Source organism: Rhodococcus sp. HM1 (assembly GCF_023218075.1).
Taxonomy (GTDB): Bacteria; Actinomycetota; Actinomycetes; order Mycobacteriales; family Mycobacteriaceae; genus Rhodococcus.
On sequence record NZ_JALPTB010000009.1, the window covers coordinates 57440 to 110816 of the forward strand.

Below are 53377 nucleotides of genomic sequence, written 5' to 3' on the forward strand. Positions count from 1 at the left end.
ATAGCGGAACTTGTTGTTCACGAATCCGACCAGGCCGAAGCCTTCGATCATCGAGTAGTACGCGGCGCGCATCGCCTTGCCGACGACGGGCACCCGCCGGATGAGCCGGCGCTCGAATTCGGTCGTCACGCGGTCCATGCGAGGGATGATCCACGGCGCCGATCGCTGGAAGACCAGCAGCCGCTCGGCCTTGGGCTGCAGCTCGGGAACGAACTGGACCGCAGACGCTCCGGTCCCGATGACGGCGATGCGGTCGCCGGTGGGGTCGTAGTCGCGATTCCAGTGCAGGGAGTGGAACGCGCTCCCCGCGAACGTGTCTGCCCCCGGGATGTCAGGGTATCGCGCCTCGCCGTACACGCCGGCGGCAGTGATCAGTACGTGGGTGGTCGCCTCGCCCGCGCTGGTGTGGAGGATCCAGTGGCCGGTGTCTTCGTCCCAGTCGGCTCCGAGCAGCTCGACCTCGTACCGGATGTGCCGCTCGACGTCGTGGTGCGCGGCGACTGTCCGGAGGTAGTCTAGGATCTCCGGTTGTCTTCCGTACATCCGGGACCAGTCGGGGTTCGGGGCGAACGAGTAGCTGTACAGATGGGAAGGGCACGTCGCACGCACAACCCGGGTAGGTGTTGTCGCGCCAGGTGCCTCCCAGATCCACGGCCCGTTCGAAGATCACGAAATCGTGGACCCCGGCCTCGCGGAGTTTCGCGGCCAGCGCGATGCCGCCGAAACCGGCACCGATGACGACGATCGAGTGATCGGCATCGGTCGAAGAGGTGCCGTTCATTCGCCCGTCCTCGTGTCGGTGTGGCGTTGCGGTCCGCTCGTCGCGGCGCGAGCCGTGGCCGCCGTTCCGGGACGCACTGCGGCCCCCACACCGTGGACGATCATCATCGGATCGGATGCTTCCAGGCTTGTCGGCACGGCGTCAAGAGGGATCGGCGCGACGGACTGGCCGATGAAAATCCTTGCCGCGCACGGACGCACCTGGCTCACGGTCGGCGTGGTCGGCGGTGGAAACGACCCGGAACTCCGGGCGATCCACGACGAGGTGGACAACCGGGCCGCCGAACGGGTCCCCGAAGCCATCGGATTCACCGGTTCCGGGGACGCGCGCGACACCGCGCCGGCGACCGTTCGTGCCCACGGCGGGATGGTGAAGTCGGCGGTCCGGGAGTGGTCATCTCGATTCCTTCTTTACGTTCCGGGTGAGAGCGGCCGAGTGGGTCGCTCCGAAGGTTCGAGACGCGGAGAGGGCGAAATGTTCCCGGAGTCGCCGGATGAATTCGCGGCGCCGGCTCGGGGTGGTCTATTGGAATTCGAAATATCAACCCGCAGAGAAGTTTCGGCGTTCCGGAACATCGCGGGGGCGGCGGCACTCTCATCCGTGAAGAGCGCAGACCGGTCACCTCTTCGTCGACGAACACACACTGTGAGGAGAACTCGGATGAAGAAACTGATCGCATCGCTGGCCGTCTCGGTGGGCGCCACCGCTATCGTGGCCGGAGCCGCCGGCACCGCTTCGGCGGAAACGCGAATTCCGCTGAAGACCGGACTGAACAGCGAATGGGATTGCCTGGAGTGGATCTTCGACAACGCCAACCCCCACGCCATGTACGAGTGCCAGGACGGCTACGGAGGGTGGGCGGTCATCTGGCTGGTGGAGTAAGCGCCGGGACTGTGACCCGGTAGAGCAGTGGACCCGATAAGGGGTTGACAGTGGACTCCGGCATCCGACAGCTTGCGCCTTGCGCGGGGCGCGCGTTCCGGACCCGACCGGGTGTTGGAGTCCACACAGTCCCGGCCGATCGGCCCGGGCAATCGGTACAAACCCTTCCACCACACGTGCAACGTGTTCTAGATTCGTGGTCGGAGCCCGACGAAACGGACTCGGACGGTTGCAGGAGGGGATTCGGGATGCAGTTCAACCTTGCGGATGTATTCGAGACGGTCGCCGCCGCGGTGCCGGATCGCATCGCGCTCACCTACGAAGACCTGAACCTCACGTATGCGCAACTGGAAGCCGAATCCAACCGCACGGGACAGCTCTTCGCCCGCGCCGGAATTTCCCAGGGCGATCATGTGGCGCTGTTCCTCAAGAACAGCGTCGAACACGTCACGAGCATCCTCGGTCTCATCAAGATCCGAGCCGTGCCGATCAACGTCAACTACCGGTACACCCCCGCGGAACTCGAGTACATCTTCACCAATTCGGATTCGGTGGCGGTCGTCGTCGAGCTTCCGGAACATCAGCGGGTGCTCGCGTCCCTGCTCGACAGTTGTCCACTGATCCGGTCGGTCTTCGTGGTGGGCGAGACCGAGGACGAGCTGCGGGAGGCTGCCGAGCGCCGGTCCGTCGCCGTGACCTCCTTCGCCGACGCACACGATCTGCCCGCCGAGGCCGAGTTCCCGACGCGCTCGGGAGACGACCTGTACCTGCTCTACACGGGTGGCACGACGGGATACCCGAAGGGTGTCATGTGGCGGCACGACGACTTCTTCCGCAAGCCGCTCTCCGGCGGCAATCCATACGGCACCGAACCGCGCAAGGATCTCGCCGAGGTGGCGGCGGGAGCGAAGGAGTTCCCCGGCCTCGCGTTCCTCATTGCAGCACCCCTCATGCACGGTGCCGCCCTGTACTCGCTGTTCACGTTCTTCACGCTCGGTGCCCGGGTCGTGCTGAGGCGGGATTTCGACGCGAAGAAGGTCGTCGAGTCCATCGAGAAGGACAAGGTGCAGGTGATCCTCATCGTCGGGGACGGTATGGGATTGCCGTTGGTCGACGAGATGGAACGCAGGAAGGGCGAGGTCGACTACAGTTCGCTGTTCTCGATCACCTCGGGCGGCGCGATCTGGTCGACGAGTGTGCGCGACCGGATGCTCGCGGTGAAACCGGATCTGTTGCTGCGCGACAACTTCGGTGCCTCGGAATCCGGCAACGACGGCGCGTTCGACGTCGACGAGGCCGGAAATCTGCGGATGCCGCCGTCGCCCAACATGATTCTCGTCGACGAGCGCCTCGAGCAGATTCCGCCGGGTTCGGACGACGTCGGATACATCGCGCGGATCGGCAACGTACCCCTCGGCTACTACAAGGACGAGGAGAAGACCGCCAGGACGTTCCCGACCCGCGCCGACGGTACCCGCCTGTCGATCCTCGGCGACATGGGTCGCGTGGAGGCCGACGGCACCATCGTCTTCCTCGGGCGTGGCTCGCAGTGCATCAACACCGGTGGCGAGAAGGTCTTCGCCGAGGAGGTCGAGGCCGCACTGCATGCGCACCCGGCCGTCGCGGACGCCCTCGTCGTGCCCGTGCCGGACGAGCGCATGGGGCAGGCCGTCGCCGCGGTCATCGCCACCTACCCGGACACGGGCGAGTTGACGCTGGAAGAGGTGCAGGAGCACTGCCGCAAGTCGTTGGCGGGCTACAAGATCCCGCGTTCGATCGTCGTCGTCGACGAGGTGAAGAGGACGCCGGCCGGCAAGGCGGACTACCGGTGGGCGACCGCTCAGGCAGCCCGGTAGGGAAGCCGCCGGGCGTCGTCACCGGTCGTGCGGTTCGTGCTCCCAGTACGTCCAGTACTGCATGGAACCGGGAGCGGTGCCCAGGTCGATGTATGCGCGTCGTCTCCAGACGACGCGCATCCACACACGACCTCCGTCGGTGGTGTCCACCGGTCGCCAGGCGAACCAACGGTGCGCGGGGCCGTAGGTGCGAACGGTCATGCCAGGCCTCGCACGGTTCGTTCCGCGATCTCGTTCGCGTCGGTCACTAATCTGTCGGTCGTGTGCGTCGGGCCCGGCCTGGTATGCAATGTTTCTCCTGAATCGACACTGAGATCTCGGCGCGGACACCCGCAGTGCATGTTTCCGCTGCCACGTGATCGACCGGAATGTCCGGCTCGTTACGCATAAACTTGGAGAAACTGCAGGTCACAGACAACTCGGCTGTGGGCGGGCTTCAGTCGTCGCGTCCGACGCCGCGAGCGGGTGCGCTCATGTCTCCCGTCTCCGGCGTGCCGGGGGCGAGTCCGTAGCGCAGGTACACGGTGCCCTTCCCGCTCGCGACCGGCGGTTCGAGGAGGGTGAGGTTCGTGGGCACCGCGCCCCCGTCGAACACCTTCTTCCCGACGCCGAGCACGATCGGGTGCACCCACAGGTCGAGCCGGTCGAAGAGTTTCTCGCGCAGGAGTGTCTGCACCAGGTTGAGACTCCCGACGACCTTGGTGTGCCCGTGCCGGTCGCGGATCTCGCGCACCGCGGCCGCCAGATCCGGGCCGAGTTGCGTGGACCCGGCCCACGAGAGGTCGGGTTTGCCGCGGGAGGCCACGTACTTGGGGACGCTGTTGAAGAGAGTGGCGATGCCGCCGTCCTCGCCGCCCTCCTGATGTGGCCAGTAGGCGGCGAAGATGTCGTAGGTCCGCCGGCCGAGCAGGAGAGCGTCCGTGTCCTCGTACGCGGCACCGACCTGCGCACCGGTGACCTCGTCGATCAGGGGCGCCTGCCAGCCGCCGAACGGGAACCCCTCCGGGTCCTCGTCGGGGCCGCCGGGTGCCTGCCCGACGAGGTCGAGGGTTGCGAACAGTTCGATGTCGATGAGTCCCATTCCGTACTCCCGTAGGTTGGTTGTCTCGGCAAGAGGGGTAGACCTTCGGGCCTCGGCAGAATCATCGCTGCGCTCGCCGTAGGTCATCGGCTCACGCAGGCACCTCACTGCACGACGATCGTTACTTCCGCCGGCGTTGCTCGGCGACGTCGTCGAGGAACCCGAGGATCTTTTCGGCCGCCGAGTCCAGAGCGCTGTTGGTCTTCTTCTTGGCGGCGCTTTCGATGGCCTTGCCGCCGATGTCACCGACGATGTCGGGCAGGCCCTTCGGTTCGGTCTGGGAGATCTCGAGCCGGTTCACGGCCTCGGCGAAGCGCAGGTAGGTGTCGACGCTGGCGACCACGATGCGGGCGTCGATGGTCACGAGCTCGATGCCGACGAGCGAGACTCGTACGAACGCGTCGATGACGAGGCCCTTGTCCAGAATGGTGTCGATGACCTCCGCCAGGCCGGACGAGTTCGGGCGGGCCATCGTCCCGCCACCTCCATTACCGCCGGGTTGGATCGATGTCATGGCGGTCACTCCTCATGGTGCGGTGCGCGCAGGTGCGTAAAGACGTTGTGGAGCAACGCCTTACATCCCGGCCATTGGTTGGAGGCTTCCGGCGCCCCTGGCTCACCCTTCCATCATGCTCCTTCGAAGACCCGCCTCGATGACAATCCTCGACACGGCCGTCGGAATCATCGCAATGCTTGTCCCGAGGGCATCCCGAACGGCCGGAAGGCCACGGCGCCCCAGTCCCGCCACGGCGGGCACGGTGGGGGAGTGCGGCCGTTCAGGAAGCGGATCGTCGCGTCCTCGAATGCTGCCGATGCGGGCAGGTTCGGGTGGGCGACGCGCGCCGGGCACCCGTTTCGTTCGACATCCAGTCGGTGGTCCGTCATCAAGGGCAGATCGGCGGCCGAAGGCAGGCTCATGGCACGTACATTCTGCGGAAGTCGCTGAGCAAGAATCGATTCCGCTGTTCCCGCCGTACCGAGCAGGTCCCGCGCGGCGGGGGAGTCCGGGTCGAAGTGGAAGTCGATCAGGCCGGCGGACGATGCCGCGACCCGCAGCAGGTCGCCCAGGACGCGGCCGGGTTCGTCCACGTGCGGTGGAGGGTAACCGGTCGGGGTGCTCGAAAAGGCGCCGACCAGCAGCAACGCGTCGACGTCGACCCGGCCGGTGGCGGCGGCTTCCCACACCACCCAGACGGCGTGCGAGTGCGCGGCGACCACAAGTGGGCGAGGCAACGCGGATGCCTGCTCGACGAACAGATCGACCTGCTCCCGGAACGGCCTCTCGGTGTCGGTGGGTCCGTAGGGGGCGCCGGTGCGGATCGGGCAGGTCGCGTCCTCCTGTGGTTGCCCGTTACCCGGTCCGGCATACGAGAAGTAGTACACCTGCTCGCAGCGGTAGCCGAGGCGGTGCACGTCCGTCGCGTGGATCACGCTCCGTCCCGACGCCGAGTTGATTCCGGCCACAATCAACAGCGAACCCGGTTGCGGCGGACCGGGTTCCGGTTCGTCGTACCCGCGGGTCGCGACGAACACGATCGACACGGCGGTGAGCACCGCGACGAGCGCGGTCAGGGCTGCTCCCGGTCGCCGCAATGCCGGGCGGTCCATCATCGCGATCGTCAGCCCGGTCGCGACGGCCGAGACCGGCACGAGCGGCACGGTCAGGCCCGGGATCCGATCGGCCACGGCACCCAGCGCCAGGACCACCGCACAGTACGGCAGCATCACCTCGACCCGCAGCCCACGCCGCCAGGTCAGTGCGACGGCCTCGCGCAACCGGGGCCGGCCCTGCCACGGCACCGCGCCGAGAGTGAATACCAGCGCCCCGACCAGGGCGACTGCGGGCCAGAACAACCGCGAGTACAGGACCGCGTAGGCGGCGGCATCGGCGAACGCCGCCACCAGCACCGGCCCGAACGCAACCGCGTAGAACAGGGCGGCGAATCGCAGGTTCCGGGCGTAGAGGCCGCCCAGCAGCCACGCCATGAGCACCACCCGGACCGCGGTCACGACGGCGAGCAATGCCAGGAACACCGGCCACGACGACGCCCGCGACAGCAGGAGCCGCAGGTCGGTGAACTGATCTAGCGGCGGCAGCGCCACGAGGTGGATCAGGCCGGGCCAGGTCGGGATCGCGCCCGTCGCGGCGAGCAGCACGACGAACGCCGCCGTCGCTGCGAGCGGCCACCAGCGCGTCCACCGTCCCTTCCGGTGCGAGCCGGATCGCGGACCGGCTCCGGTCAGGGGGTCTTCGTCCGTCTGTCCACTTCCTTCTCGACGGCGACGGCGAGGTCGTGGACGACCCTGGAGTGCCATTGCTTGTGCGCCTCGAGATCTGCGGCGAGCGCGTGACAGTCCGGGCATTCCTGCGCCGGGCCGGTGTGCTGGGTGTGCTCCATGGCGATGCACCTCCTGGAAAGGATCCGCCTCCACCGTGGCACGAATACGGAAGGTAATCCACGGGGCACGCAGCGCAGCCAGCGGATACCGTGGCGTGGGTGCAGACGGTAGGGGTCGACCTCGCGGCGGAACCGGCGAAGACGGCGGTCGCCACCGTCGTCTGGGAAGGTGGCACCGCGACGGTCCGGGAATTGCGGCTCGGCGCGACCGACCGGGAGGTCGTGAACGCGGTGACGGCGGCGGACCGGAGCGGCATCGACGCGCCGTTCGGATGGCCGGACGCGTTCGTCGACTTCGTCGCCGCACACCACCGCCTCGAGTACTCGCGCGAACGCGCCCTGAGCAGCCGCTCCGGACGCCTCCCGTTGGTCCGGCGGTTGACCGACCGCATCGTGCATGCCGAGACGGGGATCGTCCCGCTGAGCGTGTCCGCAGACCTCATCGCGCATGTTGCGCTCCGGTGCGCGGGACTGCTCGCCGAACTCGAGGCGGTCGGGGTCGATGTCGACCGCGTCGACGGAGCCGTGGTCGAGGTGTATCCCGCCGCGGCGTTACGGGGCTGGGACCTGCCGTTCAAGGGTTACAAGAGTACGAAGAACCGCGAGGTGCGGGCCGCGTCCGTGGCTGCACTGGAACAGGCCCTTCCGGAACTGGATCTCGGTGGCTTCCGGGACCTCTGCATCACCTCGGACGACGCGTTCGATGCGGTCGTCGCGGGCCTTGCCGCCCGCGCCGCAGCGCTCGGGAGAACCACCCGACCCGATGCGACGCAGCGAGCTGTCGCCGTCCGGGAAGGCTGGATCCATGTGCCGCTGTGCGGAATCCGTGAGTTGCTCTGAGATCAGGTGTAGCGGGGATCAGGTGTAGCGGGCGAGGACGAAGTCGGTCAGCCCCCTACGGATCGCGTCGAGGGCATGTTTCTGGCCGCGCCGAAGAACGAAACCGGGGACGGGCACCTTCGGATCCAGTGACATGGTGACCTGCACGCGGGTGCCGTGTTCGCTCGGTTCCAGTGCGTACATCCCGTCCTGGCTGCGCTGCATCGTGCTGTCGACCAGGGTCCAGGACGTCGATCGTTCGGTCCAGTCGTGTTCGATCGTCTGGGTGTCGGAGAACCCGAACAGCGACAACGTCATCCGTATCCGGCGGGGGCGGCCCTCGGGGTCCCGCGTGAGGACCTCGACGTTCTTGTGGGCCGACGACCATTCGGGAATGTGTTCGACATCCTCGAGCGCACGCATCACCTGCTCGGGTGCGGCGTCGATGTCGAATCGGTCGGAGACGGTGACCGCCATGCTGTACTCCTCACCGGTGTCGGATTGTGGAGTCCGCGTACCCGGTCGAGGGCTGGGCCAATCGTCGGTCAGTAGGTACGGCGCAGCCGCATCCGGATCGGCCGTCCGTCCGGGTCGACGATCAACCGGTAGACCAGGGAGGCGGCAACCTGTTGCCACTGCGGCGGCACATCGATGTGGTGGCGGCGCAGCCGACCCGCCGGCCTCGTACCCGCCGACGGTGCCTTGTGCCAACGGTCCAGGGCATCGACGCTGGTTCGGACGACGTCGAAGAACTCGTCCAGATCGACCAGATCGGAGTCGTCACCGTCCTTCCTGCCGAGATGCTCCCGGGCCAGCTCGAGACGCAGATCGCGAGCGAATCGACGGGCGCCGTCACCGAGTCCCGCCGGGTCGACGGGCGCGCGCGTGTCCCGCGCGGTGTCCAGCACAGCGGCAGTCAGTTCCGAATCATGGGTCCAGGAACGCCGGTTGAAATTGTCGCTGCCGACCGCCGCCCACGTGTCGTCGACGATGCATACCTTCGAGTGCACGTACACGGGGATGCCCCGGTCGTTCTCGAGGTCGAGGACCAGCACGCGATCGCCACCCGCGTCACGGATGGTCTCGAGCGCCGACGAGTGCCCCAACAGCGCGGACGGGATGGTGATGGGGCTGTCCTCGTCGAGGAACTTGGGGACGACCGCCACCAGGCGCAGTCCCGGTTCGCGGCGCAGTGCCTCGGCGAACACACGCGCCACATCCACCGACCACAGGTACTGATCCTCCACGTACACCAGACTTCGGGCCCGGTGCAACACCTTCGCGTAGGCCTGGGCCGCGCTCCGCTCCCCGTCCCTTGCGAACGGATACGCAGGCCGGCGACGCGGATAGGTTCGCAACAACTGCACCGAACAGGTTCCGCACGGAGCGGGTGGTGCAGCGGGAGGAGGCAGTTCGGACGGGGAGCGGGTGACGCCTCGCAGAATGTCGGGCAGAGCGTGCCACGGCAATCGGGACAACGCGGCGGGGTCTTCCCAGCGCTCCCGGAAGACGTCCTCGACGTCGCGGACGGCGGGACCGTGGATCTGCAACTGCGCGTCGTGCCATGCCGGGGTCTCACCGTACTCGGGTGGAAACGGTCGGCTCATCGGATCGCCGAAGTGGTCGTCGTCGTCGCGTCGTGCCCGCGCGAGGTCGATACCGCCGACGAACGCGACGTCCGGCGTGTCCGGGTCGGCGTAGCGCACCACGACGAATTTCTGGTGATGACTGCCGAAGACGGGAACTCGCTGGTCGAGGATCACCTCCCCACCGGCCGCCTCGAGAATCTTCGCGAGCTTGCGGTTGCGGCGGCCGGGATAGCCCAGCGTCTCGATGTGCGAGCGCCACATCATGCCCTTGACGATCGCGCCGCGGCGCGCGGCGGCGGCGAATGCGTCGGCCACCGTCACGCCGTCGACGAGCTGTTGATCGGGGTCGCCGCGCCAATCCGTGAACAGCACCAGGTCGTTCGGTCCGGCGCGGTGCAGGGCGTCCGCCAGCGCCGCGAAGTACACCTTGCCGTGGATCAGCGGAGTGACGTCGTTGCCGTCGGTCCATTGTCGAATCCTGGTGTCGCTGTTGCCCCGTTCCTCGCCGCTGAGAAGCCAGGGATGGCCCGGATCGAAGTGCTCGCGGCGTCCCGTCAGTGCGAGGCTGGATCGGTCGAACGCCGACGAAACGCGGCGCGCGAGTACGCCGAGTCGATGCAACTCGGTCCCTACCATTGCTCGAATCAGGTTCCGGGGCATCCGAGTATCTTCCCACGACCCCGGCAGACGAGTGTGGTCCGCGCGTCTCGCAGTCGGGTCGACCTCGGCGTTTCCTCCCCCGCCACATCACACCGTGGCAAGGACGTACGAGAGGACGAATCCGGCGGCAGTGCTCAATGCGACCGTTGGGCCGCCTTTTTCGTAGGCCCCGGGCATGAGGGTGTCCGCCAGGGACGCGAGCACCGCACCGGCGGTGAAGGCGAGCGGCAACGAGATCGTCTCGGGTGCACTCGAGGCGAGGGGTCCGGCGCCCACGACGACGGCCAGAGTGAGCAGCACGGCGCAGATCACCCACGTGCCGAGGATGAAGGTCTGGGATCGGCCCTGCGCGCGCATGGACGCGCTCCCGACCAGTGCTTCGGGGCGGCTCCGCTGACGGAGGCGGTGGAGGGTGCCTTCTCCGTCGCGGCGTCGAGGTCGAGTTTCTCGCTGCCGTGCGGCTGGCGGTGTCTGCCCTCGGCCAGCCGGTCCAGTTGCTGGCTGAGGAGGGTGAAGACGATCGCGCCGACCGCGAGTCCGAGCGCGGCGCGCCAGATGCCGCCCTTCTGATACGACTCTTCGAACAGTTCGAAGGTCAACGCGGTGATCAGTGCGCCTGCGGCGAACGCCAGCATGGCGGCGAGTGCACGTTTGGGGATGGTGAACCGTCCGCCGACCAGTGCGCCGATGACCAGGGCGCTCGAGGCGATCACTCCGAAGATCAACGACTCGATGATGACGCCACCTCTTTCCCTCATACCTCGGTAGCCGAGGAGACCACTCCGACGAGTCCCGAGTACCCCGTTTCGGAGGCACCGCCCACCTGTAGTCGGGAAACGGATCCGCTCGGCCGCCAGTCATACGCTGTGACGATCGAGCAGGAGGATGACTGGTGGCCAAGCGGATACCCGCGAATTCGGACTCGCCTCGTAGGGCAGGATGGTGGCCATGCATACTGCACCCTTGACCTTCGAGTCCTCCGTCGTCGTTTCCGCAACACCGGACGAGGTGTACGCCCTCGTCTCCGATGTCACCCGCACGGGGGAGTGGTCTCCCGTCTGCGCGGAGTGCTGGTGGGACGAAGGTCAGGGTCCCGAGGTCGGTGCCTTCTTCACCGGGCGGAACGTGACTCCCGAACGTACCTGGGAGACACGGTCGGAGGTGGTCGTCGCATCCCCGGGTCGTGAGTTCGCGTGGTCGGTCGGTCCCGGTTTCGTGCGCTGGAGCTATCTGATGAAGCCCGCGGACGCCGGCACGGAGCTGACGGAGACCTGGGAGTTCACCGAGGCCGGGCTGAAGTTCTTCCACGAGCGGTTCGGCGCCGATGCGCCCCGCGAGATCGCCGCACGGGAACAGGCCGCCCGCAGCGGTATTCCCGCGACATTGGACGCGATCAAGCGCATCATCGAGGGCTGACGCCGGGCGCTTTCGTCCCCCCTCCCGTTTCCACGGTATCGCGCTGGTGGGGGCTTGCCGCAAGCCCCCACCAAGGGCTCATACTGCCCGTTCGATGCCGACGAGAGGGGCGGATATGCACGACGTGGCAGTCGTCGGCTGTGGGCCGACGGGAATGATGCTGGCGGGGGAGTTGCGCCTGGCCGGCGCGGACGTCGTCGTTCTCGAGCGTCGCGAGTCGCAGGAACTGGCGGGGTCGCGTGGTGGGGGTATCCATGCCCGCACGATCGAGTTGCTCGATCAACGGGGGATCGCCGAGCGATTCCTCGCCGAGGGGCGAACGGTGAATACGGCGACCTTCGGGGGCACGAGGCTCGACGTGGGTCGTCTGCCCACCCGCCACCCGTACACACTGGCGTTGTTCCAGAACCACATCGAACGGCTCCTGCTGCAGTGGATCGAGGAACTCGGGGTGCCGATCCGGCGGGGTGTGGAGGTCGTCGGTATCGAGCAGGACGATGAGGGCGCCCACCTTCGGTGCGCTTCGGGAGAATCGGTGCGCGTTCGTTTCGTGGTGGGAGCCGACGGTGGTCGCAGCGTTGTGCGCCGCGAGGCCGGGATCGGATTCGAGGGGCCGGACGCGACGCGCAGCAGCCTGATCGCCGAGGTTCGGGTCACGGAGGAACTGCCCGCCGACGCGAAGGTCGACGAGCGTGGAGTCCACGGTCTGTATCCGATGGGGGAGGGCCGAGCGCGGGTCGTGGTGACCGAAGGCGAGTTGGCGCCTCCCACGGCGCCGACGCTGGATGACCTGCGACGAGAGTTGATCCAGGTGTTCGGCACCGATTTCGGTGTGCACGACCCCACCTGGCTCTCGCGGTTCACCGACGCGACCCGGCAGGCGACGACCTATCGCGCCGGCCGGGTCCTGCTCGCCGGCGACTCCGCACACGTGCATTCCCCGACGGGGGGACTCGGAATCGGCCTGGGCATCCAGGACGCAGTCAATCTCGGCTGGAAGCTCGGGCACGTCGTGCGCGGGGTGACCGGGGAGGACCTGCTCGACACCTACCACACCGAACGACACCCCGCCGGGGCGCGAGCACTGAAATTCACGATGGCCCAATCACTGTTCCAGAAGGTCGATCCGCGGCAGGAGGCTCTACGTGAGCTGCTCGACGAAGTGCTCCGCGTCGACGATGCCGGATCGCCGATCGCGGCGTTGATCTCCGGCCTCGATGTCGCCTACGACCTCGGATCGGGACATCCACTGTTGGGGCGGCGGATGCCGGACCTCGACATCGTCGTCCACGACGGGCCGCGGCGCGTGTTCGATCTCATGCACCTGGCCCGACCGGTGCTTCTGCAGTTCTCCGGTCCACCAATCGAATTCGTCGACCACCTCACACACGTCGACTACGTCCGGGCGAGCTACGACGGCATCTGGCAGCTGCCGTTGCTGGGCGTGGTGGACGCGCCGACGGCTGTGCTCGTGCGTCCCGACGGGCATGTGGCATGGGTGGGGGAGGGTTCGACGGACGGCCTCGGCGAGGCGCTCGTGAGGTGGTGTGGCCGTGGTCGTCAGGGTGGGTGGGAAGGCGGATAGGCGAGAAGTGACGCGCAGAGTTCGGTCAGGCGGGACGGTTGTCGACGATCCGGCGGGCCTTCCCGAGCGACCTCTCGATCGAGGTGGGATCGACGACGTCGACTGCGACGGTGACACCGATCTTGTTCTTGACCAGCTTCTGCAGCTGAGTGGCGGCCGACGTGCGCGCTGCGGCCGACGCCTCGGGGCGCGCCTCGACGCGGACGGTGAGGTTGTCCATGCGATCGGGACGGTCGAGGACGCACTGGAACTGCGGTGCCAGTACCGGCACCGTCAGGATCAGCTCCTCGATCTGGGTGGGGAAGAGGTTGACGCCGCGCAGGATGATCATGTCGTCGGTGCGGCCGGTGACCTTCTGCATCCTGCGCATCGACCGTGCAGTGCCGGGGAGCAGCCGGGTGAGGTCGCGAGTGCGGTACCGGATGATCGGCAGCGCTTCCTTCGTCAGCGAGGTGAACACGAGCTCACCCTCCTCGCCGTCCGGGAGCACCTCGCCGGTGAGCGGGTCGATGATCTCGGGGTAGAAATGGTCTTCCCAGATGTGTAGGCCGTCCTTGGTTTCCACGCACTCCTGTGCGACGCCCGGACCCATGACCTCGGACAGGCCGTAGATGTCCACCGCGTCGATTCCCAGCTGCTGTTCGATCTCGTTGCGCATCTGCTCCGTCCACGGCTCGGCACCGAACACCCCGGTTCGCAGGGACGTGGCGGCGGGATCGATGCCCTTCTTGATCATGGCGTCGACGATGGTGAGCATGTACGAGGGGGTGACCATGATGGCATCCGGCCGGAAGTCCTCGATCAACTGGATCTGTCGATCGGTCATACCACCCGACATGGGAATAACCGTGGCGCCCAGTCGTTCGGCGCCGTAGTGGGCGCCGAGTCCGCCGGTGAAGAGTCCGTAGCCGTAGGCGACGTGGACCTTGTCACCACGCCTGACACCGCTCGCGCGGAGGCTGCGAGCCACCAGATCAGCCCAGTTGTCGAGGTCGTTGCTCGTGTAGCCGACGACGGTAGGCCGACCGGTGGTGCCCGATGATGCATGGAGGCGCGAGATACGTTCCTGCGGAACTGCGAACATTCCGAAGGGGTAGTTCTGCCGTAGATCGGCCTTGGTGGTGAAGGGAAACTTGGCGAGGTCCCCGAGCTCCGTAAGGTCGGACGGATGCACACCCGCCGCGTCGAACGAGGCTCGGTAGTGTGCGACGTTGTCGTACGCGTGCTGCAACGACCAACGCAGTCTGTCGAGCTGGAGGGCCGAGATCTCGTCGCGGGAGGCGAACTCTATTGCGTTGTCGGTCGGGGGTTCCTGCAGCACGGTCATGGTGATGCTCCTCGAGGTCTTTGGTGCGCACCGGCGCGGCGTGAATGTTCGAATAGGCCACGAAACCGGGTGTCCGGCACGTGAAAGAATTAATTCTGTTGTCCGCAAGCTTGATTGGTGTCAAGCATGCGTCATGCATCGAAGTCGATCGTCACCGAATCACTGGTGGGCAGGGTTTGGCAGGTGAGGACGAACCCGGAAGAGACTTCTGCATCGTCGAGTGCGTAGTTTCGCAGCATCTCTGCCGTCCCGGAGGTGACCTTGGCGCGGCAGGTGCCGCACACACCGCCCTTGCAGGCGAAGGGCAGGTCCGGACGCACGTTCTCCGCCGCGTCGAGGATGTTCCGGTCGCGGGACAGGGTACCTGTGGTGCTGCGCCCGTCGAGGATGATGGTGACCTCGCTGGACGGGCCCTCGATGCCGTGTTCACGGTGGATCTGTTGCGGCGGTGGCGCGTCGTCGACGAAGAACAACTCGTGGTGGATTCGGGCATTGTCGACGCCGAACTCGCCGAGAACCGTTCGGGCGTCGGTCACCATGCCGTAGGGCCCGCACAGCCAGATGTCGTCGACGTCGTCCAGGGGCACGATCGCGGAGACGATGTCGCGGAGGCGGTCCGCGTCGAGGCGGCCGGTGAACAATTCCACGTCGCGGGGCTCGCGCGAGAGCACGTGGACGACTTCGAACCGGGCACCGTAGCGGTCCTTGAGGTCCGCGATCTCCTCGGCGAACATCACCGAGCGGGTCCGCCGGTTGCCGTACAGCAGCACCACCGACGAGTCGGGGTTCGTGAGAACCGAGGCGGCGATCGAGAGCATCGGGGTGATTCCCGAACCGGCAGCGATCAGCAGGTGCCTTCCGGCGGCAGCGGGGTCGGCGACGAAGCTGCCGGTGGGTGCCTGAACTTCGATGACGTCTCCGGCGCGGACGTCGTGGACGAGCCAGGTCGAGAACAAACCGCCCGGCACCTCGCGCACGCCGACGCGGGGCGAACCGCCGACGGGTGCGCAGATGGAGTACGACCGGCGATGCTCGACGCCGTCGACGGTACGCCGCATGGTGAGGGATTGGCCTGCCTGGAATGTGAACTCCCCTGCGAGGCTGTCGGGGACCTCGAAGGTGACCGCGACGGCGTCGTCACACAATCGTTCGACGTCGGCGACCTGGAGGCGATGGAAGTCGCGGAGGCGTGAAGTGCGCTGAGCGCGAGGGGATTCGACGGTGGTCATGTCAGATTTCCTTCACGTGGTCGAACGGTTCGAGACAAGCCCGGCACCGGTAGTGCGCCTTGCACAACGTGGCTCCGAACTCGGAGACCACCTCGGTATGGGGTGAACCGCACAGAGGGCAGAACACGGCGCGACGGCGAGTGGTCAAGGTGAGCGGCACGGGCCCCCGCGCCGGGGTCGCGGGAGCGCGACCGGGAGTGGAGTACCCGGCATCACGGAGCTTGCGCATCCCCGATTCGCTGATCCAGTCGCTGCTCCAAGCTGGGCTGAGGCTGGTGTCGACGCGAACGTTGCGGTAGGCGTGCCGGTGCAGCAGACGCTCGATGTCGGATCGCATCGTCACCAGCGCGGGACAACCGGAGTAGGTGGGGGTGATGGTCACCACCACGGTGTCGTCCCGGTCGATCACGACGTCTCGGACGACGCCGAGATCTGCCAGTGTCAACATCGGCATCTCCGGATCGAGGACCGACTCGACGAGTGCCCGGGCATTGGCGAGGTCCGCGGTGGTCACGGTCACCACAACCCGTCGGGATGCGCTCGTGCGACGGACTGCATCTCGGCCAGCAGCAGGCTGAGCGCCCCGGTGTGCAGACCACGGCGACCGGCACGTCCGCCGACCGTGCCGACGGTTGGGCCGTGGGGCACCTGCAGTTCGGCGGCGTACAGAACCTGGCCGATCACGTTGTCGAACTCCTCGCGCAGCGTCCGCGGGTCGACGCCGACGCCGGCGTCGGCGAGTGCCAGCTCGTCCTCGGTCGGGACGAACAGTTCCGCTGTGTAGGGCCAGAGGAATTCGAGCGCGGTGCGCATCCGGCGGCGGGATTCGTCGGTGCCGCAGCCCAGGACGACGGCCCAGCGTGCGGCGTAGTCGCGGTGGTAGGTCAGCTCCTTGACGCCCTTGGTGGCGACTGCCGCGAGCACCGGGTCCCGGCTCTCGCGCAGGTGGGAGAAGATGGCGAGCCGCCAGGTCGTCAGCACGAGGGTACGCACGACGGTCTCGGCGAAATCTCCGTTCTCGAGCTCGCACAGTCGAACGCACCGGAACTGGGCATCGGTGCGGAAGAACGCCAGTGCGTCCTCCGCAGGTACGGGGGAAGAGTCGGAGATGAACGGGACGACGCCGGGGTCGGCCGCGGCCGCTCGGGCGAGGAGCAGGCGTGCCTGACCGAGTAGGTCGAGTCCGATGTTCGCCAGCGCCATCTCTTCCTCGAGCTCCGGAGCACGGGTGCACCACTCCGACAACCGGTGCGACGAGATCAGCGCGTCGTCGCCGAGTGAGAGGCAGTAGCGGGCCAGCGCGCCGAGGTCGACGTCGTCCGGGACAGTGGTGTCCACTCCGGCGAGCGGGTCGTCGAAGCCGGTGCCGAAGGCCCACTGTCCGTGGTTGTCCTCGTCGACGAGGTCCCCGTAGGCGTTGTCGTGATCGATCATGGTGTGGACCTCACATGTGGGGGACGTTGTCGGGGATGTCGTAGAACGTCGGGTGCCGGTAGACCTTGTCGCCGCTGGGCGCGAAGAACGGATCCTTCTCCGACGGGCTGGAGGCGACGATCACCGCCGACGGGACGACCCAGATGCTCACCCCTTCGTTGCGGCGGGTGTAGACGTCTCGGGCGTGATTCAGGGCCATTGCATCGTCGGGGGCGTGCAGCGAGCCGACGTGGACGTGGTTCAGGCCGCGCTTGCCGCGGACGAACACCTCGTACAAGGGCCAGGCCGCCCTGGCGGGCGCGTCGGTCGTGGGGACGGCGCCCCGACGGTCTTCTGCGGTGAACTGGATGTCGGTCATGGTCTCTACGAGCCCTCTCGTTCACGGGCGGCGAAGGCGGTTGCGGCCTCGCGCACCCAGGCGCCGTTCTCGTGCGCGGCGCGGCGGTTGGTGATGCGCTCGACGTTGCAGGCGCCGTTCCCCTTGACGACCTCCATGAACTCGCTCCAATCGGGCTCACCGAAGTCGTAGTGCCCGCGGTCGGCGTTCCATGCGAGGTCCGGGTCGGGGAAGGTGACCCCGAGCGCCTCGGCCTGGGGGATGCTCATGTCGACGAAACGCTGTCGGAGTTCGTCGTTGGTGTGACGCTTGATCTTCCACGTCATCGACTTCTCGGTGTTCGGGGACCGGTCGTCCGGTGGGCCGAACATCATCAGTGCGGGCCACCACCAGCGATCGACCGATTCCTGGACCATCGCTCGCTGCTCATCGGTGCCGCGCATCATCGTCATCAGCAGCTCGAAACCCTGTCGCTGGTGGAAGGACTCCTCCTTGCACACGCGGATCATCGCCCGCCCGTATGGTCCGAAGCTGGTGCGGCAGAGGGGAACCTGATTGCAGATCGCCGCCCCGTCGACCAACCAGCCGATGACGCCGACGTCGGCGAAGGTGAGTGTCGGGTAGTTGAAGATCGACGAGTACTTCTGCTTGCCGGCGATCAGTTTCTCGGTCAGATCGGCACGGTCCGCGCCGAGAGTTTCGGCAGCGGAGTACAGATACAGTCCGTGGCCCGCCTCGTCCTGCACCTTGGCGAGCAGAATCGACTTGCGCCGCAGCGACGGGGCGCGGGTGATCCAGTTCCCCTCCGGCTGCATTCCGATGATCTCCGAATGCGCATGCTGCGCGATCTGCCGGATCAATGTCTTGCGGTAGTCCTCGGGCATCCAGTCGCGCGGCTCGATCCGCTGATCGTTCGCGATGGTGTCGTCGAACAGGCCCTGTAGGTCGTCTGCCTTTGCCGGCGGCGTTGTCATCTGGCCTCATTTCATTACCGAATATTCGGTCAGTAATAGTATGCGTGCGGGAGCGACCCCGCACAAGCCCCGAGCTGTCTTCCGCCGGAGCCGCAGGCTTCTCGTAGGTCAGTGACCTGCAAAAACAGGCCGAGACTTGGACAGGAACGCCTCGACTGCACTGCTGTGGTCGGCGCTCGCACCGAGCCTTTCCTGCGCGTGTCGTTCACGCTCGAGCGCGTCGGGCAGTCCCGGGTTCGTGGCCTTCAGCAGACCTTTGACGCGCCGATATGCCTCCGTAGGCCCCTGGGCGAGCTGCACGGCGAGATCGCGGGCGACGGTCGCGACCTCCTCGTCGGCCACCACCCGATGCACCAGTCCCCAGGCGAGGGCCTCCGCGGCGCCGAAGCGGTCACCGAGCAACATCAATCCGGCGGCCCGGCTGGCGCCCACGGCGTGAACGAGGGTGTGGCTCAGGCCCGAGTCGCAGGCCAGACCGATACCGGTGAAGGCGGTGGCGAACTTCGCCCCCTCGCCGGCGACTCGGATGTCGCCGGCCAGAGCCAGTCCGAGGCCGGCGCCGACGCACGCGCCCCGGATGGCGACGACGACCGGCACCTCGAGCTCGGTCAAGGCCTGCAGGAGCGGGTTGTAATGCTCGCCGACGGTGTTCATCGCCGATGCCGGATCGGCGTGCAGTGCGTCGACGTGCTCACTCAGGTCCTGCCCGACACAGAAGTTCTTGCCGGTCGCGGTGAGCAGAACGGCCCGGACCTCGGGCGCGAGTGCGACTTTGCGCACTGCGGCCAGCAGCGAGGTCTTGGTTGCGACGTCGAGAGCGTTGGAAGCATCGGCCCGCGAGAAGGTGATGGTGGCAAGTCCCTCGTCGATCTGCACCCGCACGGGGGTGGTGTCCGTGGTGGTCACGATTGCGCTCCTGTCGTGGTCCAGTTGTAGAAGCCTCGTCCGCTCTTGCGGCCGAGTTCTCCTCGGGAAACTTTGTCGCGCAGCAATTTCGGTGGCTCGAAGCGTGGTCCGAGAGTGGCGGCGAGGTGCTCGGCGACGGCAAGCCTGACGTCGAGACCGACGAGGTCCGTCGAGCGCAGCGGACCCATGGGATGGCGGTAGCCGAGTTCCATGGCCCGGTCGATGGAGATGGCGTCGGCGACACCTTCTTCGAGCATGCGTATCGCTTCGAGGCCGAGGAATACCCCGAGGCGACTGGTGGCGAATCCGGGGGAGTCGTTCACGACGATGTCGGCCTTTCCGAGAAGGCTCACCCAGGCCACGGCCTTCTCGATGACGGCACGGTCGGTGGTGGGAGCGGTGACGATCTCGACCAACTCGGAAGCGGGGACGGGGTTGAAGAAGTGCATGCCGAGGAACCGGCCGGGTTCGGTCAAGTTCTTGCCGAGGTCCGTGATCGACAGCGAACTGGTGTTGCTGGCGATCACGGACTCGGGGCCGACGACGCGCTCGACGGCGGCCAGGACCTGTGCCTTGAGGGCTGCGTTCTCCGGCACCGCCTCGATGACCAGATCGGTTTCGGGCGCGATTTCGTCGGGCCCGGCGACAGTGCGGACCCGCTCGAGAATCTCTTCCGGCGTCGCACGGTCGAGTTTGCCGCGTTCGTCCGCGCGGCGCAGACCGGTGGCCACCCGTTCGCGGGCGGCGGCCTGATCGCCGGCTTCGGCGATCACGACCGCGCTGCCGAGCGTCGCGAAGACCTGTGCGATCCCGGCGCCCATGCGGCCACCGCCGATCACTGCGACATGGGCCGGTGCGTGTGTGTCGGTCATTTCTTCTTCTCCAGGAATGCAGTCATGCGGGCGTGTTTGTCGTCGGTCTCGAACAGCACGGCTTGGGCGATGTCGTCGGCGAGCGGACGCGCGCCCGGGGAGTCGACGATCGTCTTGGTCAGGCGAAGTGCAAGTGGTGCCGAGCGTGCGATTCGATCGAGCAGGCGGTGTGCGGCGGTGATGTGGGTGCCGGGCTCGACCACCTCCATCACCAGACCGCAACGCTGTGCGGCCCGTGCGTCGAGGACGTGTCCACCGAGCAGTACCTGTTTGGCGACGGACACACCGACGAGTTGCGGAAGCCGGTAGCTCGCGCCGGCAGCGGCCATGATGCCCAGTCCGGGCTCGGGGTTGCCGAACCTGGCGGTGGTGGTCGCGATGCGGATGTCGCAGGCGTAGGACAGCTCGGCGCCGCCGCCGAGAGCGAAGCCGCTGACCGCGGCCACCGTCGGCAACGGCAGCCGGCCGATCCGGTCGAACAGGGTCCGGTTGATCCCGGCGAGCGCGTCGTCGCGGGTGCGGGCCCGCAGCTGTCCGATGTCGGCGCCACCCGCGAAGTGCTCGCCACGACCGGTGAGCAGCAACGACTTCGGGGAAGCCTCGATACGCGCGCACACGGTGTGGAGTTCGTCGATCATCTCCGCGGTGATCGCATTGCGCTGCGCCGGGCGGTTCAGGATCACGACGACGCGATCGTCGCGTTCGTCGAAGTCGAGTGTGGTGAAGTCCGTCATGGGGCCTCGATCAGCATCGCGGTGCCCTGGCCGACTCCGACGCACAGGGTGGCCAGTGCGCGGCGCGCGTTCTCGCGTTCCATTCGTCCGAGCAGCGTCAGCAGGATCCGGGCCCCGGAACAGCCGAGGGGGTGGCCGAGAGCGATGGCACCGCCGTCGGCGTTGACGATCGCCTCGTCGAGCTTCAGTTGGCGGATCACTCCGAGGGATTGGGCCGCGAAAGCCTCGTTGAGTTCGATCGCGTCGAGGTCGGCGACCGACCAGTTCGCGCGGGCGAGCACCTTCTGCGTGGCGGGAACGGGACCGAGACCCATGACCTGCGGCGCCACGCCGGCACTGGCGGAGCCGACGATCCGCGCCCGGATGTTCAGGCCGTACCGGGCGACCGCCGCCTCGCTCGCCACGACGAGCGCCGCGGCGCCGTCCGCGAGTGACGACGACGAGCCGGCCGTGACGATGCCGTTGCTCCGGAAGACCGGCTGCAGCGCGGCGAGCCTGTCGAGGGTCGTGCCGCGACGAGGGGTTTCGTCCGCCTCGAGCATCCTGCCGTCGACCGGGACCGGAACGATCTCACGCTGGAAATGCCCGGCGTCGACGGCCGCGACTGCCCGCTGCTGGCTGCGCAACGCGAAGGCGTCGCTCTCCTCGCGAGTGATGCCCTCGAGTGCCGCGACCTCTTCGGCCGTTTCGCCCATGGACAGGGTGATCTTGCGGGTCTCGGGTCCCGAGTTCGACGGGATGTTCCGGTCGGCGGCGGTGAACTTCGGGTTGGTGAATCGCCACCCGAGCGAGGTGTCGGCGAACTCGCCGGGCCGGGACCACGGGGTGCCGGGCTTGGCCATCACCCAGGGCGCGCGGGTCATCGACTCCACTCCGCCGGCGACGACGAGATCGGCCTCTCCGCTGCGGATCAAGGCGGCAGCCTGCGCGACAGCGGTCAGGCCGCTCGCGCACAGTCGGTTGACCGTGAACCCCGGAACGGTGTCGGGCAGGCCGGCCAGCAGGACCGCCATGCGCGCGACATCGCGGTTGTCCTCGCCCGCCTGGTTCGCGGCGCCGAGGATCACTTCGTCGACCGCGTCACCGGGTACACCGGCTCGTCGGACCGCCTCCGCCACCACCAGTCCGGCGAGGTCGTCCGGGCGCACTCCTGCCAGTGCGCCGCCGTAGCGACCCTGCGGCGTGCGCGCGCCGTCGACCAGAAAAACGTCACTCATCGCGTGCTCCTTGTTCGGTGTCCGGCTTCAATTATTAACTGAACATTCGGTAGGTAACAAGGGTGGCTGTCCGGCGTTGTCACGCGGCACGGATGGATGAGCGAAGATGAACTCATGACATCGGCGCGCGTAGTACAACGGACGGGACGGCCGGGCAGGCCCGGATACGACCTCGACTCATTGCTCGCGGTCGCCGTGAAGGTGTTCAACGACAAGGGCTACGACGGCACCAGCATGGAAGCCCTCGCCAAACGTCTGGGCATCACCAAGTCGGCGATCTACCACCACGTCTCGGGCAAGGCGGAACTGCTGGATCTGGCGCTCTCGCGTGCGCTCAACGCCCTCTTCGCCGTCACCACGGAGGAGGGCACGACCACCGGCCCGTACATCGACCGTCTCGAGTACCTGGTCCGGCGCAGTGTCGAGGTCCTCGTCGCGGAATTGCCGTATGTGACGCTGCTGCTGCGGGTGCGCGGAAACACTCCCGTCGAGCGTCGGGCGCTGGCGCGCCGGAGGGAATTCGACACGTTCGTCGGCGAGCTGGTCCAGGCGGCCGCGGCCGAGGGGGACCTGCCCGCCGGAGTGGACCCCGCCCTGGTCAGCAGGCTGACCTTCGGCATGGTCAACTCGATCGTCGAGTGGTACCGCCCGCGTGCCGACGGGACGGTCGACAAGCTTGCGGACACCGTCGTCACGATCGTTTTCGACGGCCTGCGGCGCACCTGATCGTCCTGGCGTAGCCGACCGCCCCCCTTGACAGGAGCGGTGGCGCTCACGGATCGTAATTACTGACCGAACGTACGGTGAGAAATGGAGATCCTGTGAGCACGCTGCTTCAGAGCTATGTACAGGGGCGCTGGCACACCGCGCCCGACGAGGGCGCCCCGCTGCTCAGTGCGGTGGACGGCCACGAGGTCGCTCGGATCTCGTCGACCGGCGTGGACGTGCCCGGCATGATCGACTACGCCCGGACGGTGGGTGGCCCGGCGCTGGCTGCGCTGACCTTCCACGAGCGGGCCGCGGCGCTGAAGACGCTTGCGATGACCCTGACGGCGGGCAAGGCCGAGTTCTACGCACTGTCCGCGGAAACGGGTGCAACCGAACGCGACTCGGCAATCGACATCGACGGCGGCTTCGGGACGCTGCTCAGCTACGCGAGCAAGGCCCGGCGGGAGCTGCCCGACGACACCGTGTACCTCGACGGCGGTCTCGAACAGCTCGGCAGGAAGGGCACCTTCTTCGGGCAGCACATCTACACCTCGCGTCGCGGCGTGGCCGTGCAGATCAACGCCTTCAACTTTCCGGTGTGGGGGTTCCTCGAGAAGCTCGCCCCGGCGTTCATCGCGGGTGTTCCGTCGATCGTCAAGCCGGCCAGTCAGTCGGCCTATCTGACCGAACTGGTCTTCCGGCGGATCATCGAATCCGGCCTGCTGCCCGAGGGTTCGGTGCAGCTGCTGTGCGGCAGCGCCCGCGGCGTGCTCGATCACCTCGGCGGGCAGGACTCGGTCGCCTTCACCGGCTCCGCCGACACCGCCGCCACACTGCGCGCCCATCCCAACATCGTGTCCGCAGGCGTGCGCTTCAACGCCGAGGCGGACTCGCTCAACGCCTCCATTCTCGGCAGCGACGTCACGTCGGGCAGCGCAGAGTTCGACCTTTTCGTCAAGCAACTGGTCACCGAGATGACCGTCAAGGCCGGCCAGAAGTGCACGGCGATCCGGCGCGCCTTCGTCCCCGAGCATCTCGTCGACGACGTGGTCTCCGCGACCAGCGCGCGCCTCGGTAAGGTGGTCGTCGGTGCACCCGGCGCAGACGGGGTGACCATGGGCGCCCTCGCAAGCCTCGAACAGCGCGACGAAGTACTGAAATCCGTTCGCGTACTGACCAAGAGCGTCCGCATCGTCCACGGCGACCCGGACCTGGTCGACGTCGCCGGTGCCGACGCCACCGCCGGGGCGTTCTTGTCGCCGATCCTGCTCCGCTGCGACGATCGCACCGCCACCGAACCACACGACGTCGAGGCCTTCGGTCCGGTGAGCACCGTCATCGGCTACCGCGACAACGCCGACGTGATCGAACTCGTCGCCCGGGGACAGGGCAGCCTGGTGGCCTCCCTGGTCACCGCCGACTCGGCGATCGCGCGTGAGATCGTTCTCGGCCTGGCCCCCCACCACGGCCGCGTTCTCGTCCTCAACAGCGAGAATGCCCGCGAGTCAACGGGTCACGGCTCACCCCTGCCGGTACTCGTCCACGGTGGACCCGGACGTGCCGGCGGCGGCGAGGAGCTCGGAGGTATCCGCGGCGTCCTGCATCACATGCAGCGCACCGCGATCCAGGGCACGCCCAATATCCTCACCGCCGTGGGCCGACGCTGGGTGCCCGGCGCCGACCGCATCGAAGGCGACGTCCATCCGTTCCGGAAGAATCTCGCCGAACTGGTCCTCGGCGACACGATCGTCGGGGGACCGCGGCAGGTCACCCTCGCCGACATCGGCCACTTCGCCGAGTTCACCGGCGACACCTTCTACGCCCACACCGACCCGGACGCCGCGGCGGCCAACCCGCTCTTCGGGGGTATCGTCGCCCACGGCTACCTCGTCGTCTCGCTCGCAGCAGGCCTGTTCGTCGACCCCGCTCCGGGGCCGGTCCTGGCCAACTTCGGCGTCGACAGCCTGCGCTTCCTGACCCCGGTCAAGGCCGACGACACTCTGACGGTCACCCTTACCGCCAAGCAGATCACTCCACGCACCGGAGCCGACTACGGCGAGGTTCGGTGGGATGCGTTGGTCGCCAACCAGAACGGCGATGCGGTCGCCACCTACGACGTGCTCACCCTTGTTGCCAAGCCGAACGGGGACGACGAATGACCTGCCAGATCTCTGTCTGCTACGGAGTCCCCAAGGACCCCAAAGCTTTCGACGAGTACTACCGCACCACCCACATTCCCCTCGCGGCCAAGGTTCCCGGACTGTCCGGGTTCGCCTGGGGAAAGTGCAAGTCCCTCGACGGTTCCGCACCGGCCCACTATGCCGTGGCGTACCTGCAGTTCGACACCGAAGACGACCTGAAGAAGGGTCTGGCATCTCCCGAGATGCGGGAAGCCGGGCGCGACCTGCGCAACTTCGCCACCGGGGGATCGACGATGTTCACTCAGCAACTGGAGACGAGCGGCGCGTAGTTGCCATGTCGCGCATTCGCCCAACCGATACCGGAGGTATCGAAATGACCACTTCGGACGTGGACCACTTCCGTGTCGCCGAAGAGATGTTCGCGGAAGACCTTGCCTCGCGGCGACTGGGGATCGAAATCCTCGAGATCGGGAATGGTTCCGCCGCAGCGCGTATGGCCGTGACCGCAGAGATGGTCAACGGACACGGCATCACACACGGCGGTTACGTATTCCTTCTCGCCGACTCCACCTTCGCGCTCGCTTGCAACAGCCACGGCCGGCCCGCTGTCGCCGCGCGAGCCGATATCCGCTTCCTGCGCCCCACGCGGGTCGGCGCAGTGCTCACGGCAACGGCGACCGAACGCTCCCGATTCGGCCGCAACGGAATCTACGACGTAGCAGTCAGGGATTCCGCCGGCACCGTCATTGCCGAATTTCGCGGTGACAGCCGCGAAATCGCCGTCTCCTCGTGATTCGGAATGGCAAAGTAGTTGTAGGACGACGGATACGGGTCACGGCCGACTTTGCGGATCAGTGCACCGAGAGCGACGATCGGACCCGGCCCACCATCGAATACGCGGCGATCATCAGCAATCCGACGTAGACGTCGTTCTCGAACCAGCCGAACACGGTCTGCTTTTCCGCGGTGAACGTGGTCGGGTAGTAGAAGACGCTGATCGCCAGCAGCACGACGAGGTAGGCGAGCACGCCGATCCGGGCCCAGGCTTCCTGTCGGCGCGCGAGCCACACCGAGCCGAATCCGACGGCGTAGAACAGCCAGGCGGCAGGTGTCGTCACGGTGAAGGTCGGGTCTTCGATGCCCGCGGCCGCTGCGTACACGGTGTGGACCGCGGACAGTGTGAACGCGGTGGCGAGCACCCACGGGACGGCGTTGGTGGTCGCGGTGGCGGGGGATGTGGTGGTGGTTGCCATGGACGGATCCTCGTGTCGGGCGGCTCTTGTGGTCGCCGTGTGCATCGACACTCGGTCGAACGGCCGGCGGGTGACAGCCACAGCGGCGAAGTGTGGGGGCAGTGTGGGGGTGACGTGGATGGGAGTCGGACGCTGCGCCGCGCAGGCTGAATGCGTACAGATCACAACCACTTCGGAGGTTCACATGACCGCCATCAGCCCTGCTTCCCCGTCCCTCCCCGATATCAACGAAATGTTCGTCATCCACCGCGTCTTCCGGCGTGAGTTCACCGCGCTGCCGAAGCTGATCCGGGCCGTTGCCGAGGGCGACACCACACGCGCTCGGCTGGTCGCGGAGCACCTCACACTGCTTCTCGACGGGCTGCACATGCATCACACCGGCGAGGACGCGGTGCTGTGGCCGCTGCTCCAGGTGCGTGCCGCTCCGTCGACGGCACTCGTCGAGACGATGCAGCACCAGCACGGGATCGTCGAGAGTCGCACCGAGGGGGTCCGGGCGCAGAATGCGGCCTGGGCACAGGCGCCGACACCGATCGGCGGCGAGCAGCTCGCGCGGACGGTCGAAGGCCTGGCGGCCGCGCTGTTCGAGCACCTCGAGCTCGAGGAACGGGAGATCCTGCCGCTCGTGTCGTGCCACATCACCGTCGAGGAGTGGCAGAGCCTCGGAGACCACGGTCGTGACGCGATGTCTCCCCGGCAACTCCCGCTGATGTCCGGCGCCATCCTCGAAGAGGCCGACGACGACGAGCGGGCCCGGATGCTGGGACAGTTCCCGATCCCGGTGCGTCTGTTCCTGCGCACCGTCGGTGCCCGCCTGTACCGGCGCTACATCACGCGCGTGCGCGCCGCGTGAGTTCGTCTGCCAGGTCGGCGAGCTCGGGCGCTGTCGCGGTGCGGCCGGCATCCCAGGCTTCCTGGAAGGCGGCCTCGCCGAGGAGGCTGCGCGCGGTGGCCAGGTCCTGCGCCGCGAGCTCACGGGACACCGGGAACCGAGGGTCTATCGCGTCGGTCACCGACAGGGACGCCGACGCAGCGAAGAGCATGGCGGCGGCCCGCGGTTCGCCCAGCTGCACGGCCACTCCGGCCAGGGCGGGCAGCGCATAGCTCAGCGTCCAGCTCATCCGCGAATCCAGCGACCGGGTAGTGGACTCCGCGAGCAGCGCAGCCGTGCCGGCGGTGTCACCTCGGAGAGCGGTGACCGTGGCCCGGCGATTCAGGCTGGTAGCGAGGGTGAAGTCGTTGCCGATGCTTCGCCCGATCTCGAGCGCACGGCCGAGCACCCGGTCTGCCTCGTCGAGATCTCCGCGAACCAGCGCGAGCTGTCCGAACGCGACCAGCGTGTGCGCCTCCTCCCACCGCAACCCGGCTCCCGACGCGCCCACCAGCGCTTCGTCGAGCAGGTCGCGGGCCCGGTCGAGGTCACCGGCGAAGATCGCGGCGTGCCCGGCCAGGATCGCCGCCTCGACTGCCAGGGGGGCGTCGCCGACACGGCGTGCCAGCGGCACCGCAGTCCAGGCCACCTCCCGCATGCCGGCGATGTCGCCGGTGGCGAACAGCAGACCCAGCCGGCCGACCAGAGCTCGGGCGCGGACCGCGTCGGATCCCTGCACCCTCGCCCGGTCCAGCCACTCGAGCCCTTCACGGGCATGGCCCCGCAGGGCGAGGTAGATCCACACGGTGGCCGCCAGCTCTGCGGCATCGTCGCTGTGGCCCAGCTCGAGCAGGCGCAGGAAGGCCGAGCGCAGATTGGCGTGGTCTGCCTCCAGGCGATCGAGCTCGGTGCACAGGCCCGGACCGCGCAGCCGCGGTCCCGCGTCGAGGGCGAAGGACCGATACCACCGGGCATGACGATCAGCGGCAGCCGCCGACCCTCCGGCGGCGACGAGTCGCTGTCCGGCGTACTGGCGGACCGGCTCGAGCAGCCGGAAGCGTGGTTCGTCCTCGGGCGGCGTGCTGAGAGAGATCGGGCTGGGGGCGACCAGCGAGTGGGCGACGAGCACGGTGAGCGGGGCGAGCACGTCGTCGAGGCCGGTCACCGCGGCAGCGGCGTCGAGGGTGAAGCCGCCGGAGAAGACCGCGAGCTGCTCGAACACCGCAGCGTCGGTGTCGTCGACGAGGTCGAGACTCCAGTCGAGCGTGGCCGTCATCGTGCGCTGGCGTTCGGCGAGATCACGGGGACCGGGGGGTACCTCGTGGACTTCGAGGCGAGCGAGCAGCGCCGCCGGTGGCAGCAGGCGGGCGCCCGCCGCGGCGAGCTCGAGTGCCAAGGGCAGCCCCTCGAGGTGACGGCAGATGGCGGCCACGACCGGAGCGTTATCCGAGTCGAGCACCAGCTCGGCTCCCGCGGCGGCAGCGCGGTCGAGAAGAAGCTGCACGGCCGCAGACGCTTTCACGTCGTCGTACAGGTCGGATCGGGGGAGATGCAGCGGGCCGAGACCGACCTCGTACTCGGCCCGGACGCGCAACGCCGCACGACTCGTCACCAGCAGCATGAGCCCCGGGCACCGGGTCAGCAGATCGGCCACGTCGGGGCCCGCGTCGAGGAGGTGCTCGAAGTTGTCCAGGAAAACCAGCGCACGACGACCCGCGAACGCGGCGACCAGCCGTTCGGTGACTCCGCCCGCGCCGCGCTCGGGCAGGTCGACCGCGGCGGCGAGTTGCGGCAGGACCTGTGCCGGATCGCGGACCGGTGCCAGGTCCACGGCGACGGTGACGTCGTACGAAGGAGCCAACTGCTCCAGCACCGCGAACGCCACGCGGGTCTTGCCGACGCCGCCCGGCCCGGTGACCGTGACCAGGCGCCTGCCCGACGACACCAGTGCAGCGATGCGTTCGATGTCCCCGTCCCGGCCGATCAGGTCGGTGGCCGGCGCGGCCACCGACCAGGTGCCTGTGCGGCGCGGCGCGGGACGCGCGGATGCGGGAATCGCAGCGCTGAGACGGTCGCGGTCGGCGTCGTCGAGGTCGAGCGCGGCGGCCAGTGCCCGGACCGTGTGCGGGTAGGGACGCTGCCGCTCCCCACGCTCGAGCGCGCTCACGGCCTTGACCGAGAGACCGGCTCGTTCGGCGAGCTCCTCCTGGGTCAGGCTGCGGGACTTGCGCAGACGCCGCAGGACGGCACCGAAGCTGTTGTCGTTCGCCTGCGTCACAGCAGGGACGGTAGCCGACCGGCGGCACCATCACACGCTTCAGGGAAGAAGTGGGGCGTGGGAGAAATGCATTTCGAAGTCGGTGCTCAGGTGGGGAGAGGTGTTCACCGATGGCGGTTCGTGCTGGGCTGCACGCGGATTGGGTTGGTGACCGGTCGGCGATCACACTCGGGTCGCATCGACCGTTCTCCGACCCGACGCCGTGCGACCCCCCGAGGAAACGCGACGCGGACTCACGTTCGTGCCCAAGGAGATTCGTGACGCACGACCGGTGCTCGACCGTGGAGGCACATGTATGAGCGGATCCGCTTGGCCGTCGGTCACACGCTGTGACGATCGAACCAGCGAATGGTTGGCGATCGAGCGGATACCCGAGAAGGGAGCACTCCGGCGGATGAGGAGTGGATGGAGGGGTGTTCACCTATTCCGTCTTGCCCCGGCCCGAACACGGGTTCGCGAAGCTGACCAGTCGGTAATCACAACGAGCCACACCCGCCGATCACGCGGATCCGAACGCTGTCGTCGCAGTCCGGTCGGTCGAGAGCTCATGAGCCGGCGGACGCGCAGGAACGGCACTCCCAGTAGATCGGTCGCCATCTCCTGGACCTACTCCGGTGGTGTTGCGGGAGACTTGCAGACGCTCGACACCTCGGCGCGCAACTGTGCCCACTATCCTCTGCGGTGTTTGGCGCGAGCAGCAAACTCGTCCAGGACGCGGACCACGTCTTTGGCTTGCCAAATCCGGTTCCGCCGGCCATCGGTGATCTGGGCGAGTATCTCCGCGTCTACCAACCGATCGATCGCGATCTGCGCGTTGGCGCCGGTGACCTCGAGGGTCGAAGCGACAAGCTTGCTGTCCACGACCGGTTGACGAAGAAGGAGGTCGACCAGTCGGTGCGCCGCTGAGTCTCGCCGCGCCTTTACGCGGGTGCGCCAGTCGGCACGAACCGATTCCAGGTCTCGGACGAGGTGACGACCATTGGCGATCGCAGCAGATGACGCGTCCACGATCGAACGCACGATCGGCTCGACGTTACCCGAGCGGTACTCGCCGAGCGCCTCGAAATACTCTGCAGTGTTGTGGAGTAGACCCGCGGAGACCGGAACGGTAACGCTGCGCGTGAGCCGTCCACCGCGAAGCATTGCCTGAATCAGTGCGCGACCGACACGCCCGTTCCCGTCAATGAAGGGGTGGATGGTTTCGAACTGCGCATGCGCGATCGCGATCTGCGCCATTACCGGCAGATCGACCCGATTGGAGAAGACGATCAAGTCGTCGATCAGTCCCGAAATATGGTCATGGTGCGGGGGCACGAACTGTGCGGTGTGTGGCCCGAGACTCCGCCCGCCGATCCACACCTGTTCCCGTCGCCATCGACCGGCGATGTTCGGATCGTCGTGCTCGAGCAGTGCCCGATGCATCCGCAAGACCGCCTGGGTGTCGATGGAATCGGACAACTCCAACGCGGCTTGCGTCGCTCTGACGTTTCCGACTATCAGACGGGCATTGCGGGAAGCATGCTCGCCGAGTTCAGCCAGCGCGATCTGCCGCGCTCCGCTCGTGAGATTTTCGATTTCCGAACTAGACGCACTCTCGGTGCGGAGCAGGATGGATGCGAACGGAGCGGTGATGTGACCGACCTCGACGTCGAAACGGGTGAGTTCCGTCGCTGCTTCCTCTGCAAGCGCCTGCAACTCGTCGTTCAGTGAGATCGATTGGTGCGCAATGAAAGCTGGCACTGCCGCACGGTAGGGGCCCGAGGTGAGGTGGCGCTCGCGTCGGGACCCGTAGTTGCCCACCGAGCTGACCCACGGACGTTGCTCGTAGGCAACGGGGGGCCACGATGGACCGTCGTCAACCGATGGCACCCGGATACCATACCATTGGTTAGTATATTAACCAATGGTATGAGTTCGGCGGACGCGCGGTTTGCGATGCAACCGTCGGGCGTGCCGGCCTGGGTTCTGGGCCGATACCGACCGTCCGCTCCCGGCTCGGCCCGGTGATGCGTCTCCCGGTCTATGACGCCGGCGGGTTCACGCAAGGGCACCGGAGGACTCTCCCGCGGTGCGGGGCGCCGGGGGAAACGATCCCGAAGCCGCCAGTTGATCGCCGATCGCGCCTACAACAACGTCCGCAACGACACGTTCGCGCTTCCGGTCTGGAAGCTCGGGTACACCACGATCTACGACCTGCACCCGAACCGGCGTGGCATGCATCCCGGACCCGAAGGCACGCACACCTTCTGGATCGACGGGGTCCTGTACGCGGACAGCCTCCCGGAAGGACTGTACGACCTCGACCCGATCGCCATCGACGTGTCGAAAGACGACCGTGAGCGGGTCGAGCGCCGGCACCAGGCGCGGCAGGCGTACGCGTACATTCCGCACGACGCGCGCCACCCCGATGAATCACGCAGCTATCGCGGGCCCGCTGCCCAGCCTGGGCGGCTCCGCTGCCCGAACAACCCGAAGTCGATGAGGGCGCCGCAGAGCGTCCCGACGACCTCGTGCACTCGCGGCGAGGAATGCGGGTGCGGACACACGATCACCTTGTACGACTCGGACTACCCGGATATGCGGATGCCGTTCCAGCACGGCACCCTTGCGTGTGAGATGTCGTATCACCGCAGGGTCGGGATCGAGAGTGTGTTCGCCGATCTGAAGCAGAACCGGCTGCATGTGCATCGCGGGTACTTCCGCGGTTTCGGGATCGGCCGGTACACGGTGCTTGTCGGCTTCACATTTGCTGCGCTGACGTGCTCGAGCTGCACGACTGGTTCTGCAAGCGTGTGCGTCTCGATCCGCGGGGCCGGTTCCTCGGTGAGCCGGAACCGGTGCGCGCAATCGGTAGGCGTCGTCTCGCAACGCGATCGCGCGAAGAGTCCCCGGTGAGGATCCGATCCGGCAGATAGCGACCCCTGCCCCGGTAGCGAAATCCACGGGTTCCGCGGTTCGACTTCGGCCACCTGGTGAAATTGCCATCGCGTCGACGCCGCGAGAGCACGACTCGGCTCAGTCTGTAGGGGAATCGCGTCATGGTGGAGCCGATGACGGGAATCGAACCCGCGTATTCAGCTTGGGAAGCTGAACAATCGCAATATTCGCGCTCGTCATCACCGTGTTCCTCCTGGTCACGCAACCCAGCCTACTACAGCGTTGGCTACAGTAGGAATAGCTCGGCTACAGTACGTGGCTACAGTGCCGGGCCGGATCGGGGAGCTGAACATGGCGAGGAGAGCACCAGGCGAAGGTGCCCTGTACAAGCGAGCGGACGGGATGTGGATCGGCACCGTTGACCTACCTCCGGGAGAGGACGGAAAGCGTCGGCGGCGTACTGTCTCGTCGAAGGACAAGGCGACTGCACTCCAGAAGCTGCGGAAGCTTCACCGCCAGATCGAAGACGGCGCAATCAATCCCGCAAAAGTCACGCTGACAGTCGACGACTGGCTCAAACACTGGCTCGACAACATCGCTGCCCGGCAACTCAATCCTCGAACCCTGCAGACCTACCGCTCCGCTGTGAAGAAAAACATCTCGCCGCACATCGGCACGACCAAACTCGTCAAGCTCACACCGGCGAAGATCCGATCCATGCACACCCAGATCGTCTCGGCCGGCCGATCGACACGCACCGCGGAGATCGCACACAGGATCCTGTCCAAGGCGCTGAAAGATGCCGTGCGCGAAGGCCTCCTGACAAAGAACATCGCTGAGAACGTTCCGGCGCCAAAGGTACTGTCGAAGGAACGCGGCGCACTGACGACCGACCAGGCCCGCGCAGTGCTGAAGAACGCCTTCGACAGAGGTGACTCGATGGCGACCAGATACGCCGCGGCACTGCTCACCGGAGCCAGGCAGGGAGAGCTGCTCGGGCTGCAGTGGGACCGGGTAGACCTTGTGAACGGGACTCTCGACTTGTCGTGGCAGTTGCAGAGGCTGCCGATGAAGAGGGATGCCGATCCTGAGTCGCCGAAGCGGTTCAGTGTGCCGGCTGGTTTTGAGCACATCCCGCTGTATCGCGGAACCGCGCTGACTCGCCCGAAGACGGCGAAGAGTATGCGGTTGATCCCGCTACCCATGCCACTAGCGGCCTTGCTCGCCGAGTACCGCGAAGCGCAGATCCCAAACGAATGGGGGCTTGTGTGGGTATCGGAGCAGTTTCGGCCGATTCGCCCTATCGATGACCTCGAGGCGTGGCGTGACGCCCTCGCGGCGGTTGGAGCGCCGGAGGTACCTATTCACGCGGCCAGGCATACGACCGCAAGCCTGCTGATGGAGTCGGGTGTCGACGCGCACGTGATCGCGAGCATCATGGGTCATTCGAATATCGTCACGACGCGCGGCTATCAGCATGTCAGTGGCGACTTGGCGCGCCAGGCGCTCAGCGCGCTCGACGGGCTTCTGTCTGGGGACTGAGTCAGGCGCCCCAGTCCGGACCTTCAGGATCTGGGGCCTCGGCCTGGTCATCCTGTACCTCACGGATGGTAGGACCCGACCGCGGCCACGAACACTCGATGTAGGACACGGTCCCACCCTTCCCGTCTGGCTCTTCGACCCATCTGCACGTCATAGCGTTCAGTTCCTCCTCGAATGAAACTCGCGCCATGCGCGAACAATTCGTGGTGTTACGTCGAGATGATGACCAATCGCGCCGTCATGCGGACCCCAGAGCTTCTCGGCCGAGCGGTAGTCCGCGGCAGTGATCAGTAGTTCGGCTGCATACTCGTCTGCCTGACGTTCTTGGCGAGCACGGGCGTCTAGCTCGGGCCGACACACGTGGCCATAGTGCGCATGCCCGAGTTCATGGCCGAGTGCGCATAGTGACTCGACGTATGGCATCCCGGCCCGCAGCACGATGCAGCGGTGTGAATGGTAGTAGCGCGCGGATTCGTTGCCGGGAATGTCACCCTCGACGATGAAAATTCCAGCAGCGGCCGCGATCTCGTAGAGGCGCTGCACCTCGGTCCTATGGGATGTAGTCGTGATCTGTGACGTCCTCATCGGGGTCGAGGTCTCCTCTGGTCATGGCCACGTATTCCTCGCCTTCCAGCTCGTCAAGCGTCGGGACTTGATCTCGCGGAGTCAAGGAGTGCACCTTGGCGATATTGTTGTCTTCCTCCCGGTTTGAGCTCTTCGAATCCGCATCTTGGGAAAGCACCGTGATGCGTCGTTGTAGTTCATTCATCAGCTCGTCGATGGGTATCGAGGCGAGTAGATCGGATCGCCCAACCGCGACCTCCTTAAGGCCGGCCTCGTCTTCTGTGATGAACTCCGCCTCCACCAGGGCCTCAAGCACATTCGCGTGATAGGCGCGAGCAAGCTTGACGACAAATTCTGGGTCGGCGTTGGCCCCCTGCTTCCAGCGTGTGAAGGCACTCTTGCTGAACTGCGCTCTGCGGGCGGCTTCCTGTGCCGTGTCGTTTCTGATGAGCCGTTCGACGTACTTCCACCATCTCGTTTCCGACATGCGACCAGGGTAGTTGCACGAAAGCAACGCTTCAAGTCGTTCTGGCAACCAAATCAGTGGTTGCGCGTAAAAAACCAGGCGTGTAGCTTCTGTTCTGTCACCAGAACTACCGGTTTGGCAAAGGCAACCTAGGAGGTGGGATGCCGGAAATCGCAACAGTCCGGGTCCGGCAGGACTGGCTGGAGAAGATGCTCAAGACGCATCGCACGATGACCAGCTTCGCCGAGAAGCTCGGTATCGAGAAGTCCACAGTCTCTCGGCAGGCATCAGGAAAGAGCGAAGCCAGCCCCCGTTTCATCGGCGCCGTGATGACGAAGTTCGCGATCGATTTCGACGACGCGTTCGACGTGACGATCGAGGAGGTCGCGCAACGCCGGGCGAGAATCGTGACTCGGCCGACAGGAAAGCGCGTGACTGACGCCCAGGAGCCCGCGGCATGACTGGCAACAAGATCGCTTTCGACGTGGAATCAGCAGCCTCGGCAGTCTGTGTCTCGACAGACACGATCCGCCGTGAGTTGCGGGCTGGCCGACTTGCAAGTCGCCGGTCCGGTCGAAAGATTCTGATCGGCGCAGACGAACTCAGGGAGTGGTTCGAGTCGCTCCCGAGTGACTGAACGCTACGCCTCCGACGAATCTCTGTTCCTCTGCTGCGAGGCGATCTGCTGTAGCACCTGGATCGCTTTGTGGGGGAGAGGTTTCCCCCATTGCGACCTCCCCTCCCGTCGGCCCGCTTCGCGGATCCGTTCGAGCTCTGCATCGTTCGTGGACATCTACCGCCCCATTCCGTGACGCTCCGCACTGAACCGACAGCGTAGATCGGACCGTCGAATTTCCGGGTGCGAATTGCACACAGTGCGCCGATCAGGCGAACCCAACGCGCACCGCCACAACACCCGAACCCAGCCAGAACCGAGTGAATCGAGCCAGCATGACTCTCGCCCTGCCCAACATCGGCGCCAGCACCCCGATCTTCGACTCCATGCTCGCCACCCTCGACGAGGTCGACGCGCACTTCATGTCGGTCCCCGTTGACACCGCGTACGTCGTGACCGCGCCCGTCGTGATCGACGGCGACATCGTCAGCATCGTCGACACGAACCCGGAGCCCGTGTCGGCCCCTGGCGAGCCGGACGTCGCCGACGACTACATCCCGTCCGGCCCGGTGGGTACCGAAGCGTGGCTGTGGATCCTCGCGTTCGGTGTGGTACTCGGCGCGGTCATCTGGCTGGTCACCCCGTCGGCCCCGGCGGTGTGGTGATGGGACCGCAGTTGCAGCAGATCACCGAATCGAAGGTCGCCGACATGCAGCGGTACGCGTCCGCGATCGTCACGCTCGGCGTCGATCCCGATAACCCGAGCGTTCCCCGCGCCGACATCGTGCAGATGTCCGGCCGCCGCCGGATCTGTCTCGGCGTGCAGGCCGCGATGCTCCGTCACCTCGCGGACCAGCTCGACGCCGCACACGGACCGGACCGGTACTGACCACTGGGCCGCAGGCCATCCGCGACGCCAACGGGGAATTGGCCGGCGCGGATCCCGGCGCCGAGCCCCACCCCCCAGGGGCTCGGCGCCATCCCAACCCCGGTGGCGGCGCGCGAAAACAGTGGAGTCCTGTTTCTGAGCACCAGATGTGCGCACCGCGCCGCCACCGGCCACACGACAGGGAAGAGCACACGATGACCACACCGGATATCAACGAGACGCTCCGCCAGCATCGCAGCGAACTGGCCCAGAAGATCCACGATCAGTGCGACACGATCGAAGCTGCCGCCGCACAAGGCAAGACCAGAACCGTCAAGGACGCCGTCGACCAGGTGCACGCGCTCGCCGACCTGCTCGCCGACATCGTCATCGAGCCGGGCCTCGACGATATGGCGCGCAGGCTCGACCAGTACGCCGTCGAGCTCGCCGAGAACAACGAGTACGACGGCGCTCGACTGGTGATCGAGACCGCCGAAGCCTTCGGCCGACGGCACGCCCAGCTGGCCGAACGGCACCGGGACCAGGCTTGGGATCGCTGGTACGGGGATGTGTTCGTCCCCGCCCGGGATGTCCAGTGCACATCCATGAAGGACTTCAAGCGCCGATGAGCCTGCCCATCCCGGAACTCGACCGGCTCGAACCCTGCGCCTTCTGCGGCCACCCGCGCCGGAACCACCACCCGCGAGGCTGCGCCACCGACGAAGTCGGCCGCTACGAAGTCCGCGCCCAGCTGAACCTGTGCCCCTGCGGCGGATACAAGGAGGAACCCACCGTGGCACCCACCCCCGACCCCGAGATCGCGACCATCGAGAACTCGATCATCGAAGCCTGGGAATCACTGCTGACCCACCTACAGATCAAGCACCTTCCAGACCCGCCGAGCATGGCCTTCCGGATCCCCTCCGACCGCACGATCGTGTGGCAGGCCGACGACGGATCCGCGAGCCTCGTCCTGTACCCGGATGCGACAGTCGACGTCGTCACCCAACTCGGACTGTCCCTTCCCCAACTGCAGGAACTCTCGGCCGCGATCAACGCCATGAAGTCCCGGCTCGACGCTGCCGTACTCGCACGCCACGTCACCGAGAGCATCAACGGGAGCGACCGATGAGCCTGCTCCCGCGCCGCCGCCTCGACAACGCCGGCCAATTCGAGGACGCCCTCGCCGGGAAGATCCCCGGCGAGGCCCTCTCGGCGTACGACCGCCGCGTCCTCGTCTCGCTCCTGCACCGCCGCGGCTACAGCGACCGACAGATCGCCGACCACACCCAGTGGACGCTCTACACAACCGCCCGCATCCGCGACCACATCGGCCTGGACCCGAACCCGCACACCGAACAGCCGGTGGTGCTCGCGGGATGAGCGCCAAGTGCAGGGACTGCAACGCCGAGATCACCTGGGCCCGCACCACGGGCCGCGGCACGTACATCGCTCTCGACCTGTACCCGGACGACCGCGACGGCATCGTCCGGAAGCGGGACACCCGAGACGAGAACGGCTGCCTCTGGGCCGACGTGCTCACCGGCGAGTCCCTGCACCGTGCCATCGCCAACAGCGAGAAGCTCTACGTCCCGCACCGCGACACCTGCCACGCCCGACGCCCCACGAACCCGATGCCCGACCACGTTCGGCGCGCAGTCGGCGCGGTCCGGCCGTCGCACCGGCGGCGGCGATGGTGACCGCAGCAGACGCCGACGCCTGGTGGCACGCCCAACCACCGGAACGGCGCCTCACGATCTACGGCTGGCTCAACCGCGGCACCCACCTGGCCCCAACACCCACCGCCGGGCAACTCGAAATGTTCCCCACCGACCCTGAGGAGACTGCGTGACCACCGTCGTCGTCGGCACCCACGACCTGCGTGCCGCACTCACCGCGGTCCGCCCGCACCTCGACAAGGACCCCGACTTCGAAACGTTCCGGCGCGTCCGCCTCGAGATCGACCCGCACAACGTCTACGTCGCCGCCACCGACCGTGTCTCCGCCGGCCTCGCGCTCGTGTCCGTCTGGAAAACCGAAGACTCGACCGGCGACAACGCGATCCTCGACCTCACCCCCGAACAAGTCGACAAGGTCCTGCAGATCTTCAAGGCACCCAAGGACAAAGGCGACGATCCGACCGCAATCCTGCGCCTCGAAGTCGGCGACAACTACTTCACCCTCACCGACGTGTCCGGCCTGCCCGGCATCAACGGCCAGTCCCTGACCCAGCAGCGCACCGCCACCGACGACGCGTTCCCCGACGTGCCGCACCTGATCGCCCGGACCCGTCACGGCGAACTCAAATGGCTCGAACAGTTCGCCGCCGCCGGAGATCGCCTCTCCGCGTTCCGGATCGCCAGTGTCGTCTACAAACAGCCCGTCGTGTTCGAAGCCCGCACCGGCACCTCGGCCCTGTCGATCACCGTCGGTGAATCGTTCCTCGGTGCGCTCATGCCCGTCGCCATCGATGAGGACCGCGCGGTCGAGATGAAGCAGTGGGCCGTGGCGTGGGACGCGCGTCTGCCCGATCCGACCTTGCCTGCCCGCAACACCAAGACCGAGACCACCGACGCACCGCCCGCGGCGGGCCCCATCGTTGTGACCCTGCGCGGGAAGCGAGACGACCAGTGACCGCGGGAGTTCATCGCTCATGTGAGTTGTGCGGTGCAGCCTTCTCCGTGAAGTTCCCGTCAGTACGAAAGAGGTTCTGCGGATACAGCTGTTCGGTGAAGGCGCGGCCTCCTCGGTGTGGACCGGACAACCCGAACTGGCGTGGAGGGATGAATTCGCACCCGCTGTATGAGACGTACCTCGACATGGTCGGGCGCTGTGAGCGGAAGACGCACCACGCCTACGACAGGTACGGCGGTCGCGGTATCACCGTCTGTGAGCGTTGGCGAAATAGCTTCTGGCACTTCGTCAGCGACATGGGAGATCGACCGCCAAACCTGAGCATCGACCGGGTCGACAATGACGGCCCGTACGCCCCCGAGAACTGTCGATGGGCGACGGCGAGCGAGCAGAGCAAGAACCGGCGCGAGTCTGCGTACTCCGGCCATAAACGTGATTCAGCTACCGGACAGTGGAGGTCCAACAAGTGAATGATCGCCCGATTTGCTTCATCGATTGTGAGACCACCGGCCTGCTCGCCGACCGCCGACCGTGGGAGATCGGATGGATCCGCCGCGAGATCGACGGCACCGAAACCGAGAACGTCATCCAGATTGTCGACGTCGACCTGTCCAATGCTGAGCTGCAGGGCCTGCACGTCGGACGGTTTTTCGATCGGTGGTGCGGGGGATTTGATTCTGAGACCGGAGAGAGGGGACGGTCGCGGCCTGGTCCGATCGCATTTGAGGAACGCGTCGCCGCTGCGCACGTCATGCAGGCAACCCGCGGCGCGATCATCGTCGGCGCGGTGCCGAACTTCGACACCGAAGTCCTCGCCGCGATGCTGCGCCGGCACCAGCTGTGCCCGGCTTGGCACTACCAGCTCGTCGACGTCGAAACCCTCGCCGCCGGATGGCTGCAGGCACGCCCCGACCGCGCACCGATCATCGCGAAGCTCAACGCCCGCGCGACGGAACTGGCCGAGAAGAAGGTCCTTCAGGCGCAGTTCCACCGGCACGCCAGCGAGGACTCGCCGCGCCGCATCGAAGTCGACCGTGAGGTCGCCGCCGACGAGCAGATCATCGAGGACATCGAGCGCGAACTGTCCTCGTTCACAGCGCCGCCGTACCGGTCCGACGACCTATCCCGTGCATGCGGCGTCGAACCGCCGGCTCCGGAGGAACGCCACACCGCACTCGGTGACGCCAGCTGGGTCAAGCGCTGGTACGACCACATCACCGAGGCCGGCGAGTGATCACCTGGAACTGCCAGCGCTGCGGCGACCACCGGCACGCACCCTGCGGCAAGCCGATCTGCGGCCAGGGCGACGACAACCTCGCCAACGCCATCGACAGCAACCGCCGCGCCCGCGGCGAACTCGCAGCCAACCCGGCAACAGGGAACGAGTACTGACATGGCCGACTACGCCTACGACCAGCAGATCGAAATCACCGCCGCCGGAATCACCATCGGTGGTACCCCGGTTCCCGGTCTCCTCGACCAGAACAGCGTCAACGTCTACCGCGCACCGCAACTCCCGGACCACTGGATCGTCACCGCGACGTTCGTCACCGGAAAGGAGCCGATCGTCGGTGACGGCGTCAGCGTCCATCCCGCCGGTTCGGTCAGCAGCATCCGAGACCAACCGCTTCTCGTAACCCGAACGCCCACTTCATCAGGAGACACCCACATCGACCGCCCGTAGCCAACGGGTCGAACCATCCACTGCACCAGACAAACCCGAGCACCACCGACAAGGAGCCCACCATGGGAACCGCCACCGAACGCCGCGCCACCCGACTGAAGAACCGGCGCCTCGCCGCCCAGCTCGTCGCCATCAACACTCTGCACAGCGAACTGAACGGCCGCTGCATCCACTGCGACGTCCCGGCGCCGTGCCCTACCCGCACCGTCGCGCGTGCAGCCCGACGCCTCGCCTGCGGAGACGACGGCGAACGCCTCGACGTCAACACCGCCGCTGAGACCGCGGTCGCCCGCTACCTCGAGAACACCCAGTACGACAAGGCAGTGATCGCCGAGATCCTCTCGGAAGGCTCCGGCCGATGAGCAACCTGCGAGAAGACGACGACCGCGAATGGAGGCGCATGCAACGAGAAGAAGCCCGCGCAGCCAGACGAGGGACGACACTCGCCGACGCGCCGGAAACCCCCATCACCGAGTGGCCGACAGCGGTGCCCGAACCCCGGTTCCCGGTCCCGGAACACACCGCGCCGAAGCCGGGACCGAAGCCCGCCCCGGTACCCAGTCGCGGCGGTCCCACGTCCGCTCCCCGTTCGGCGCCACCGTTCCGGATTGTCGACACACTCCCCGCCGCCGACAACCGCTCCGGCCGGCCCATTCCCCAACGCCGCCGCGAACTCATCAAGGTCGCCAAGGAGAACCCGCGCCGCTGGATCGAATACCCACCGGCCGGCGACGACGCCTACAAGTCGATCAGCTCGTTCCTCAGTGCCATCCGCAGCGGAAAGGTTGGCTTCGGACCGAAGGGCACATTCGAAGCCGCGGCCCGCAACAAGATTGCGTACGTCCGCTACGTCGGCACGGACGGCGGTGACCAGCAGTGAAGACCGCTGCCGCGACCGCTGCCTCCGCGCTCGCCACCACCACCATGATCGCCTCCGGTTGGCTCGCCCTCGCCGCCCTCGTCATCGACCACGCCGCCCGGTCCCTGCATCCCTGCCCGGACATCCCCGGGGCCCCGGCAGAGGAGAAGTCGTGACGCTCTGCGGCTGGCTCGCATTGCTCGCCGCGGCCGGCCACTACACGACGCCGATCCTCACCCTCACCGCGGAAGGACTGATCCGATGACCGATCAGCTTGTGCAGCTGCGCGACAAGATCCGCGCCGCGTGGCCGGAACGCGCCCTCACCCACGGCCGCGGCCTGCCCGTGCCGCCGGTGCGCGACGGCGGCAACACCGCGGCGTGCATCGACCTGGCCGTCGAGCTCGCGGCCGAGCACTTCGCACCCCGCACGATCACGACCATGGCCGAGGTCTTTGCGCTACCGAACGAAACTCTGGTCCGCAGCCGGTCCGGGGACGTCTACGAGCTGTCGGACTTCTCAACGAAGAACTGGCGCAGCGGCTACCGGTCTGGGTTCGAGGACAGCCTCATCATCGACGCAAGGGAGTTGCCCGCGGTCGTCCTGTGGACACCCGGAGGCGGACAGTGACTCTCATTATGGACGTGGTCGTTGGTTCTCTCGCTGCCGCAGCGGGGATCCTCATCGTCGGTGGCGCGATCGTCATCCTCGTCGCGATCATGTGGTGGATGGACGGCCGGTGATCGCCGACTCAGCCGCAGAAGCTCGGGCCCGGCTCGAGGACCGGTACGCGGCGCTGCCGAAGGCCCGGTCGATGCGGTGCGCGTGCCCGAAGTGCGGCGGCGTCATCCTCATGCGCCGCTTCGCGATCGTCACGATGCGCGAGGAGTTCACGGCGACGACCGAATGCCGAGATGGCTCGACGACTTTCCCCGTCGAGTGGCCAGGTTCCGAGGAGCTGGCCGCCGAGGTGCTGCGCGTGATCTGCGGAACCTGCCGCTACGAGATCGGACACGAACTCCCCAAAGACGCAAAGGTGCCCAGCCATGGCCAGTGACAGCAACAAGCAGGGGCCGTGCACGGCGCGCTACATCACCGCCGACGGCCGCCGCCTCTCGTGCATCCTCGGCACCCCCGGGCACACCCATCACGCCTCGCAGTTCTATGGCATCGACGAAGGAATGACGTTGCGTGTCTGGCGAACTCGCCATCGGGAACCGCACCGACGACCGCTCATCATCCACCGAAATCTCCCGGTGGGTCCGCGGTGGCTCCTGATCATCGGCTGGGAGCCGGCTCCCTTGGCGACTGGATTGACCCGCCAGTTCGTCGTCGACGCACTCCACCACTGGTACAGCGAACAACGAAAGGGCAACGCACAGTGACCCCACCGAAGGTGAACCTCGACGAAGGCCGCGCACTGCTCGACGCCAGGAACGCCGAAGAAGCCGCGACCGATCCGCACGACCCGCGGCCGGCGAACGTCGACTGGCTCGTGTGGGCACGCACGTACGCCGAGCAGCTCCTCGACATGGTCGACGACCTGCGCCTCGATCTCGACGGTCTCTACGACGGACTCCAGACAACGGGCGGAATCCTCACCAACCTCCGCACGTCGGTCCACCGCCTCATTGCTGGCGTCGACATGGCGGCGGCACGCGCCGTCAACGACGAGATCCGCGACGGCTACGCGGAACTCAGCCGATGGCTCCGGCTCTCCCTCGGCGAGAACCGGGACAGCTACGTGGCATCCCCAGCGTCGGGCCCTGCCCCACTGTGTCTCGGTTGGGACTACGGCCGACTCGGTTACAAGGTCGCGCTCGTCCGCCACCGCGGTGCCGAGGCGACATACACCGAACTGGTCGCCGACCTCGACACCATCGTCGAGGAACGGTTCGACGGCCAGGTGAAGCAGTGGACCATCACCCTCACCCCGCCGAAGCAGTGAGCGGCCGATGCCCGCAGATCCGTATCCAACCGACCTGTACCCCGGCTGCCCCTGCTACAGCTGCGACTCGCAGACCTGGCCGACCTATGCCGGCATCCCGATCGCGCGCATGACTCTGTGCCCCCACTGCGGATCGAAGCGATGCCCAGGCGCGCTCGACCACAGCACCCACCCCGGAGGTTCCATGTCCACCCCGACGAAGCAGGTCGCCTACAGCGGCCCCAAATTCCAGGCCATCACCGACGAGCACACCGTCCTCCGCGGCCAGGTCGGCTCCGGCCTCCACGGCGTCACCACCGGCGCCGACGACCGCGACGAGATGGGCGTGTGCATCGAGCCACCCGCGTACGTCATCGGCAACGCCCGCTTCGAGCAGTACCAGTTCCGCACCCAACCCGAAGGTGTGCGCTCCGGCCCTGGCGATCTCGACGTCGTCGTCTACAGCCTCCGCAAGTGGGCGCGCCTCACCGCCGCCGGCAACCCCACCGTGCTGCTCCTGCTGTTCCTGCCCGAACACGAGATCGTCACCAACACCTGGGTAGGGGAGCAGCTGCAAGCCCGCCCGGAGATGTTCATCTCTCAGCAGGCCGGCCACCGCTTCATCGGCTACCTCGAATCCCAGCGGGACAAGATGCTCGGACTCCGCGCCCAGCGCACCAACCGCCCGGAGCTCGTCGACGTCCACGGCTTCGATACGAAGTTCGCATACCACGCGGTCCGCCTCGGGCTGCAGGGCGTCGAGCTGCTCTCGACCGGCCGGATCACCCTGCCGATCCCGGAGCCGGATCGAACGTGGCTGCGCGAACTCCGCAACGGCGAACACACCCTCGACGAAGCACTCGATCGGATGCGTGACCTGAAGGCCCAGATCCAGTGCCTGATCGGGTGCGGCGCATGGGCGAAGCGCCCTGACCCGTTCGAAATCGACGGGTGGCTGACCGACACCTACCAGCGGTGGTGGGCAGAGAAGGGGCTGGTCTGACATGGCTACATCCAGCGTCGAAACGAAGGCGACCTACACGACGCCCTCGAACCCGACGATCGCCGATCTCGAACAGTTCCTGATCCTCGTCGCGGATTGGCCCCGTGACACCCCGATCGCCATGCAGCAGTTCGCCACTCGAATGGGCGGTGACGTCTCGTCGACCACCATCACCGCGACCATGCGAGGTGCACACCGATGAGCGTGCAGCGTGACGAACTCGCCAAGGTTCTCGGTGAACACACGCTGTCGTACTGGAGCTCCGAGGAGCCGGATAGCACCCGATGCAAGTGCGGATGGCGGGGCTCGGGTTTCGATCTCCACCGCGTCGACACGATCCTCGCCGCCGGTTGGCGCAAGCCTCGCACTATCACCGCCGTCGCCGAAATCGACGCACTCCCGGAGATGAGCGTGGTGCTCATTCCAATCCCAGAGGAAGGCGGGGCCATCTGTGCGCAGAAGGATATCGCTTGGTTCATGCCGGGCGGAGCCGATCCGGTGGCGGTCTCCGGCGGACACCTTCCGGTCACGGTCCTCTACACCCCCGAGGAGCCACGGTGAGTCTCGAACTCGACCTCCGCGTCAACGGCGAAGTCATCGGCACCATCCGCGTCGTCCACACGGTCGGCTGCCTCGCCTGCCGCCACCCCAACGGGCACCCCGAACACGAATATCTCGGCGCTGTCCGGGAGGTACGACCCGGTCAAGCCATCACGCGCAAGGACATCGTGTCGCACAACCCGAATCAAGGGGCGTGGGCGTTGATCCGGAAAATTCTCGACCTGCAACCGCGGCGGGCGTGGAAGCCATGACCGTGTCCTCGTGGCCTGGGGAGTGGACGGAAGCGGATTCCGACGCTCTGGACCGTCAGATCCTCCGGGGCCGTGAACTCCGACTCGTAGCGAGCCGCAGGCAATACAAGCCCCGTGAACCGATGCCGGAGAAGTGCATCGGTTGCGGAACGAAACTGCGCACCAAGACGAGCCCCAAGACCCCGGACGCTCGCGTGCACATCGGCCGGGGGATGTGCTCCACCTGCTACCACCGAGCCTCAATGAGAGGGGACATGCCGTGACAGCCGATCCGACGACACCCGAAGGCCGCGCCGAACTGCTCGCCGAAGGTCGCGCTCTCCTCCGCTGTTTCAACAGGGCACCGCAGATGACCGAGGCTGAAGTCGACGCCGCCGAGGCGATGTGGGAGCTCCGCGCCGCCTTGGACGGTGAGTAGCGATGTACACGCTCGACCTCGGATACACGTCCCCGCCGATCACCCTGAACTCCCGGATGCACTGGGCGCCCGAAGCCCGCATCAAGAAGCAGATCCGCCGCACCGCGTGGGCACTCGCGAAGAACCAGAAGCTCCCCACCGGCTGCGCGCACGTCACCGTCGGCCTGCACTACCGCCCGGAGCGGAACCGCCGCATGGACGAGGACAACCTCACCCCGATCCTCAAAGCCGCATGCGACGGCCTCGTCGACGCCGGCCTCGTCGCCGACGACACGCCGGACCTGATGGCGAAGCTGATGCCCGTGATCCATCCCGCCGAGAAGGGCCGCCCCGGCTCGCTCTGGCTCACGGTCACGATCGGAGAGCCTCGGTGACCGACGTTCTCATCGCCTACGGAGTGCTCGCGCTGCTGCTGGCACTGTGCGGCGCCGGGGCGTGGCTCGGGCACAGCATCTTCCAAGAGGCTCGTCGCTACCGTGAACTCCGCTCCCGCGGCCGCCGCGTCCCGGTCACCGACCCGGAGACCGGCGAGATCGTGCTGATCCCGGTGCCGAAGCTGGTCCACGCGTTCGGTCCGCTGACTCTGACGCGGTGCCTGCGCTCCGGGCATCTGCTCCAGACCGATCGCGCCGATCTGATCACGTGCCCGGACTGCAAGCGCCGCCGCCGATGACCGAATCGATCACCGACAACGTCGCCGTCGCCGCGGCCATCGCAAGCGCCGAACGCCCTCATATCCCGCCGCCGCGTTACTGCCGCGTCTGCTCGGCCCCGGCCGCCGCAGGTTCGCGGTGGTGCGACGACTGCCGAGCCGGACGTTGATGCCGACCACCGCGCGCGCACCACCGCACCCGCGCACCACGAGCCGTTCGACCGCGACCAGGAAGAAGGACCCCGAACTGATGTCAACACTCCACGCCCCCGAGCCCAGCCCGGGGGCGTCCTGATGGCCTGGCTACGAATCGGCGACAACGCCCTCACCCACCCCAGACTCCTGCGCATCTACGAGAACCCCAACGCCACAACCTCACTGCTCCTCGAAACCTTCGGTTTCCTCGTCGCCTGCGCAACCCTCGCCGCCGCACACACCACCGACTACGTCGTGTCCTACGGCACAGCACGTCTCATCGCCAACGAGGAAACCGACCGGCTCCTCGACGTGTGTATGCGCGCCGGACTGATGGACGTCGACCAGATCGACGGCATCGACGTCTGGAAGATCGTCAACGACCCCGAGTTCATCCACATGCGCACCCGCGAGGAAATCGAGTGGGAGAGGCAGCGCAAGTCCGACAACAGCAACCCGGGCCTGATCATCCCGGTGCGGCTGCGCGACGGCGACGCCTGCCGCTACTGCGGGCAGGTCGTCAAGTTCGAGGCCGGTGCCCGGACCGGCCGCCACGTCGGTACCTACGACCACCGCGCACCCGGCAATGCCGGGACCGTCGACACCCTCGTCGTCGCCTGCACGCGCTGCAACAGCGGCCGTAAGAACGATCCCCTCGCCGACGAGCGCTACCCGCTGCTCCCGGCCCCGTCGAAGCCGTACTACAGCCCCCACACCCGCAAGTGGATCCGCGAGCACGAATGGGCCCGCGCCAACGGTTTCAGCATCACCGCCAGGCGCGGGAAGACCGTCCCGCCCGGTACGGTCCCCGAGGACCGTAAGACGATCGTCGAGCAGTACCAGCGATCCGGCACCCAGCCGGACACCGCTACAGACCCGCGACCCGCCACCCAGGCGGACAACGCGACCACCGCGACCCGGCCGCCGGCCGGACACCGCACGACCGAGCGACCCGCCGGCCAGGCGGACACCGCACCCACCGACACCACTGCGACCCCACAGCCCGTGGGGGAACGCGACACTCGGCGTCAGCGAACCGGCACCCCGCCGGAAACCGCGAGCACCACGCCGCCGCGACCCGCCGATAAGGCGGACCACGCCAACACGCAACACCACCCGTCACCAGCCGCGACACCCGCTCTGCAGGATTCAGTAGAACCCGCAGAAACCCTTCCTCCATCTTCTGGCCGTGCCGGGTCGGGACGGGTCGGGTCGGGCCGGGACGGGGACGCAGGTAACCCACCCTCTACCGAAACCTCTCCTGCCCGATCGAACCCCTTGCCACAGCCAGCCCCTCGTCGTCGGGGTCGCAGGGGGAGGAACCGAAAGACAGGTCACTGATGAACACCACCGCTGACCCTCAGCCCCTAGACCGCGCGCACACCACCGACCTCGCCCGCATGCTCGGCTCGATCCGCCGATGGATCGCCGTCGACCTCGACCGGGTCATCACCAAGCAGACCGCCCGGCCCGAGCACATCGGCGGCAAGGGCTCCGAGACGCCGCTGCCGTTGCACCTCGATGCTTCCGACGTCGCGTTCGATCTGCACGGTGTGCTCACCGCGTGGATCGAGGACGTGTGCCGTGCGACGTTGCACCCGCACCCGGGGTGGCTGCGGATCCGTGACGCCGCATCGTGGCTCGAGCGGCACGTGTTCGACCTCGCCCGGCTCCACAACGCACACCAGGCGTACGACGAGATCAACGACGCCTACCTCCGGGCCTACGCCGCGGTCGATCTGCCCGAGCGGCAGAAGCCGCCGGCCGATGAGCAGCGGACGCTCGACGACGCGCCGCTGACGAAGACCGAGCTGCGCCATGCGGTTCAGTGGCGCACCGGCCGGCCACTCAAGCGGCAGACCCTCAACTCGTGGATCGATCGAGGGAAGCTCACGCCCAACGAGCACGGATACTTCTGGCTCGTCGACGCACTCAAATTGCTCTGACCTGGACTGCGTCGCCCCCTGTGGTAGGCTGCAGCCGTTAGGCGAGGACTGGATCAGGAATCCGGTACCTCGCCTTCGGCGTATCTGCGCCCCAACGCTTCCCGGGTCAACTCCCCCAACGTTCGACGCACGCGTCGCTTCGGCGTCCGCGCGCGGTACGGGGACAAAGCATCTCCTCGACGGCACCTGGCTTAGCCCAGAGACAGCTGCCCGGGACCACACCTGCCGGCCACCGGCGAACCGGAGCGCCCATGCAACTGCGCCAGCCACCGCGACTGTTCGCCTGGCTCTTCCGCGTTCGGAGGTGACCCATGCCGAACATCTACGACCTGATCCTCGACACGCTCGCTCGCCTGCGTCACGAGCGCACGCACGCACGCCCGGGCCATCTGGACGACCAGGTCAGGATTCGGTTCCTCGAGGACAGCCTCAACGCGCTGCTCGACCAGCTCCCGCGACCGACACCCATCACGGTCGTCCATCGCGCCGACCTCGGCGCCCTGCGATGACGCGGGCCCCTATGCGCGTGTGCAGCGAACCCGGCTGTCCGAGCATGCAGCGCGAGTCGAGATGCCAGGCACACCGGCGGGAAGCAGAGCAGGCCCGCGGCACCACCTCCCAGCGCGGCTACGGCGCCGCGCACCAGCGGGCCCGCGAGGCATGGCGCCCGGTCGTCCAGGCCGGTCGGGTCCGGTGCGCCCGCTGCGGCCGGCCGATCCGGCCCGGCCAGCTCTGGGACCTCGGCCACGACGACCGCGACCGCCGCCGCTACACCGGCCCCGAGCACGTCGGCTGCAACCGGGCCACCGCTGGCCGCGCAGGCCTCTGACCTGCGGAAACGCAACTCGTTACCCAACGTAAGCAAGCCTCTGACCTGCGGTTATGTGACCCCAGGGGGGTGCCCCCCGAGGGGGTCACCTCCCTGACCGCGGGGGAGGGCTCTGTTTGGCGCGGAGGGTTCAAGACGTCCGGGTCGCGGCGCGCCGCCGCGCCCACCAGCCCGAAGGAGCACCGCCCGTGCAGCAGCCCACCGTCGGCCGCATCGTCCACTTCACCCCGCCGTTCCCCGCCCTGGGGAAGACGGACATCCCTCCCCAGGCCGCGATCGTGGTGAATGTCGCCCGTGACGACGTTGTCGATCTCCTTGTGTGGGGACCGAATCGAGATGAGCGGGTCCGGGCGGTGCGGTTCGATCCGGATGGTGCTCCGCGTTCGTGGAACTGGCCGGCGCGCGCATGAGCGCGTCGCGCACACCCGAACAGATCGCCGCGGACGACGCGCTGACCGAAGCGATCGAGAAGGTCCTCGAGGCGTACTACCCCGACGACAACGACGGGATCATGCTCGAATACGTCGTCCTCGTCCGCAGTCGCGACTGGAACGACGACGGAATCTCGATCACCGCGTCCTCGATGCTGACCCGAGACAACGACGTCCCTGTCGACCTTCTGCTCGGCATGACCGAGTACGCATCGGCCCGGCTCCGCAAGCAGATCGCCGAGGCCTGACGCTCCCCGAGCTCTGACACGCACCTACATCCGTCCGGACCGGCGCAATGCCGGCCCGGCTTCTCGACACGGCGCAACGCCGACGAAGGAGATGGACCATGGCAGGACATGGTGGCGCTCGGAACCGATCCGGACCGCGGGCAGCAATGTTCTCGGCACGCTCGGACCAGCGACAGCTCAAGGAAACCGTCCTCAGCGCAGCCGGATACACGGGGAAGATCCCGCAGTTCCCGCTGCCCGACGCGACCGCCCGCGAGACCGAGGTCTGGGAAGAGGCGTGGCGCACCCCGCAGGCGATCCAGTGGGCGCAGGAACCGTGGCGGTGGCGCACCATCGCGATGTGGACGCGGTGGTCGGTGAAGATGGAAGACCCGGAGGCGCCGGCCGCGATCGCAGCCGCGACGACCCGGCTCGCCGACCAGATCGGACTCACCCCGGCCGGACTCAAGGAGAACGGCTGGGCCATCGGCACCGTCGAGGTGACGAAGGCTGAGGCGAAGCAGATCGCCACCCCGAAGCCGGGGCAGGCTGAGGAGCCGACGAACGTCCGTCGGCTCCGTGCGTGACCACGCCCCGCGCCACCGATTCCTACCTCGTCAACTTCCCGACACTGACCGACCTGCAGGACCCATGGATCCAGGCGCACTGCTCGGTCCCGGACGGGTTCGACAAAGGCCGGCCGTTCGTCATGGCCGACTGGCAGTTCTGGTGCACCGCCAACCACTACCAGGTGCGGCGCACCGCGAAGTGGCAGCCGCGTAAACCGCTGCGCAGCCAGGCATTCGTGTATCGGCGCTCGCAGATCATCGGTCCCCAGAAGTCCGGGAAGGGTCCGTGGGCCGCGGCCATCACCTGCGTCGAGGCCGTCGGCCCGTCGCTGTTCGCCGGATGGGCAGAAGCCGGAGACGGATACGCGTGCGAGGACTACGGCTGCAGTTGTGGGTTCGAACACGAGTACATGCCCGGCGAACCGATGGGCATGCCGCACCCCACTCCGCTGATCCAGCTGACCGCGACGTCGGAGGAGCAGGTCGACAACGTCTACCGGCCACTGAAGTCGATGATCCTGAACGGGCCGCTGCAACAGCAGATGCTGATCCGCGAGGGATTCATCCGGCTGCCGGGCGACGACAACCGCATCGACCGCGTGACCGCCTCGGCGATGTCCCGACTCGGCAACCCGGTCTCGTTCGTGCTCAACGACGAGACCGGTCTCTACACGAAGTCGAACAAACTGATCGGCGTCGCGGAAACGCAGCGCCGCGGTTTGGCCGGTATGCAGGGCCGCGGCATCGAGACATCGAACATGTGGGATCCGTCCGAAAACTCCTATGCGCAAAGGACTCACGAATCGAACGCGGTTGACGTGTTCAAGTTTTTGCGGCGTCCACCGAAGGGGCTGTCGTGGGGTGATCGGCGTCATCGGCGCAAGATCCTCAAGTACGTCTACGACGGTTGTGACTGGGTAGATCTCGATGCGATCGAGGCCGAGGTGCTCGAACTGATGGAAACCGACCCCGCGCAGGCGAAGCGGTTCTACGGGAACTTCGAGGAGTCGGGCGCCGGCGCCTGGCTGCCGCCGGGACTGTGGGAGTCGGCCTATGCAGGCGCGTGAGATGAAATGGCGCAACAACCCAGCACGCGGAACCGTGATCACCGCCGGGTTCGACGGATCGGAAAACAACGACTGGACCGCGATCCGCTGCGAGACGAAGGACGGTCTGTCGTTCACCCCGCGGTACGGGCCGGACCGCAGGCCGACGATCTGGGTGCCGGAGCAATGGGGCGGGGAGATCCCGCGCAACGAGGTCAATATCGCGGTTGCGGAGATCTTCGATCGGTGGACGGTCAAGCGCATGTACTGCGACCCGCAGTACTGGAACACCGAGATCGGGGAGTGGTCCGTCGAGCACGGTGAGGAGATCGTCGTTGAGTGGGCCACGAACCGCGTGGTGCAGATGCACGCCGCACTCGAACGGTTCCGCATGGACCTGAAGAACAGTCGCATCACCCACGATGGATGCCCGATCACGATGCAGCACATGGCCAACGCGCACAAGGTCGCGGCGCGCGGTGACCGCTACCTGCTCGGCAAACCTGCCGGTGCCCACCACCGCAAGATCGATGCGTCGATGGCGACGGTCCTCGCGCACGAGGCCGCGGCGGATACGGCTACGTCGAAGGACGGGTGGGGGACTAGTGACACACGGATGTTCTGTTTTGGATAGGAGGACAGGGTGACTGCACCCGCACCAGTGCTGCGCACTCGGCTCTCCGACGACGAGCGCACGATGATCAGCCGGTTGAATTCCAAGCTCAGCAAGGCGGCCCCGAGGGACGGCCTCCACGAGGCGTACTTCGAGGGCGAACATCGGCTCAAGCAGATCGGCATCGCGGTTCCGCCGGAGCTGCAGATGTTCGAGCTGGTCGTCAACTGGAACCGCATGTACCTGCTCGAGATCGCGCGCCGGCAGAAGATCAAGTCGCTGATGATGCCGGGCGGCAAGAAGAAGCAGAACAAGGCGCTGCAGGAAGGCTACGAGGTCAACAACCTCTCCGCCGAGATCCCGTTGCTCAACATCGAAACGATGATCTACGGGCGTTGTTTCGGCACGGTCAGCAGCAACGCCGACGACCCGGATCATCCGAGGCTGGCGTTCGAGTCGCCGCAGCAGATGTCGTGTCAGGTCGACACCCGGCGTCGACGAATGGCCGCGGCGTTCCGCCAGTTCCGCACCGAGGACGGGCAGCGCGTCGGCACGCTGATGCTCCCGGACAAGACGATCCAGGTCGTGGCGGGTCGCCGCGGCTGGGAGATCGACACGGTCGGTGGTGACGACGACGTCGACGAGCACGGCCTCGGCCGGGTCCCGGTCGTGTTGTTCCTGAACCGCCGGCGGCTGGCGAAGTGGGACGGCGGGTCCGAGATGACGGATCTGATTCCGCTGGTCGACGCGGCTGCCCGCGCCCTGACGAATCTGCAGATCGCAGTGGAGACGCACTCGGTGCCTCAGAAGTGGGTGCTCGGTATGTCGAAGGGCGACTTCGTTGACAACAACGGGCGGCCGATCCCGGTGTGGCAGGCGTACTACACGGCGATCTGGGCGAACCAGGCGAAACCCGACGCAGTGAAGGTCGGTCAGTTCTCGCCGTCGGATCTGAAGAACTTCCACGACACCACGAACCACTATGCGGCGCTGGCGTCCTCGCTTACGGGTCTGCCGTTCCGGTTCTTCGGTCAGAACACGGCGAACCCCGCTGCCGAAGGCGCGATCCGCGCCGACGAGTCGCGGTTGATTTCCAACGCCGAGGACAAGAACGAAGCGCAGGGTGTCGGCATCGGCTGGATGATGGCGCTCTACGAGCGGTTCCGCACCGGCAAGTGGCCGGACGGCAACCGCGCGATCCGCGTCGAGTGGCGCAACCCCGCCACTCCGACGAAAGCGGAAGAGGCCGA

General features: G+C 66.9%; 74 protein-coding genes and 1 pseudogene (2 of these 75 cut by a window edge). 49 read left to right on the forward strand and 26 right to left on the reverse strand.

Annotated elements, in window-relative coordinates; genetic code table 11:
- Together M1M07_RS07305 and M1M07_RS07310 are read right to left on the reverse strand one after the other, a co-directional pair.
- Positions 1 to 543, reverse strand: the beginning of a protein-coding gene (locus tag M1M07_RS07305) for an NAD(P)/FAD-dependent oxidoreductase (protein WP_248673699.1). 702 nt of this gene lie to the left of the window's left edge; 543 of the gene's 1245 nt are visible here — the first part of the coding sequence; the start codon lies at positions 541 to 543; the stop codon falls past the left edge of the window.
- Positions 544 to 649: 106 nt separating this feature from the next.
- Positions 650 to 781 (reverse strand): annotated as a pseudogene (locus M1M07_RS07310) (NAD(P)-binding protein); the annotation flags it as partial.
- Positions 782 to 835: 54 nt separating this feature from the next.
- Between M1M07_RS07310 and M1M07_RS07315 the strand changes: the two are divergent.
- Both M1M07_RS07315 and M1M07_RS07320 read left to right on the forward strand, forming a co-directional pair.
- The gene (locus tag M1M07_RS07315) at positions 836 to 1663 is read left to right on the forward strand and encodes a hypothetical protein (RefSeq protein WP_248673700.1); all 828 of its coding nucleotides are present in this window, start codon (positions 836 to 838) and stop codon (positions 1661 to 1663) included.
- Positions 1664 to 1911: 248 nt separating this feature from the next.
- The gene (locus tag M1M07_RS07320) at positions 1912 to 3519 is read left to right on the forward strand and encodes an AMP-binding protein (RefSeq protein ID WP_248673701.1); all 1608 of its coding nucleotides are present in this window, start codon (positions 1912 to 1914) and stop codon (positions 3517 to 3519) included.
- 18 nt (positions 3520 to 3537) lie between these two features.
- Here M1M07_RS07320 and M1M07_RS07325 read toward each other — a convergent pair whose 3' ends face one another.
- The 5 genes from M1M07_RS07325 to M1M07_RS07345 form a co-directional block, all read right to left on the reverse strand.
- Positions 3538 to 3720: a hypothetical protein gene (locus M1M07_RS07325; protein ID WP_248673702.1), complete on the reverse strand. Its 183-nt coding sequence runs from the start codon at positions 3718 to 3720 to the stop codon at positions 3538 to 3540.
- A 235-nt stretch (positions 3721 to 3955) separates the two neighbouring features.
- Positions 3956 to 4600, reverse strand: a complete 645-nt coding sequence (locus M1M07_RS07330) for a dihydrofolate reductase family protein (protein ID WP_248673703.1) — start codon at positions 4598 to 4600, stop codon at positions 3956 to 3958.
- Positions 4601 to 4721: 121 nt separating this feature from the next.
- Complete coding sequence (gene gvpJ / locus M1M07_RS07335) at positions 4722 to 5114, reverse strand: gas vesicle protein GvpJ (protein ID WP_231611528.1); 393 nt, start codon at positions 5112 to 5114, stop codon at positions 4722 to 4724.
- 167 nt (positions 5115 to 5281) lie between these two features.
- The gene (locus M1M07_RS07340; protein ID WP_248673704.1) at positions 5282 to 6916 is read right to left on the reverse strand and encodes a hypothetical protein; all 1635 of its coding nucleotides are present in this window, start codon (positions 6914 to 6916) and stop codon (positions 5282 to 5284) included.
- Positions 6841 to 6999 carry a hypothetical protein gene (locus M1M07_RS07345; protein WP_197256456.1) on the reverse strand — a complete coding sequence of 53 codons (159 nt, stop codon included), beginning with the start codon at positions 6997 to 6999 and terminating at the stop codon, positions 6841 to 6843. Before M1M07_RS07345 ends, M1M07_RS07340 begins: the two co-directional genes overlap by 76 nt.
- A gap of 99 nt (positions 7000 to 7098) precedes the next feature.
- Between M1M07_RS07345 and M1M07_RS07350 the strand changes: the two genes are divergently transcribed.
- The gene (locus M1M07_RS07350) at positions 7099 to 7839 is read left to right on the forward strand and encodes a DUF429 domain-containing protein (protein ID WP_197256458.1); all 741 of its coding nucleotides are present in this window, start codon (positions 7099 to 7101) and stop codon (positions 7837 to 7839) included.
- Positions 7840 to 7857: 18 nt separating this feature from the next.
- Here the strand turns inward: M1M07_RS07350 and M1M07_RS07355 are convergent, their stop codons facing one another.
- The 4 genes from M1M07_RS07355 to M1M07_RS07370 form a co-directional block, all read right to left on the reverse strand.
- Positions 7858 to 8295: an SRPBCC family protein gene (locus tag M1M07_RS07355; protein ID WP_197256461.1), complete on the reverse strand. Its 438-nt coding sequence runs from the start codon at positions 8293 to 8295 to the stop codon at positions 7858 to 7860.
- 68 nt (positions 8296 to 8363) lie between these two features.
- Complete coding sequence (locus M1M07_RS07360) at positions 8364 to 10043, reverse strand: phospholipase D family protein (RefSeq protein ID WP_248673705.1); 1680 nt, start codon at positions 10041 to 10043, stop codon at positions 8364 to 8366.
- A 111-nt stretch (positions 10044 to 10154) separates the two neighbouring features.
- A complete protein-coding gene (locus M1M07_RS07365) occupies positions 10155 to 10424 on the reverse strand; it encodes a hypothetical protein (RefSeq protein WP_248673706.1) in 270 nt (89 codons plus the stop codon).
- Entirely contained in the window at positions 10376 to 10825 is a 450-nt protein-coding gene (locus M1M07_RS07370) for a hypothetical protein (protein ID WP_248673707.1), read from the reverse strand. The genes M1M07_RS07365 and M1M07_RS07370 overlap by 49 nt, the downstream gene beginning before the upstream one ends.
- Positions 10826 to 11006: 181 nt before the next feature.
- Between M1M07_RS07370 and M1M07_RS07375 the strand changes: the two genes are divergently transcribed.
- Together M1M07_RS07375 and M1M07_RS07380 are read left to right on the forward strand one after the other, a co-directional pair.
- Positions 11007 to 11483 (forward strand): SRPBCC family protein, encoded by a 477-nt coding sequence (locus M1M07_RS07375; protein WP_248673708.1) that lies wholly within the window; start codon positions 11007 to 11009, stop codon positions 11481 to 11483.
- A gap of 115 nt (positions 11484 to 11598) precedes the next feature.
- Positions 11599 to 13068, forward strand: coding sequence for an FAD-dependent monooxygenase (locus M1M07_RS07380; RefSeq protein ID WP_248673709.1), 1470 nt, complete (start codon positions 11599 to 11601; stop codon positions 13066 to 13068).
- Positions 13069 to 13093: 25 nt separating this feature from the next.
- On the opposite strand, the gene paaK is transcribed toward M1M07_RS07380, so the two are convergent.
- The 10 genes from paaK to M1M07_RS07430 form a co-directional block, all read right to left on the reverse strand.
- Positions 13094 to 14395 carry a phenylacetate--CoA ligase PaaK gene (gene paaK / locus M1M07_RS07385; RefSeq protein WP_248673710.1) on the reverse strand — a complete coding sequence of 434 codons (1302 nt, stop codon included), beginning with the start codon at positions 14393 to 14395 and terminating at the stop codon, positions 13094 to 13096.
- A gap of 131 nt (positions 14396 to 14526) precedes the next feature.
- Positions 14527 to 15624, reverse strand: coding sequence for a 1,2-phenylacetyl-CoA epoxidase subunit PaaE (gene paaE, locus M1M07_RS07390; RefSeq protein ID WP_248673711.1), 1098 nt, complete (start codon positions 15622 to 15624; stop codon positions 14527 to 14529).
- 1 nt (position 15625) lies between these two features.
- Positions 15626 to 16138, reverse strand: coding sequence for a 1,2-phenylacetyl-CoA epoxidase subunit PaaD (gene paaD / locus M1M07_RS07395; protein ID WP_248673712.1), 513 nt, complete (start codon positions 16136 to 16138; stop codon positions 15626 to 15628).
- A 2-nt stretch (positions 16139 to 16140) separates the two neighbouring features.
- Positions 16141 to 17058: a 1,2-phenylacetyl-CoA epoxidase subunit PaaC gene (gene paaC / locus M1M07_RS07400; RefSeq protein ID WP_248673713.1), complete on the reverse strand. Its 918-nt coding sequence runs from the start codon at positions 17056 to 17058 to the stop codon at positions 16141 to 16143.
- A 10-nt stretch (positions 17059 to 17068) separates the two neighbouring features.
- Entirely contained in the window at positions 17069 to 17416 is a 348-nt protein-coding gene (gene paaB, locus M1M07_RS07405; RefSeq protein ID WP_248673714.1) for a 1,2-phenylacetyl-CoA epoxidase subunit PaaB, read from the reverse strand.
- 5 nt (positions 17417 to 17421) lie between these two features.
- The gene (gene paaA, locus M1M07_RS07410; protein WP_248673715.1) at positions 17422 to 18369 is read right to left on the reverse strand and encodes a 1,2-phenylacetyl-CoA epoxidase subunit PaaA; all 948 of its coding nucleotides are present in this window, start codon (positions 18367 to 18369) and stop codon (positions 17422 to 17424) included.
- Between the two features lie 108 nt (positions 18370 to 18477).
- On the reverse strand, positions 18478 to 19275 hold the full coding sequence (locus tag M1M07_RS07415) for an enoyl-CoA hydratase/isomerase family protein (protein WP_248673716.1): 798 nt from the start codon (positions 19273 to 19275) through the stop codon (positions 18478 to 18480).
- Positions 19272 to 20147 (reverse strand): 3-hydroxyacyl-CoA dehydrogenase family protein, encoded by an 876-nt coding sequence (locus M1M07_RS07420; RefSeq protein ID WP_248673717.1) that lies wholly within the window; start codon positions 20145 to 20147, stop codon positions 19272 to 19274. Before M1M07_RS07420 ends, M1M07_RS07415 begins: the two co-directional genes overlap by 4 nt.
- Entirely contained in the window at positions 20144 to 20881 is a 738-nt protein-coding gene (locus M1M07_RS07425; RefSeq protein WP_248673718.1) for an enoyl-CoA hydratase/isomerase family protein, read from the reverse strand. Before M1M07_RS07425 ends, M1M07_RS07420 begins: the two co-directional genes overlap by 4 nt.
- Positions 20878 to 22098, reverse strand: coding sequence for a thiolase family protein (locus M1M07_RS07430; RefSeq protein ID WP_248673719.1), 1221 nt, complete (start codon positions 22096 to 22098; stop codon positions 20878 to 20880). Before M1M07_RS07430 ends, M1M07_RS07425 begins: the two co-directional genes overlap by 4 nt.
- A gap of 114 nt (positions 22099 to 22212) precedes the next feature.
- Here M1M07_RS07430 and M1M07_RS07435 point away from each other — a divergent pair, with 114 nt between their 5' ends.
- The 4 genes from M1M07_RS07435 to paaI all read left to right on the forward strand — a co-directional run bounded on the left by M1M07_RS07435 (position 22213) and on the right by paaI (position 25740).
- A complete protein-coding gene (locus tag M1M07_RS07435; protein ID WP_248673785.1) occupies positions 22213 to 22824 on the forward strand; it encodes a TetR/AcrR family transcriptional regulator in 612 nt (203 codons plus the stop codon).
- A gap of 95 nt (positions 22825 to 22919) precedes the next feature.
- Positions 22920 to 24965 carry a phenylacetic acid degradation bifunctional protein PaaZ gene (gene paaZ, locus M1M07_RS07440; protein ID WP_248673720.1) on the forward strand — a complete coding sequence of 682 codons (2046 nt, stop codon included), beginning with the start codon at positions 22920 to 22922 and terminating at the stop codon, positions 24963 to 24965.
- On the forward strand, positions 24962 to 25276 hold the full coding sequence (locus M1M07_RS07445) for an EthD family reductase (RefSeq protein WP_248673721.1): 315 nt from the start codon (positions 24962 to 24964) through the stop codon (positions 25274 to 25276). The genes paaZ and M1M07_RS07445 overlap by 4 nt, the downstream gene beginning before the upstream one ends.
- A 44-nt stretch (positions 25277 to 25320) precedes the next feature.
- A complete protein-coding gene (paaI, locus tag M1M07_RS07450; protein ID WP_248673786.1) occupies positions 25321 to 25740 on the forward strand; it encodes a hydroxyphenylacetyl-CoA thioesterase PaaI in 420 nt (139 codons plus the stop codon).
- Between the two features lie 58 nt (positions 25741 to 25798).
- On the opposite strand, the gene M1M07_RS07455 is transcribed toward paaI, so the two are convergent.
- Positions 25799 to 26200 (reverse strand): hypothetical protein, encoded by a 402-nt coding sequence (locus tag M1M07_RS07455; RefSeq protein WP_248673722.1) that lies wholly within the window; start codon positions 26198 to 26200, stop codon positions 25799 to 25801.
- A gap of 184 nt (positions 26201 to 26384) precedes the next feature.
- Between M1M07_RS07455 and M1M07_RS07460 the strand changes: the two genes are divergently transcribed.
- Complete coding sequence (locus M1M07_RS07460) at positions 26385 to 27053, forward strand: hemerythrin domain-containing protein (protein ID WP_248673723.1); 669 nt, start codon at positions 26385 to 26387, stop codon at positions 27051 to 27053.
- Here the strand turns inward: M1M07_RS07460 and M1M07_RS07465 are convergent.
- Positions 27031 to 29349: a helix-turn-helix domain-containing protein gene (locus tag M1M07_RS07465; RefSeq protein ID WP_197256471.1), complete on the reverse strand. Its 2319-nt coding sequence runs from the start codon at positions 29347 to 29349 to the stop codon at positions 27031 to 27033. The genes M1M07_RS07460 and M1M07_RS07465 overlap by 23 nt on opposite strands.
- A gap of 669 nt (positions 29350 to 30018) precedes the next feature.
- Positions 30019 to 31218: a Fic family protein gene (locus tag M1M07_RS07470; RefSeq protein WP_197256472.1), complete on the reverse strand. Its 1200-nt coding sequence runs from the start codon at positions 31216 to 31218 to the stop codon at positions 30019 to 30021.
- A 237-nt stretch (positions 31219 to 31455) separates the two neighbouring features.
- Between M1M07_RS07470 and M1M07_RS07475 the strand changes: the two genes are divergently transcribed.
- Both M1M07_RS07475 and M1M07_RS07480 read left to right on the forward strand, forming a co-directional pair.
- On the forward strand, positions 31456 to 32244 hold the full coding sequence (locus M1M07_RS07475) for a hypothetical protein (protein ID WP_197256474.1): 789 nt from the start codon (positions 31456 to 31458) through the stop codon (positions 32242 to 32244).
- A gap of 297 nt (positions 32245 to 32541) precedes the next feature.
- The gene (locus tag M1M07_RS07480; RefSeq protein WP_248673725.1) at positions 32542 to 33768 is read left to right on the forward strand and encodes a site-specific integrase; all 1227 of its coding nucleotides are present in this window, start codon (positions 32542 to 32544) and stop codon (positions 33766 to 33768) included.
- A gap of 159 nt (positions 33769 to 33927) precedes the next feature.
- On the opposite strand, the gene M1M07_RS07485 is transcribed toward M1M07_RS07480, so the two are convergent.
- Together M1M07_RS07485 and M1M07_RS07490 are read right to left on the reverse strand one after the other, a co-directional pair.
- On the reverse strand, positions 33928 to 34311 hold the full coding sequence (locus M1M07_RS07485; RefSeq protein WP_248673726.1) for an ImmA/IrrE family metallo-endopeptidase: 384 nt from the start codon (positions 34309 to 34311) through the stop codon (positions 33928 to 33930).
- A 7-nt stretch (positions 34312 to 34318) separates the two neighbouring features.
- Entirely contained in the window at positions 34319 to 34819 is a 501-nt protein-coding gene (locus tag M1M07_RS07490; RefSeq protein WP_248673727.1) for a hypothetical protein, read from the reverse strand.
- Positions 34820 to 34959: 140 nt separating this feature from the next.
- Here M1M07_RS07490 and M1M07_RS07495 point away from each other — a divergent pair, with 140 nt between their 5' ends.
- The 37 genes from M1M07_RS07495 to M1M07_RS07670 form a co-directional block, all read left to right on the forward strand.
- On the forward strand, positions 34960 to 35259 hold the full coding sequence (locus M1M07_RS07495) for a helix-turn-helix transcriptional regulator (RefSeq protein WP_248673728.1): 300 nt from the start codon (positions 34960 to 34962) through the stop codon (positions 35257 to 35259).
- Positions 35256 to 35435, forward strand: coding sequence for an excisionase family DNA-binding protein (locus M1M07_RS33195; protein WP_368862558.1), 180 nt, complete (start codon positions 35256 to 35258; stop codon positions 35433 to 35435). Before M1M07_RS07495 ends, M1M07_RS33195 begins: the two co-directional genes overlap by 4 nt.
- Positions 35436 to 35749: 314 nt before the next feature.
- Entirely contained in the window at positions 35750 to 36079 is a 330-nt protein-coding gene (locus M1M07_RS07500; protein WP_248673729.1) for a hypothetical protein, read from the forward strand.
- On the forward strand, positions 36079 to 36303 hold the full coding sequence (locus M1M07_RS07505; RefSeq protein WP_248673730.1) for a hypothetical protein: 225 nt from the start codon (positions 36079 to 36081) through the stop codon (positions 36301 to 36303). The genes M1M07_RS07500 and M1M07_RS07505 overlap by 1 nt, the downstream gene beginning before the upstream one ends.
- Positions 36304 to 36497: 194 nt before the next feature.
- Positions 36498 to 36911 carry a hypothetical protein gene (locus M1M07_RS07510; protein ID WP_248673731.1) on the forward strand — a complete coding sequence of 138 codons (414 nt, stop codon included), beginning with the start codon at positions 36498 to 36500 and terminating at the stop codon, positions 36909 to 36911.
- Positions 36908 to 37414, forward strand: coding sequence for a hypothetical protein (locus M1M07_RS07515; protein WP_248673732.1), 507 nt, complete (start codon positions 36908 to 36910; stop codon positions 37412 to 37414). The genes M1M07_RS07510 and M1M07_RS07515 overlap by 4 nt, the downstream gene beginning before the upstream one ends.
- On the forward strand, positions 37411 to 37665 hold the full coding sequence (locus M1M07_RS07520) for a hypothetical protein (RefSeq protein WP_248673733.1): 255 nt from the start codon (positions 37411 to 37413) through the stop codon (positions 37663 to 37665). The genes M1M07_RS07515 and M1M07_RS07520 overlap by 4 nt, the downstream gene beginning before the upstream one ends.
- On the forward strand, positions 37662 to 37982 hold the full coding sequence (locus M1M07_RS07525) for a hypothetical protein (protein WP_248673734.1): 321 nt from the start codon (positions 37662 to 37664) through the stop codon (positions 37980 to 37982). The genes M1M07_RS07520 and M1M07_RS07525 overlap by 4 nt, the downstream gene beginning before the upstream one ends.
- Positions 37976 to 38134, forward strand: a complete 159-nt coding sequence (locus M1M07_RS07530; RefSeq protein ID WP_248673735.1) for a hypothetical protein — start codon at positions 37976 to 37978, stop codon at positions 38132 to 38134. Before M1M07_RS07525 ends, M1M07_RS07530 begins: the two co-directional genes overlap by 7 nt.
- Positions 38131 to 38916, forward strand: a complete 786-nt coding sequence (locus M1M07_RS07535; protein ID WP_248673736.1) for a hypothetical protein — start codon at positions 38131 to 38133, stop codon at positions 38914 to 38916. Before M1M07_RS07530 ends, M1M07_RS07535 begins: the two co-directional genes overlap by 4 nt.
- A 466-nt stretch (positions 38917 to 39382) precedes the next feature.
- On the forward strand, positions 39383 to 40150 hold the full coding sequence (locus tag M1M07_RS07540; RefSeq protein WP_248673737.1) for a hypothetical protein: 768 nt from the start codon (positions 39383 to 39385) through the stop codon (positions 40148 to 40150).
- On the forward strand, positions 40147 to 40308 hold the full coding sequence (locus tag M1M07_RS07545; protein WP_248673738.1) for a hypothetical protein: 162 nt from the start codon (positions 40147 to 40149) through the stop codon (positions 40306 to 40308). The genes M1M07_RS07540 and M1M07_RS07545 overlap by 4 nt, the downstream gene beginning before the upstream one ends.
- A 1-nt stretch (position 40309) precedes the next feature.
- The gene (locus M1M07_RS07550) at positions 40310 to 40600 is read left to right on the forward strand and encodes a hypothetical protein (RefSeq protein WP_248673739.1); all 291 of its coding nucleotides are present in this window, start codon (positions 40310 to 40312) and stop codon (positions 40598 to 40600) included.
- A 62-nt stretch (positions 40601 to 40662) separates the two neighbouring features.
- Entirely contained in the window at positions 40663 to 40962 is a 300-nt protein-coding gene (locus tag M1M07_RS07555) for a hypothetical protein (protein ID WP_248673740.1), read from the forward strand.
- Entirely contained in the window at positions 40959 to 41480 is a 522-nt protein-coding gene (locus M1M07_RS07560; RefSeq protein WP_248673741.1) for a hypothetical protein, read from the forward strand. Before M1M07_RS07555 ends, M1M07_RS07560 begins: the two co-directional genes overlap by 4 nt.
- On the forward strand, positions 41477 to 41635 hold the full coding sequence (locus tag M1M07_RS07565) for a hypothetical protein (RefSeq protein ID WP_248673742.1): 159 nt from the start codon (positions 41477 to 41479) through the stop codon (positions 41633 to 41635). Before M1M07_RS07560 ends, M1M07_RS07565 begins: the two co-directional genes overlap by 4 nt.
- An 85-nt stretch (positions 41636 to 41720) precedes the next feature.
- Positions 41721 to 42089 (forward strand): hypothetical protein, encoded by a 369-nt coding sequence (locus M1M07_RS07570; protein WP_248673743.1) that lies wholly within the window; start codon positions 41721 to 41723, stop codon positions 42087 to 42089.
- Between the two features lie 109 nt (positions 42090 to 42198).
- Positions 42199 to 42516 (forward strand): hypothetical protein, encoded by a 318-nt coding sequence (locus M1M07_RS07575; protein WP_248673744.1) that lies wholly within the window; start codon positions 42199 to 42201, stop codon positions 42514 to 42516.
- A complete protein-coding gene (locus tag M1M07_RS07580; protein WP_248673745.1) occupies positions 42506 to 42844 on the forward strand; it encodes a hypothetical protein in 339 nt (112 codons plus the stop codon). Before M1M07_RS07575 ends, M1M07_RS07580 begins: the two co-directional genes overlap by 11 nt.
- Entirely contained in the window at positions 42841 to 43407 is a 567-nt protein-coding gene (locus tag M1M07_RS07585; protein WP_248673746.1) for a hypothetical protein, read from the forward strand. Before M1M07_RS07580 ends, M1M07_RS07585 begins: the two co-directional genes overlap by 4 nt.
- Before the next feature lie 184 nt (positions 43408 to 43591).
- Positions 43592 to 44389: a nucleotidyltransferase domain-containing protein gene (locus M1M07_RS07590; protein WP_248673747.1), complete on the forward strand. Its 798-nt coding sequence runs from the start codon at positions 43592 to 43594 to the stop codon at positions 44387 to 44389.
- 1 nt (position 44390) lies between these two features.
- A complete protein-coding gene (locus M1M07_RS07595) occupies positions 44391 to 44591 on the forward strand; it encodes a hypothetical protein (protein WP_248673748.1) in 201 nt (66 codons plus the stop codon).
- On the forward strand, positions 44588 to 44950 hold the full coding sequence (locus M1M07_RS07600; protein ID WP_248673749.1) for a hypothetical protein: 363 nt from the start codon (positions 44588 to 44590) through the stop codon (positions 44948 to 44950). Before M1M07_RS07595 ends, M1M07_RS07600 begins: the two co-directional genes overlap by 4 nt.
- Positions 44947 to 45201 (forward strand): hypothetical protein, encoded by a 255-nt coding sequence (locus tag M1M07_RS07605; RefSeq protein WP_248673750.1) that lies wholly within the window; start codon positions 44947 to 44949, stop codon positions 45199 to 45201. Before M1M07_RS07600 ends, M1M07_RS07605 begins: the two co-directional genes overlap by 4 nt.
- Before the next feature lie 259 nt (positions 45202 to 45460).
- Positions 45461 to 45619: a hypothetical protein gene (locus M1M07_RS07610; protein WP_248673751.1), complete on the forward strand. Its 159-nt coding sequence runs from the start codon at positions 45461 to 45463 to the stop codon at positions 45617 to 45619.
- Positions 45620 to 45621: 2 nt separating this feature from the next.
- Positions 45622 to 45993, forward strand: coding sequence for a hypothetical protein (locus tag M1M07_RS07615; RefSeq protein ID WP_248673752.1), 372 nt, complete (start codon positions 45622 to 45624; stop codon positions 45991 to 45993).
- Complete coding sequence (locus M1M07_RS07620; RefSeq protein WP_248673753.1) at positions 45990 to 46292, forward strand: hypothetical protein; 303 nt, start codon at positions 45990 to 45992, stop codon at positions 46290 to 46292. Before M1M07_RS07615 ends, M1M07_RS07620 begins: the two co-directional genes overlap by 4 nt.
- Positions 46293 to 46565: 273 nt before the next feature.
- Positions 46566 to 47807 carry an HNH endonuclease gene (locus M1M07_RS07625; protein WP_248673754.1) on the forward strand — a complete coding sequence of 414 codons (1242 nt, stop codon included), beginning with the start codon at positions 46566 to 46568 and terminating at the stop codon, positions 47805 to 47807.
- The gene (locus tag M1M07_RS07630; RefSeq protein WP_248673755.1) at positions 47807 to 48412 is read left to right on the forward strand and encodes a hypothetical protein; all 606 of its coding nucleotides are present in this window, start codon (positions 47807 to 47809) and stop codon (positions 48410 to 48412) included. Before M1M07_RS07625 ends, M1M07_RS07630 begins: the two co-directional genes overlap by 1 nt.
- Before the next feature lie 311 nt (positions 48413 to 48723).
- On the forward strand, positions 48724 to 48921 hold the full coding sequence (locus M1M07_RS07635; protein WP_248673756.1) for a hypothetical protein: 198 nt from the start codon (positions 48724 to 48726) through the stop codon (positions 48919 to 48921).
- Positions 48922 to 48965: 44 nt separating this feature from the next.
- Positions 48966 to 49241, forward strand: coding sequence for a hypothetical protein (locus M1M07_RS07640; RefSeq protein WP_248673757.1), 276 nt, complete (start codon positions 48966 to 48968; stop codon positions 49239 to 49241).
- Positions 49242 to 49429: 188 nt separating this feature from the next.
- Positions 49430 to 49651, forward strand: coding sequence for a hypothetical protein (locus M1M07_RS07645; RefSeq protein ID WP_248673758.1), 222 nt, complete (start codon positions 49430 to 49432; stop codon positions 49649 to 49651).
- Positions 49648 to 49920 carry a hypothetical protein gene (locus tag M1M07_RS07650; RefSeq protein WP_248673759.1) on the forward strand — a complete coding sequence of 91 codons (273 nt, stop codon included), beginning with the start codon at positions 49648 to 49650 and terminating at the stop codon, positions 49918 to 49920. Before M1M07_RS07645 ends, M1M07_RS07650 begins: the two co-directional genes overlap by 4 nt.
- A 98-nt stretch (positions 49921 to 50018) precedes the next feature.
- Positions 50019 to 50486, forward strand: a complete 468-nt coding sequence (locus M1M07_RS07655; RefSeq protein ID WP_248673760.1) for a hypothetical protein — start codon at positions 50019 to 50021, stop codon at positions 50484 to 50486.
- On the forward strand, positions 50483 to 51535 hold the full coding sequence (locus tag M1M07_RS07660; protein WP_248673761.1) for a terminase: 1053 nt from the start codon (positions 50483 to 50485) through the stop codon (positions 51533 to 51535). The genes M1M07_RS07655 and M1M07_RS07660 overlap by 4 nt, the downstream gene beginning before the upstream one ends.
- 1 nt (position 51536) lies before the next feature.
- Complete coding sequence (locus M1M07_RS07665; RefSeq protein ID WP_248673762.1) at positions 51537 to 52148, forward strand: terminase; 612 nt, start codon at positions 51537 to 51539, stop codon at positions 52146 to 52148.
- Positions 52149 to 52157: 9 nt separating this feature from the next.
- Positions 52158 to 53377: the 5' portion of a phage portal protein gene (locus M1M07_RS07670; protein WP_248673763.1), read on the forward strand. Its footprint extends 193 nt past the window's final position; 1220 of the gene's 1413 nt are visible here — the first part of the coding sequence; the start codon lies at positions 52158 to 52160; the stop codon falls past the right edge of the window.

Bases quoted from the DNA above. Each gene is read 5' to 3' on its own strand.
- M1M07_RS07445 (WP_248673721.1), top strand. From the start codon at position 24,962: ATGACCTGCCAGATCTCTGTCTGCTACGGAGTCCCCAAGGACCCCAAA.
- M1M07_RS07505 (WP_248673730.1), top strand. From the start codon at position 36,079: ATGGGACCGCAGTTGCAGCAGATCACCGAATCGAAGGTCGCCGACATG.
- M1M07_RS07500 (WP_248673729.1), top strand. From the start codon at position 35,750: ATGACTCTCGCCCTGCCCAACATCGGCGCCAGCACCCCGATCTTCGAC.
- M1M07_RS07550 (WP_248673739.1), top strand. From the start codon at position 40,310: ATGGCCGACTACGCCTACGACCAGCAGATCGAAATCACCGCCGCCGGA.
- gvpJ (WP_231611528.1), bottom strand. From the start codon at position 5,114: ATGACATCGATCCAACCCGGCGGTAATGGAGGTGGCGGGACGATGGCC.
- M1M07_RS07640 (WP_248673757.1), top strand. From the start codon at position 48,966: ATGCAGCGCGAGTCGAGATGCCAGGCACACCGGCGGGAAGCAGAGCAG.
- M1M07_RS07325 (WP_248673702.1), bottom strand. From the start codon at position 3,720: ATGACCGTTCGCACCTACGGCCCCGCGCACCGTTGGTTCGCCTGGCGA.
- paaE (WP_248673711.1), bottom strand. From the start codon at position 15,624: ATGACCACCGTCGAATCCCCTCGCGCTCAGCGCACTTCACGCCTCCGC.
- M1M07_RS07600 (WP_248673749.1), top strand. From the start codon at position 44,588: ATGAGCGTGCAGCGTGACGAACTCGCCAAGGTTCTCGGTGAACACACG.
- M1M07_RS07530 (WP_248673735.1), top strand. From the start codon at position 37,976: ATGGTGACCGCAGCAGACGCCGACGCCTGGTGGCACGCCCAACCACCG.
- M1M07_RS07595 (WP_248673748.1), top strand. From the start codon at position 44,391: ATGGCTACATCCAGCGTCGAAACGAAGGCGACCTACACGACGCCCTCG.
- paaA (WP_248673715.1), bottom strand. From the start codon at position 18,369: ATGACAACGCCGCCGGCAAAGGCAGACGACCTACAGGGCCTGTTCGAC.
- M1M07_RS07635 (WP_248673756.1), top strand. From the start codon at position 48,724: ATGCCGAACATCTACGACCTGATCCTCGACACGCTCGCTCGCCTGCGT.
- M1M07_RS07655 (WP_248673760.1), top strand. From the start codon at position 50,019: ATGGCAGGACATGGTGGCGCTCGGAACCGATCCGGACCGCGGGCAGCA.
- M1M07_RS07560 (WP_248673741.1), top strand. From the start codon at position 40,959: ATGAGCAACCTGCGAGAAGACGACGACCGCGAATGGAGGCGCATGCAA.
- paaB (WP_248673714.1), bottom strand. From the start codon at position 17,416: ATGACCGACATCCAGTTCACCGCAGAAGACCGTCGGGGCGCCGTCCCC.
- M1M07_RS07570 (WP_248673743.1), top strand. From the start codon at position 41,721: ATGACCGATCAGCTTGTGCAGCTGCGCGACAAGATCCGCGCCGCGTGG.
- M1M07_RS07460 (WP_248673723.1), top strand. From the start codon at position 26,385: ATGACCGCCATCAGCCCTGCTTCCCCGTCCCTCCCCGATATCAACGAA.
- M1M07_RS07360 (WP_248673705.1), bottom strand. From the start codon at position 10,043: ATGGTAGGGACCGAGTTGCATCGACTCGGCGTACTCGCGCGCCGCGTT.
- M1M07_RS07490 (WP_248673727.1), bottom strand. From the start codon at position 34,819: ATGTCGGAAACGAGATGGTGGAAGTACGTCGAACGGCTCATCAGAAAC.
- M1M07_RS07510 (WP_248673731.1), top strand. From the start codon at position 36,498: ATGACCACACCGGATATCAACGAGACGCTCCGCCAGCATCGCAGCGAA.
- M1M07_RS07370 (WP_248673707.1), bottom strand. From the start codon at position 10,825: ATGAGGGAAAGAGGTGGCGTCATCATCGAGTCGTTGATCTTCGGAGTG.
- M1M07_RS07355 (WP_197256461.1), bottom strand. From the start codon at position 8,295: ATGGCGGTCACCGTCTCCGACCGATTCGACATCGACGCCGCACCCGAG.
- M1M07_RS07630 (WP_248673755.1), top strand. From the start codon at position 47,807: ATGAACACCACCGCTGACCCTCAGCCCCTAGACCGCGCGCACACCACC.
- paaI (WP_248673786.1), top strand. From the start codon at position 25,321: ATGACCACTTCGGACGTGGACCACTTCCGTGTCGCCGAAGAGATGTTC.
- M1M07_RS07650 (WP_248673759.1), top strand. From the start codon at position 49,648: ATGAGCGCGTCGCGCACACCCGAACAGATCGCCGCGGACGACGCGCTG.
- M1M07_RS07665 (WP_248673762.1), top strand. From the start codon at position 51,537: ATGAAATGGCGCAACAACCCAGCACGCGGAACCGTGATCACCGCCGGG.
- M1M07_RS07345 (WP_197256456.1), bottom strand. From the start codon at position 6,999: ATGGAGCACACCCAGCACACCGGCCCGGCGCAGGAATGCCCGGACTGT.
- M1M07_RS07525 (WP_248673734.1), top strand. From the start codon at position 37,662: ATGAGCGCCAAGTGCAGGGACTGCAACGCCGAGATCACCTGGGCCCGC.
- M1M07_RS07330 (WP_248673703.1), bottom strand. From the start codon at position 4,600: ATGGGACTCATCGACATCGAACTGTTCGCAACCCTCGACCTCGTCGGG.
- paaC (WP_248673713.1), bottom strand. From the start codon at position 17,058: ATGATCGATCACGACAACGCCTACGGGGACCTCGTCGACGAGGACAAC.
- M1M07_RS07420 (WP_248673717.1), bottom strand. From the start codon at position 20,147: ATGACCGACACACACGCACCGGCCCATGTCGCAGTGATCGGCGGTGGC.
- paaK (WP_248673710.1), bottom strand. From the start codon at position 14,395: ATGACCGTGCTGCAGGAACCCCCGACCGACAACGCAATAGAGTTCGCC.
- M1M07_RS07590 (WP_248673747.1), top strand. From the start codon at position 43,592: ATGTCCACCCCGACGAAGCAGGTCGCCTACAGCGGCCCCAAATTCCAG.
- M1M07_RS07515 (WP_248673732.1), top strand. From the start codon at position 36,908: ATGAGCCTGCCCATCCCGGAACTCGACCGGCTCGAACCCTGCGCCTTC.
- M1M07_RS07625 (WP_248673754.1), top strand. From the start codon at position 46,566: ATGGCCTGGCTACGAATCGGCGACAACGCCCTCACCCACCCCAGACTC.
- M1M07_RS07580 (WP_248673745.1), top strand. From the start codon at position 42,506: ATGGCCAGTGACAGCAACAAGCAGGGGCCGTGCACGGCGCGCTACATC.
- M1M07_RS07455 (WP_248673722.1), bottom strand. From the start codon at position 26,200: ATGGCAACCACCACCACATCCCCCGCCACCGCGACCACCAACGCCGTC.
- M1M07_RS07340 (WP_248673704.1), bottom strand. From the start codon at position 6,916: ATGGCACTCCAGGGTCGTCCACGACCTCGCCGTCGCCGTCGAGAAGGA.
- M1M07_RS07425 (WP_248673718.1), bottom strand. From the start codon at position 20,881: ATGACGGACTTCACCACACTCGACTTCGACGAACGCGACGATCGCGTC.
- M1M07_RS07495 (WP_248673728.1), top strand. From the start codon at position 34,960: ATGCCGGAAATCGCAACAGTCCGGGTCCGGCAGGACTGGCTGGAGAAG.
- M1M07_RS07435 (WP_248673785.1), top strand. From the start codon at position 22,213: ATGACATCGGCGCGCGTAGTACAACGGACGGGACGGCCGGGCAGGCCC.
- M1M07_RS07555 (WP_248673740.1), top strand. From the start codon at position 40,663: ATGGGAACCGCCACCGAACGCCGCGCCACCCGACTGAAGAACCGGCGC.
- M1M07_RS33195 (WP_368862558.1), top strand. From the start codon at position 35,256: ATGACTGGCAACAAGATCGCTTTCGACGTGGAATCAGCAGCCTCGGCA.
- M1M07_RS07520 (WP_248673733.1), top strand. From the start codon at position 37,411: ATGAGCCTGCTCCCGCGCCGCCGCCTCGACAACGCCGGCCAATTCGAG.
- M1M07_RS07430 (WP_248673719.1), bottom strand. From the start codon at position 22,098: ATGAGTGACGTTTTTCTGGTCGACGGCGCGCGCACGCCGCAGGGTCGC.
- M1M07_RS07375 (WP_248673708.1), top strand. From the start codon at position 11,007: ATGGTGGCCATGCATACTGCACCCTTGACCTTCGAGTCCTCCGTCGTC.
- M1M07_RS07615 (WP_248673752.1), top strand. From the start codon at position 45,622: ATGTACACGCTCGACCTCGGATACACGTCCCCGCCGATCACCCTGAAC.
- M1M07_RS07365 (WP_248673706.1), bottom strand. From the start codon at position 10,424: ATGCGCGCGCAGGGCCGATCCCAGACCTTCATCCTCGGCACGTGGGTG.
- M1M07_RS07320 (WP_248673701.1), top strand. From the start codon at position 1,912: ATGCAGTTCAACCTTGCGGATGTATTCGAGACGGTCGCCGCCGCGGTG.
- M1M07_RS07380 (WP_248673709.1), top strand. From the start codon at position 11,599: ATGCACGACGTGGCAGTCGTCGGCTGTGGGCCGACGGGAATGATGCTG.